We start from the raw sequence: 57671 nt of genomic DNA, 5'->3' as shown, positions 1-57671 counted from the left end.
CTTCACTTTCATCTTTCTTAGTGTAGCAAAGATTGACTCTTTTTTTGGTTTTTTGATTTGAGACCGACTGAGACCATGATATAGTCAAATCAAAAACAAGAACAAACGTTCTTTTATGTATCAAGGAGTGTTTCCGATGAACCCGACTATCTCTTTTCCCGATCGACGCATCTTTTGTGTCGACAGTGTCTCCTTCTATGCCAGTTGCGAATGCCGTTACCGAAACCTTCCTCCTTTGACGACGAAACTCGCTGTCGTATCAGACCTTCATCGATCCGGATCCGTTATTCTTGCGGCCAGTCCCGCCTTAAAACAACTTGGCATTAAGACAGCTAGTCGTCTTTATCAAATTGAGCAGCTGCCTTCTCGTGAGCGGAAACAGATTGTGCTCGTCGAACCGCGGATGCTGGCATACATGAAAACATCAATCGAAGTACTGGATGTCTTGCATCAGTTTGCACCTCCCGACGCGATCCGGATCTATTCGATTGACGAAAACTTTATCGATATGACCGGAACGGAACGGCTTTTTGGCTCAGATGTTGAAACGGCTCAAAAAATCCAGACGGCGATTTGGCATCAGACCGGCATTCCGGTCCGGATCGGGATTGGTCCGAACAATGTCATCGCAAAACTGGTCCTTGATTTACGTGGAAAACGTGAAGGCATCGCACGATGCGGATATGCGGATGTTTCCCGGTTGCTGCACGATTTTCCGATTCGTAAAATGTGGGGCATCGGACGGATGATGGAACAGAATTTGCTGGCGCTTGGTATCGAAACGATTGGTGACCTGGCAGCAGCACGGGTGGAAGATCTGCACGAACGGTTCGGCGTAATCGGGGCAGAACTTTGGCATCACGCCTGGGGAATTGACAGTTCTCCGACGATCATCAATCCCCTGACTTTATTTCAGACCACATCCGATGCCAAACGAACGATCGGCCATGGAGTGACCTTGATGCGTGACTATTACCAGTACGAACAGATTCGTTTAGTCCTCTCCGAATTAGCAGGTGATGTCGCGGCACGGGTCCGTTTTTCTAATCAAGTCGGTTGGACGGTGCATCTCGGCGTTCGCTACTCCCGCCATGTCACCCGGGATGGCTTTTCGAAACAGCTCCGCCTGCCTTATCCGACAGCCGATGAACGGCTGTTGTTGCGTTACGTCCTCCAATTGTTCGAACCGAATTGGCTCGACGGTGAACCGGTTCGCTTTCTATCGGTCGCCCTCGGACAACTCACCCCGGATCAAGGAACACTTCAATTGTCCTTGTTTGAGGACAATACAAAGGTCTGGCGCAGAAAACGGTTATTAAAAGCCATCGACCATGTCAATTTACGTTACGGAAAAGGAACGATCCGGCTGGCGGTGTCTTTCCTCGATACAAGTGTCGCGAAACGCCGGCTCCGATTCGTCGGCGGACATCCGGGAGGTGATTTACATGACACGTTACCGTGACCGCGGAAATCTCAAGTGGCTTCCCTTTTTGATGCCGGAACACATCCAGTTGCTTAAAGCCTATTATCTTGAAAAACATCACATCGATTTTCCTGTCATCGATGAACAACTGCAGTATCCTTGGCATTTTTTACTCGAACAATCATTAATAGAAGGAACCGAGCTCGAAATCACGTATTATAGTGAAAGAGGCTATGTCACGACATCCGGATTCATCGAGCAGGTTCACCGTGAGCGCGCGTACCTTGTTTTGCGCGGGTCCTCACGGATTGAAATTCCGCTCGGACGAATCATCCGGATCGAAAACGGGTAGAAGAGACAGAAGCTGCTGTACGATACGCACTTATTTTAAGAATTGTCATTGAAAGAAGGATTGATTGGTATGATGGAATGGTTTACCGGACTTCCGGTCGTCATGCAAGCCCTGCTTGCCGGTATGATGACCTGGGGATTGACGGCACTCGGGGCCGCACTTGTCTTCGTCTTTACGACGATTGAAAAACGGGTCATGAATATGATGCTCGGCTTTGCAGCCGGTGTCATGATTGCGGCGTCGTTTTGGTCCTTGCTTGCCCCGGCAATTGAATTTACGGAAAAAGATGGTGGGATTGCCTGGTTGCCGGCCGCAATCGGTTTTCTGGCAGGCGGTTTTTTTGTCCGCCTCCTGGATTTTGTAACTCCCCATCTGCACTTATCCGCTCCGCTCGAAACCGCTGAAGGTCCTTCGACCGGTCTGAAAAAAACAACGTTGCTGTTTCTCGCGATTACGCTCCACAATATCCCGGAAGGACTCGCGATCGGTGTCGCTTTCGGTGCCGCCGCACTGAACATGGATGGTGCGACCGTTGCCGGTGCCTTGACACTGGCACTTGGAATCGGGATTCAAAACATGCCGGAAGGGGCTGCTTTGTCGATTCCGCTTCGCGGAGAAGGCATGTCACGTCGGCGGGCTTTTAACTACGGACAATTGTCGGCGATCGTCGAACCGATTGCCGCTATGGTCGGAGCTGCTGCCGTCTTCTTTATTCAACCGCTCTTGCCGTATGCTTTGGCGTTTGCCGCCGGCGCAATGATTTTCGTCGTCGTCGAAGAATTGATTCCCGAATCACAGGCTGAAAACGGATCAGACTTGGCAACACTTGGTCTGATGGTCGGTTTCACTGTTATGATGATTCTTGACGTCGCACTTGGATGATGTAACATCAATAAAACCTCTCCCGTGTAAATATGGGAGAGGTTTTATTTGTAGATTGAATTCTTATTTTCGTAAAATCCGCATCGCATTTAGGACAGCGAGGACTGTCACACCGACATCGGCAAAAACGGCTTCCCACATCGTCGCAACACCAAAGGCACCAAGCAATAAGAAAATCCCTTTGATACCTAATGCAAACGTAATGTTCTGATAGACGATCCGGCGTGTCGACCGGGCAATCCGAATCGCTTCGACCAGTTGTTTCGGTTCATCCGTCATCAGGACGACATCCGCTGCTTCAATCGCGACGTCACTTCCAAGTCCACCCATCGCAATCCCGACATCCGCCCGCGTCAATACGGGAGCATCATTAATTCCGTCCCCGACAAACGCGACCCGTCCCTTTGCTTGATCTAAGATCGCTTCGAGTTGTTCCACTTTTTGATGTGGCAACAGTTCTGCCTTTACTTGCGTTATCCCGATTTGCTGCCCGATCCGTTCCGCCGTTTCCCGCCGGTCTCCGGTCAACATGATTGTCTGGCGAATCCCGAGTGTTTTTAGTTCGCGTAATGCTTCTATCGTCGTATCTTTAATACGGTCGGCAATCCGGATATATCCAAGGTAGCTGTCGTTTCGGGCAACATGCACATAAGTCCCGTCTTCGGTCTGATCGAGCGGCATCAAGCCGAGTTCTTTGAACCACCGGGCATTTCCCGCCTGAATCTGATCCGTGCCGAACCGTCCGGCGACGCCGGAACCGGCTACTTCCTGATAGTCTTGAACAGCGGTCGGAATAGAACCATGCAGGGCATACATCCGTTGAATCGATTTTGCGATTGGATGATTCGAGTGTTGCTCAACGGTCGCTGCGACGCGAAGCAGTTCGTCTTCCGATCCATGCACGGCTTTCAGTTCGACGACTTCAAACACACCTTCCGTCAACGTTCCCGTTTTATCGAAGACGACCGTATCGAGTTGTTGTAACGCTTCGAGATGATTTCCGCCTTTGACAAGAATACCGCGTTTCGAAGCAACACCGATTCCACTAAAGAAGCCGAGCGGGATTGAAATCACGAGCGCACAGGGACAACTGATGACAAGGAACACAAGTGCCCGGTAAATCCAGTCGTTCCAAGCTGCTCCCGTCACAACGAGTGGCGGCACGATGGCAAGAAGTGTTGCAATCACGACGACAATCGGTGTATAAATCCGTGCAAATCGTGTAATGAATTTTTCCGTCGGTGCTTTATGGCGTGACGCATTTTCGACTAAATCCAGAATTTTAGCGACGGTCGACTCACTGTATCGTCGATCGACCTGAATCAACAGATGACCATCGGTATTAATCGTCCCGGCTAAAATCGGCTCGGTCGGACGGACACGCCGCGGGACCGATTCACCGGTCAATGCCGTCGTATCGATGAACGCTTCCCCTTCAAGAACAGTCCCATCCAGTGGAATCTTCTCCCCTGCCCGGACAATAATCCGTTGACCGATGTTCACCTGTTCCGGACTCACACGCCGGCCATCCTCAAGCGTCGCGATATCCGGCCGGATGTCCATCAACGCGGCAATCGATTTACGCGACTGATCGACGGCACGGTGTTGGAAAAACTCACCGACTTGATAAAACAGCATCACAGCGACGGCTTCCGGATATTCTCCGATTAAAAAAGCACCAGCCGTCGCAATGACCATTAAAAAGTTCTCATCAAACACTTGACCTTGCCGGATATTTCTTACAGCGGTTCGAAGGACATCCCAACCGATTAAAAAGTAGGCAATCGTAAAAAATAGAAGGTCAATTGATCCCGGAACAAAAAAGGCACCGATGAAGGATATCATCCCGATACTATATTGTATTTTTTTCGTACGATTTAAAAATGGACCGTGATCGTGCGGATGACTATGGTCATGTCCCACCTGTTGATGCGGATCAACTGCTTCTGCGGATGCTGTCCGTATCACTTGTACATCCGGTTCGAGCTGCTGAATCCGTTCAATGACTGCCTGATACGTCTCGTCGTATGCAACGTCCTTTTCATACGTCAGATAAAGTTTCTGACCGGCAAAATCCAAATCTGCCTGTTCAATGCCTGTTACGTTCGCAACACCCCGCTCCACTTTTGCCGCGCAGTTCGCACAATCGATTCCTGTAATCTGAAGACGTTCTGTTTTTGCTTCCATTCTCTCACCTCATTCAAACGATAGTTTGATTATAAGAATAGTTTACGCTCTTTTTGATTTTTCAACAAGTCACTTTTGTCTCAGACTTGCGCCCGATATTTTGATTAGTTCTATCTCAGAAGAATAAAACGTGATATGTTTTTAGATAGTAAAATATAGAAGGAGAATAACATGACTATCATTGAATTACTTAAAGCACTTTTACTCGGTTTCGTCGAAGGAATGACGGAATTCGCCCCTGTCTCCTCGACCGGACATATGATCATCGTCGATGATATGTGGCTGCAGACTTCAGAGTTCTTAACTCAGTACTCCGCGAATACATTTAAGATTGTCATCCAGCTCGGTTCGATTTTAGCCGTCATCGTCGTCTTTTGGAAACGGTTGTTCAGCCTGATTGGTCTCTACAAGATCGAAGGCGAACATGATGCAACCGGTACTCACAAGTTAAAATTACGTCACGTCCTGATTGGTCTACTTCCGGCGGCTGTTCTCGGTCTGTTGTTTGAAGACTTCATCGATGAGAACCTCTTCTCGATTGATACCGTCATCATCGGTCTTGCAACCGGCGCCATCTTGATGATTGCCGCCGACAAATTCGGACCAAAAGAACCGAAAACAACGACGCTTGATCAGATTTCGTACCGCCAGGCTGCACTTGTCGGTCTATTCCAATGTATCTCGCTTTGGCCGGGCTTCTCACGGTCGGGTTCGACGATTTCCGGAGGGGTTTTCCTCGGGATGAATCACCGGACGGCAGCAGACTTTACGTTCATCATGGCTGTTCCGATCATGTTTGGTGCAAGTGCCCTGTCACTCGTTAAAAATTGGCAGTACATCGAAATGGCACACCTCAGCTTTTACATCGTCGGTTTCATCGCTTCGTTCGGTTTTGCGTTACTGTCGATTCGTTTCTTCCTGAAACTGATCAACAAAATCAAACTCGTTCCGTTTGCGATTTACCGCCTTGTCCTGGCAGCCATTCTTGCGGTCATCGTCTACATGTAATCCTCAAACTACCAGCGAATCGTTGGTAGTTTTTCATTTTCATGAAACTAATTAAGAACGATTAGGGTATATATAGTTGAGATACAGAAAAAAGGAGTGGTCATCGTTATGGCTCGTAGAAATCGTGGAGGTTCCAAGTTACCTCTCATCATCGGGATTGCGGTCGTCGTCCTCATTGCATTTTTAGCAATCGGACAATACAACAGTCTCGTCAATGTGGAAGAAGATGTTTCAAATAAGTGGTCGCAAGTCGATAATCAAATCAAACGCCGGGCGGATTTAATTCCGAATCTCGTCGAAACCGTCAAAGGTGTCGCCGGTCAGGAACAAAAAGTGTATGGTGATATCGCTGAAGCACAAGCCGGCTTAGCACGTGCTGCTTCAACAGAACAACGGATTGAAGCCGATCAACAGGTCACATCTTCGCTTCGTGGATTAATCGCGTTGCAAACGACATATCCGGACTTAAAATCAAGCGAACGGTTCCAATCGTTGATGGATACACTCGAAGGAACGGAAAATCGTCTGGGTATTGCCCGTAAAGATTATAATGATGCTGTGACAGTCTATAACAAAAAACGTCGCAGTTTCCCAACTTCGCTTTATGCTTCGGCATTTGGTTTCGAGAAAAAACCATATTATGAAATCTCCGAAAGTGACCGTGAAAATCCGACGGTCGACTTCAATAGTGACTCGAAATGATTTGGCGACGAACGCGACTGCTTTTTACCGCGTTCCTCGTCTTCTTCCTTCTGACTCCGACTGCCGAAGCCGTGTCAGAACGCACGGGCGCAGCATTCTTCATTCAGGATGATGCACAGCTGCTGACCGCGTCGGAAGAAGCGGAACTCGCTCGTCTCGGGCAAGAACTCGAACAATATACAACGGCACAGGTCGTGCTCAAGACTGTGCCGGATTTAAAAGGACAAGATCTAAGCACGTATGCCAATGAAACGTTCCGGGCTCAAGGTATTGGACAGGCCGGAAAAGATAACGGAATTCTCGTTGTCGTGGCACCAAACGAAAAAGACCGGAACTTCCGGATCGAAGTCGGCTATAAGCTCGAAGGCATTCTGACCGACATCACAGCCGGACGCATCCTCGACAAGTACGCTGTTCCCTATCGTGATCAAGGCGAGTATGGTAAAGCAGCGTCCGAAACATATAAAGCGGTCGTCAGTGTCGTTTCGAAAGAACAATCGCTTGAATCGCAGGATCCGGTTAAGAAAAGTGCGGACGACGGTTTGAGTACATGGGCAAAAGTCCTGATTGGCGCAGGTCTCGTTCTCTTGTTATTCCTCGATATGAAGTTCACCGGCGGGATGTTCTTTTTTGCCATCATCAACATCTTTTCCGCTATCATGCGTGGTGGTGGAGGCGGTGGCGGCAGCCGGGGCGGTGGCGGCAGTTCCGGCGGCGGCGGTGCGGAAAGGTAAGGACTGCTATGACTATTTTTTCAGGTATCGTTGTATTTTACGGCATCATGACCGTCATTGGATTTGTTTCAATGTGGCGGGATAAACGCCAAGCGCAGCAACACGAATGGCGGACGCCGGAAGCCACCTTGTTGACAATTGCTTTTTTAGGCGGCGCTCTCGGGACGCTTTTGGCAATGCAACTCGTCCGGCATAAAACACGGACCGCCAAATTCCAACTCTTTGTACCGTTAGCAATTTTACTTCATGCTACGCTTTGGATTTTGTGGATTCGATCGTAATCCTTTAAATTATGTACCGATTAACCGATAAAAAAGACAGGATGGTTCATCAAAAGATGAACTGTACCTATCTTTTTTTTACTTTGGTCAATTGAAGGACAAATAGTTGATATCAGGTTTATTTATAGATTATCTTCGGGTAAAGACTTTAACTAATTTAATAAATACATCTTTTACAGACGTATTTTACCAAGAGAGGTGGACACCCATTCATGTGGCATCCTTGCGCCGAATGTACAACAACAATCCGTTTTATCGAGGCCGGTTCTTTACATATTCAATCGCCTGCGCCAGAAGTATTTTCTTACAGTTCATTTGAGCAGTTGGAACAAATCCTTAGCTCTACGTTACAGATTGGGGATTTTCCGGTTTCCTGCCGGGCGAACGGATCACGTCTCGTGACACCTGTACTTGCAGCTTCTGTTTTGCTCGAACAGTTGAAGAGCCGACAAGCCATTGATTTCATTCAAAACGGCATCATGACGAGTCATCTGCAACCAATCTTCAACATTCAAGACAACTCACTTTTTGCGAATGAAGCGTTGCTTCGGGCCGCTGACCAAACGATTCCGATGTCCCCGGGTCTGCTCTTTTCGACCGCTTCCAAAATGGGGCTTCATTCCCGACTCGATCAACGGGCGCGTGAAGAAGCGATTCGGGCAACACATCTGGTCGGTGGAACGCAAAAAACCTTTATTAACTTCCTCCCTTCGACCATCTACAATCCGGAGTACTGCCTGCGTCATACGTTCGAAATCGTCGAACGGTATAACGTGGATCCAAGCCGGCTCGTGTTCGAAGTCGTCGAGACGGAAAAAATCGAAGACGTCAATCACTTGAAACATGTCTTCGAACAATATAAAAAACAAGGCATCCAAGTAGCACTCGATGATGTCGGTGCCGGCTTCTCGACGCTTGATATGTTGTCGTTACTCCAACCGGATTATGTCAAAATTGATCGTGCCTTCATCTCAAACTGTGACACTGTAACAGAAAATGAAGCCTTTTTACGAAAAGCGCGTCATTTAACAAAAGAGATGGGGATTCAGATTCTTGCGGAAGGCATCGAACGTCAGGAAGAACTCGATCTCTGCCGCGAACTTGGATTTGATCTCGGACAAGGTTATCTGCTCGGCCGTCCCGCACCGTACTCAGAACTGGCAAAAGCACAGTAATCGTAAAGCCCCTCTCCTCCGCTTCGAGGAGAGGGGCTTTATCTTATATTTCCATCAAGATATGAGTACTGCTTCCCGGTCATTTTTCATTAAGGCCGAAAGAACGGTCGCCTTCGACCAATCCGTCGCAATCAGTTGACAGAGCGGTTCCTGACCAATTCGTTGCGCCAAGTCGGCTCGCTCCGCTTCCGTCAATCCTAGATTTGTACTCGTCGTCGGTTGTTTGTTTTCAATCAAATACTCTCGCAACTCTGTATAGGACACTGTTTCACCTAACAATAACTCCTGAATCAACAAGCCGTAACCGACTTTACTTCCGTGTAAAATCCGGTTCGTCGACGGGAACGGAGATAACGCATTATGAACACCGTGACCAATCGCCCCACGTGTTGCTTCGTCACCGAATCCACCGACACTTCCGGCAAGCGGAATGACCGTCTCCACCAGATGTTGAATCGGGGACGAATACTCCTGAAATTGTTTTGGACTGATCGGTGTCTGCAAAATTAATCGTTTACAGTGTTCTGCCATCCGTAAGGCCGATTCGACGACAGGATGGTCAGAAGTCGATCCGCTCAGCGCCCGGGCTTCGTACCATTTCGCTAATGTATCGACCAGTCCGGCAACAAAATAATCATATGGACTGGCTGCTAAAATCCGATGGTCGAGCAATAATGCTTCAATGACGACAGGAATCGTGTCAAAACGAAGGTACCGACCCCGTTCATCATACATGACACTAAGGGGTGTCCACGGGGCACAGTTCGAGACGATCGTCGGAATGACAATCAACGGGCAATTTCGTTTGACGGCCACTTGTTTGGCCGTATCAATGACGGACCCGCCGCCAAGAGCGATGATCATTTCGTACGCGGCACATTGTTCTGTAAGCTCTATTACCTGCTGATCTGTACAATGTCCGGAAAACAGCAGCTTCGGCAATTCCGGCAAATACTGTTCGGACGATTTTAATGCCTGTTCACCGTGAATCAGCACCGCTTTTCTCCCCCGTAACAGTTCTGAAAGCCGATCGACGGCTTGTTCTTCGTGTATGTATTGTAAAACGGCTTGACGAATCATCCTGATCCCTCCCATTATTTGTTAACGCTCAGTATACGGATTTCCTTGTGCCAATTCAACCCTTCCTTTGATTCGATTTTCGAAAGTGAAAAGCGTAAACTGGGTAAGACAGGATTATTATCTTAAGGGGGAATTCAAATGGAATTCGTTACGTTGAACAATGGGGTGGTCATGCCGCAACTCGGATACGGTGTGTTTAAAGTCCCGGAACAGGAAGTGTATGAAGCGGTGCGGGAAGCTTTACGGGTCGGCTACCGTTCCATTGATACGGCAATGATTTATGAAAACGAGGCCGGTGTCGGTCGCGCCTTAAAGGATTCGGGGATTCCACGGGAAGATATCTTTTTGACGACAAAGGTTTGGAATAAGGATCAAGGTTATGAACGGACACTGGCCGCGTTTGAAACCAGTCTCCAAAAGCTCGGGGTTGATTACGTTGATTTATACTTAATTCATTGGCCGATGCCGGACGAGGATTTGTATATGGATACGTGGCGTGCTTTAGAACAGCTGTATCGAGATGGCAAAACAAAAGCGATCGGAGTATCGAATTTCCACATTCCGCATTTAACACGGGTATTGGAAGAAGGAACCGTCGTCCCTGCCGTCAATCAAATCGAACTGCATCCGTTCTTAAGTCAGGAAGCGATTCGCGCATTTTGCCAAAAGAACGGGATTGTCGTCGAAGCCTGGAGCCCGTTGATGAAGGGACGCGATGCCTTAACAGACCCGGTCATCACAGACATCGCGGCACGTCACGGTAAGACACCTGCTCAAGTCGTTCTCCGTTGGCATCTTCAGCATGACATCATCGCGATCCCGAAATCCGTCACACCAAGCCGGATTCAGGAAAACTTGGACATCTTTGATTTTGTGTTATCACCGGATGACATGCGACAAATCGATCAGCTCAATCGGAATGAGCGGACCGGCTCGAATCCGGACGACATGCATAAAAAATAAGACGAGGCTTACATCAACGTAAACATCGCCCCATACAAAAAGGCTGACATGAGCGTCAGCCTTTTTGTATGCATTAACGGTCCAAATCATTTCCGTGATCTTGTTTTGCTAAATCATCGGAATGATCCGCCGAACGGTTCGGACGGTGGATGTCGTCTTTTTTCCCGTCCTGCTGTTCTTCGTGACGTACTTTTTGTTCTTCCCACTCCGGACGCTTAAAATCATCGTCCCGGCGCATCGCGATATCCGGTTTACGATCTTCTTTTAACTTGGCATGATGAATGGCTTCTTCGTCTTGCGGCATCTTATCCGTACCCGCACGGTGCAAATCAATCTCCGCGTGTTCTTCTTTTGAGTCTTTATCGACATCAAGCGGATTTCCCGATCCGAGTTGGGCATTTGAATTGGCATCGTCCGATGTATGCGTTTCTTCGTAACTGCCGTAACGTACTTTGACGTCAGGATGTGTATTGTCCGTGTTTAAGTGGGGATCGAACTGAATGTCCTGAACTTCCAGTAACAGAACGAATCCACCGCCTTCGACTTCCGTCTTATGGACCTCGACTTGATCCGCCGGTAAATCGAGTGAACCAAACAGATCATTTACTTCCTGATCACGTCCCTGATTCCCGCGAATCCGGTCAATCCACGACGGTTTCGTCGTCGCGATTTCCGCGTCCATCTGACTGCGGACCAGTTGAAGATTCGATTTTTCTTTAACGATGATATAAAAATCTTCTTCGCGATGACCTTGCTGATGCAACTCATCCATTTTTGAAATCAGTTCTTCTTCTTTATAAAACGTTCCGATATACTGTTTCGTTTTCATACCAATCCATCCCCTTATGCACGAATTTAATGACGTACTTGTCTTATAAGGAGTATTTCCTTTTTTCAGCTAAAATATGCCACCCAGTCGGCTCAAACAGGAAAAGTAATCTAAATGATATGTTTATTCTCCGACCAGCTTCAAACCGATCGTCGCACTGAGAATTAAACCGATACAAACAATCCGTTTCCAATCCTTCGCTTCGTTGTAAAAAATCATGCTGAGAATCGTACCGCCTGCTGCTCCAATTCCGGTCCACACCGCATAGGCCGTCCCCATCGGCAGCTCATTCATCGCCAAAGTGAGGAATAAAAAACTGAGACCAAAACCAGCGAACATCAACAACAGATTTTTGGTGTTTTTTTGCTGATTAAACGTATTGATCAGGACGACACCTAACATTTCAAATAGTCCTGCCAGAATCAAATAGAACCAACTCATTGTTGTTCCCCCTCCCCACTGACTAATTTCAAACCAATCACACCCACTAACAGGACTGCAATCAACATCAACTTGATGATGGATGCCGACTGACCGAATAAGACGATATCCGTTACGACCGTACCCGCTGTTCCGAGTCCGACGAACACCGCATAGACCGTTCCGACCGGCAGATGATTACTGACCTTGATTAACACCGTGAAGCTGACGATGATGCTGACAATCGTCGCTCCCCACTCGAGTGGGGTCGCTGCGTGTTTTAATCCGATGACCCAACCGACTTCAAAAAAGGATGCCAGGATGATGCTTAACCAATATTTTGCCATGTTGTTTCCTCCTCTGTTTCGAATCAAACAAAAAAGCCCGGGAGCAAGCGCCTAAACGCTTTACTCCCGGGCTTTTATCCCTCCGTTGCATAAGGTTCCCCTTATGTTCCTCCCTTGGTCCAGCCGAACGGAACCCTAGAGGATTACTATTCTGTTCATTCGATATCCCGACTTTAGCACGCCCGATTTTGCCTGTCAAACAGGAAAATCCGGCTGAACAGCCAATATCTTATAAAGAGTCAACTATAGAGGAGGAGTCCATCATGCGCTACAAAATCAATGAGCAACTACGGATCCGTCGTTTTACTCCAGAAGATTTAGAAGCTGTCCATGCCTATGCCTCAAAACCCATCGTCAGTCAGTATCAATCGTGGGGACCCAACTCCGAAAGTGACAGCAAACAATTTATTCATGACGCACTTGAAAGCGAACTTGAGAATCCGCGCCGCCGGTATGTCTTCGCCGTCACCTTCCCGGATGATCGTGTGATTGGAGCCGGTGAACTGGTGATCACCGATACCGAACACAAAACGGCGGAGATCGGTTACATTCTGTCGCCGGATGAATGGGGAAACGGCTATGCGACATCCGTTGCCGCATTTTTACTCGAATTCGGATTCGAGAAACTGGAGTTACACCGGATTACAGCAACATGTGATCCGCGAAACGTCGCTTCAGAACGTGTCCTCCAGAAAGTCGGGATGACGAAAGAAGGTCAACTCCGCGAAACGGTTTATCTCGAAGACCATTGGCGCGATTCCCTCATTTACGGCATGCTCGATTGGGAGTGGCAGGTCGACCATGAAGACGATTAAAAATAAACCAGACCGGTGCCTCTTATCCAGGAGGGACCGGTTTTTCATTTCCTTGTATAGCATTTGGTTGATGATTGACTTTTTTTGATATCTTTTTACACCTTTAAAAATGAACATGGTAAACTTAGTTTTAACTGGAGTAAAAATTAATTTTCTAGAGAAATGGAGTTTTACATACGATGCCTCTTTCAAAAAAATGGTTCACGACACTTGCTGCTTCCGTCATGCTGTTCAGTTCATTCCCGATCAGTGCCTTGGCAGAAGGAGACATTTCGCAAACGGTCGTCGACGAGAAAACGGAACTTGCAACCGGTAAACTGTTTACCCAAACCGATACCCCGGTCTTCGAAACACCGGAAAGTACAGAAGCAGTCGCTACCCTTTCTGCCACAACTGAAGTCGAGACGTTCGGGACAGAAGGTCTGTTTACACGCATCCTGCTCGATGGCGTCTATCGTTTCGTGAAGACAGATCAATTAGCGGATACACCTACATATCCAAGAATCGATAGCCGGTATACGAATAAGGTCACAGTTCTTTATACAGCAGCAGATTCTTCAACGGCGACAGCACAAACATTTGATCAAAATAAGCAGCTTGATACATACGGTCAGGTCGGTCTCTTCAGCCGGATTAAACAGGATACCGGCTATCTGTTCGTCCTGACAGCGGATTTAAGTACAACCCCTGTGTACTCGATGACCGGTGAACGGTTCGTTCAAGAAAAAACGTCGGTTTATCCAACAGCCGATGCAGTTGGAACACCGCTCACCACGTTGAAACAAAACGATTCCATCAAGACGTTCGGGACGTCAGGGACTTTTACCCGGATCGAGTGGAACGGTACATATGCTTTTGTCTTAACGGCTCACCTCGGAACGAAACCGGTCGTCTCGTATGAAGCAACCGGCAAAAAGTACAGTCAACAACTTGCCAACGTCTACCCAACCGCTACGGCGACCGGGAAACTGCTTGGGACATTGGCACAAAATCAATTAGTCGACATCTACGGTGTATCCGGTGCTTATACACGAGTCCGCTTAAACGGTGTCTATGGATTTGTCCTGACAGCTCAGTTAGGAGATTTGGAGTTTTTTGCACAAACAGCCCGTTTGTATGTCCAGTCTCCTACTCCAATCCGCCAAGCACCCAACGCATCGAGTCCCGTCTTAAAAGAACACCAGACGAATACCCTGCTGACGGTCTACGGGACGAGCGGTGCGTACAGCCGGATCTTATTCCGCGGACAATATGCGTACGTTTTGACAAATACGCTCGCTCCATTAAAAGTCTATGCCAAAACAAATCGTTTATACGTTCAGACACCGACAGCAATCCGTTCTGCTCCCAATGTATCCAGTCCCGTCTTAAAGCAGCATCAGACGAATACCCTGCTGACGGTTTATGGAACGAGCGGTGCATACAGCCGAATTTTATTCCGCGGACAATATGCGTACGTCTTAACAAATACGCTTGCCCCAACAAAAGTCTTCGTTAAAACAGGACTTCGTTATGCGAACAAAAACACATCGATCTTTAAAGATACGACAGCCAAAAATGTTCTTCGCTCTATAAAACGGGCGGAATCCATCGATATTTACGGCACAAGTGGCGTGTATACACGCGTCAAAGTCGGATCGGTGTACGGCTACGTCAAGACAACGGATCTTGTGACGAGAAAACCGGATTTGTATGATGTCACCGGAACACGTTACGTCCTCGAAGATAAATTAGTCGTTCATCCGAAAGCCAGTCTGACAGGGAAAATCGGTACACTGAAGAAAAATACCCTGCTGTCGATTTACGGCACAAGCGGCTATTACACCCGCGTTAAGATCGGTACGACGTTTGGTTTTGTCGACTCGAGCAAACTCGGCTTAAACAAACCGGTCGCGCGTCCGAAAGTCGGAACGGTCTTTTATGTCCATTTTGATCAGACCCCACTCTTTTCAGCCGATGTCGCGTATAGCCGCCCTGCCGGTTATTTAAGCAAAGGCACGAAACTGATTGGTCTAAAGGCGATTGACGATGACTTTTGGAAGGTTCGCCTACCGAACGGAACGACCGGTTACATCATCAATCCATACATCGGGACGACGAAACCGGATATGCGTTACGCCCAACAAGCAATCAACCGTCAAAAAATCTACACAGTCAAAACAACGACGTCTTATTTTGCAACACCCGTCAGTCCGAAAAGTGCCGGATTGATTGAACAGGGAAAACGCGTCTATCCCCGGTATCGGGTCGGCAATTTTTATGTCATTCAGTCCGGCTGGTCACCTGTTTATCTGCCGGTCAGCGCTGTCACCGTCAAGACGGATGCACGGATCGCACAGAAGAATACATCGCGTGGTGAAAAGTTAATCCAAGCAGCCGCGAAACACTTGGGAACGCCGTATACGTGGGGTTCTCAAACGGCAGCCAACGGCGGTTTTGATTGTTCGGGACTGATTCACTATGCAACGAACGAAGCCGGAAAGTACGGCGGCCGGACGAACGTCAGTGGTTACTGGTACGGGGCTTTCTTTACGAACCGGCGGACGACAATCAGTAGCGGGAAACGATCGGATATCGTCTTTTTCGAAAATACGTATACGGATGGACCATCGCATATCGGCATCATGCTCGACAATGAATATTTCATTCATGCGGGTGGCTCACAGCTGCAAATCAACTCGATCTATGAACCGCGTTGGCGGGAACACTTTCTTGGCTTCAAATCGATGTAACACAAAAAGAGGCGTATGGACCCTTCCGGATCCATACGCCCTTCTTTCATTGATTTAGAATGTCATCTCGACATACTTTGTCACTTGACGATCCTCAAGATACAACTCAATTTGTTCGCGGTATGCTTTATAGTGGTCCGATGCAATATGAGCCTCAAGTGCTGCTTCGTCTTGGTAGACTTCATAGAGCATGAACTGATGTTCATTTTCAATCGATTGATGTAACGTATAACGTAGGCAGCCCGGCTCGTTTTGCGCTGCTTTGTAGACTGTACTTAGAATCGGAAAGACTTGATCAGCTAATCCTGCTTTGACTGTAAGAACGGCATTGACAATGATTTCACCCATATGTTGATTCCTCCTCTAATTGATTACTTCTATCTGTACCCGTTTTTACTCAAGACATACCGAAAAGGATGATTTCGATGCAAGAAAATTTATTCACCTACTTAACTGAGTATGAATCAGAGATGATTCGTTTACGCCGTGACTTTCACCGCCATCCGGAATTATCGTTCCAGGAAGTCCGGACGCCTGCTAAAATTTCTGCGTTTTATGATGCACTCGGTATTCCTTACCGTGCGAACGTCGGTGGCAGCGGAATCGTCGCGACACTGACCGGCACCCGTCCCGGAAAAACAATTGCGGTCCGGGCCGATTTTGATGCGTTACCGCTCCAGGAAGAAACGGAATTATCGTTCCGCTCAATCCGTCCCGGTGTCATGCATGCTTGCGGACACGACGGACACACGGCGATTGTCCTTGGACTCGCCGCTGCTTTTCAAGCCATCCGGGATGAATTAACAGGTACTGTCGTCTTTATCCACCAACACGGTGAAGAAGTATTTCCGGGTGGTGCGATTCAAATGATTGAGGACGGCTGTCTCGACGGTGTCGATGCGATTTTCGGCACACACCTCGAAAATGATCTTCCGGTCGGAACGATCGGTTATCACAGCGGGCATACATTATGTGCGATCGATGAATTTGAAATCGTTGTTCATGGTCAAGGCGGTCATGCCCAAGCGCCACACCGGACGCAGGACGCACTTGTCGCCGGTGCACAGCTTGTCTGTAATCTTCAGCACCTCGTCAGCCGGCGCGTTGATCCGTTTGAGCCGGCCATCGTTGCAATCGGTTCATTTCATGCCGGAACCGCACCGAACATCGTGACCGGCGAAGCCCGGATTGTCGGAGAAATCCGGACGTTCAACGAACAACTCCGGCATCAGTTGCGCCAACAGGTGGATCTCGTCGCACGGACGACCTGCACCGGAATCGGCGCTGATTATTCCATTGATTTCACGACAGGTTACCCGTCCCTTTGGAATCATCCGGATGAAACGAAGCTCGTCCGGGAAGCGGCCGGTTTTTTGCCGGAAGCACAGGTCCGTGAAATGAAACCGATGATGGCAGCCGATGATTTTGCCTATTACCTGGAACAGGTTCCGGGCAGTTATTTCTTTACCGGCTCCGCGAAAACAGATGGACGCACGATTTATCCGCAACACCATCCGAAGTACGAAATCGATGAGCGGGCTTTACTGATCGGGGCGAAAACGTTAGGGGCGACAGTTCTTCGTGCCCTGCAAACATAAGAATTGACTTTCCACTTTTATGAATGGTATTATCATCCCAATGATAACGAACTTACATCAACTTCATATAACACTTATCAAGAGTGGACCGAGAGATCTGGATCGATGACGTCCCAGCAACCTGCGCACAGCAAGGTGCTACGACCAGCAAAGCGAAAGCTTTGGTTGATAAAAAGCGGCGACTCCTTTTGCAACCAAGCAAAGGAGTCGTTTTCGTTTTCTCGCTGTCAGAAATGAGAGCATTACGGCTCAAGAGGCCAGGAGAAAGGGAGAGATGACATGGAAAAAGCAACATTTGCAGGAGGATGTTTCTGGTGCATGGTGACACCATTTGAGGAATTACCGGGGATTCACAGTATCGTGTCCGGTTATACAGGAGGACACGTCGACAATCCGACATATGAGCAGGTCAAAACCGGAACGACCGGACATTCCGAAGTCGTCGAGATTACATTTGACCCGGCACTGTTCTCATACGAACGGTTACTCGAACTGTATTGGCCGCAAACGGATCCGACCGATGCCGGCGGACAATTCCAGGACCGTGGTACACAGTATGCCCCGGCGATTTTTTACCATACGGAAGAACAACGCCTTGCAGCGATTGCGTCACGTGATGCGCTGGCTGCAACAAACCGTTTCAAACAACCGATCGTTACACGGATCGAACCGGCAGCTGCTTTCTATCCGGCGGAAGAATACCATCAGGACTTCCATAAAAAAAATCCGGCCCACTACAAAAAAGACCGGAAAGCCTCCGGCCGTGATGCCTTTATCGACGTCGCCTGGAAAGAAGAAGTATCCGTCTGATTTAAACGAAGCGTCTTTTAAAAGAGATCACCCTTTCACGCACTTTACTGTAAAAGTCGCGTGAAAGCCGTGATCTCTTTTGAGTGGTTGACGATGTTTTTAAGAAATCGCTTTGATTTCATCTGTTTGATTTGACTCGTCCACGACCTGATACCGTTTTAAGACGAAAATGCCGCTCAGCATGACGGCCAGGCCGATGATCTGCCCAAACGATAAATCGACTTTTGGTAAACCAAACCAGCCAAAAACGTCGACACACAACGCAAAACTGAGTTGCGAAATCAGGACGACGGAAATCGCGATGGACGGACCGAGCAGTTGAATACCCCGCATGACACAAAATACGACACCGACACCGACGAAACCGCCAAATAGATAAAGCGGTTCGACCTCCGTAAGCGCTGCGACCTCCCCGCCCCGAAAGAAAACCAAGGCAAGCAACGAACCAATCAGACCGACCAAAAAGACTAACGTCGTCGTCGCCCAGGCACCAAAGACATGACTCATCCGTGCGTTCAAAACAGTTTGTAAACTGATCATCATCCCTGCGACGATGGCACAAAACATGCCTAATCCCATTTCTATCTCCTCCTACTCAGGTAAATGAAAAGATCAGGACGCCGGTCAACATCAAACCGACTCCGATCCACTGCCCTTTGTTACTGCTTTTTTTAATGACTCCGAACCAGCCGTTCAAATCAATTACAAAGGCACACAGAATCTGTGCGACGAGCAACAGCGACATTGCCCATGTCATGCCGAGTAATTGAATTGACGTCAGTTCCGTAACGACGACTAAAACACCGAGCAATCCGCCGCTCGCATAAATAAGCGGTAACGTGCGAAAACCGCCGATTTTACGATCCCGAACAAAGCCGTAAATCAATAAACATCCGATCAGACCAACGAAATGGACGATGGTTACGGATAACCATGGACCAACCGCGTCACCGAGCCGGGCATTAAAGATGCCTTGTAAGGCAATAAACAATCCACTGAATAAGGCAAACACGATTCCTTGCATCTTCATCCTCCTTTTTCTCTAGTTACGAGTAGACCCTATTCTGTCATCTTTTTAAAGGACAAATGTCCTGAAACACAAAAAAAGCCGACCTGATCGGTCAGCTGCGCTTATATTCACGTTACTGGAGTTACTGGAGTGCCCGGTATGTCCGTTCGATTCGTCCGAAAGCATCATCCATCATCCGGTTAAAGAGTTCCGCAACGGTCGGAACATCATCAATCAAACCGGAAACGAGACCGGCATTGACGTATCCTGCTGTTTCGTCGCCTTCGAGTGCCCCTTTGATATGAAACGATTCGTTCGTCTGTTCCTGAAAGGCAGCGAGTGATGTCGGCTGCAACGCATCGACATACGGTCCGTTCAATACCCGCCGGACTTGTCCGACTTCTCGGCCGATGATTCGTGTCCCGAGATCATCCGCCTGCACGAGGTGTCTTTTATAGTGCTCATGGACACGGGATTCCTGTGTCGCAATCAACCGGGTTCCGAGCTGCACGCCTTCTGCTCCGAGCATCCAGGCTGCTGCAAGACCACGTCCGTCGCCGATGCCGCCCGCGGCAAGGACAGGAAGCGTGACATGATCCGTGATTTGCGGAATCAGGGTCATCGTCGTCAACTCGAGCGGTGAATTGATTCCCGCCGCCTCGACGCCTTCCGCTACCAGTATGTCCACTCCGGACTGCTCGGCTTTAATTGCCTGTTTGACGGAAGCAACGACACCAATCGTCCGGATTCCCGCCTCCCGTAACTTCGATAAAAAAGGAGCCGGATTACCGGCTGACAAGGACACGACCGGAATCCGTTCCTCGATTGCTAACTCAATCAACTGTTCGGTATAAGGTGAGACCCGGATGGCGATATTCAAGGCAAACGGACGCGACGTCAAGCTTCGTGTCGCGTCAATCAATTGTTTGACCTCGACAGGCGTCATCGTTCCGCATCCAATCGTTCCGAGACCTCCGGCATTCGAGACCGCCGCCGTCAGTTCGGCATGGCTGATATTCCCCATACCCCCTTGAATGATCGGCACATCAATCTGTAATGTGGTACATAGACGAGACATGGTCTCCCTCCGTTTCCGTTGTTAAGAATGGTATACTAAGTAGGACTGAATTTTAATTCATTTTTAGAAAAGAGGCGTCCTTATGAATATTCCGTACCGCGATGTTTCACCAAAGCTAGCCACACATGTGTTTGTCGCCCCCGGTGCTTTTTTGATTGGTGACGTGACCGTCGGCGAAGAATCGACGATTTGGTTCAATGCCGTCCTGCGCGGCGATGAAGGACCGATTACGATCGGCAAACGTTGCAGTATCCAGGACAATGCGACCATCCATCTCTACGAGGGTGCACCGGTCATCGTCGAAGATGAAGTGACGGTCGGTCACAATGCCATCTTGCACGGTTGTAAAATCGGTCGGCGCTCGATTGTCGGTATGGGGGCCACTGTTCTCGATCATGCTGAAATCGGTGAAGAATGTATCATCGGTGCCAACACCTTAATCCCATCCGGCAAAAAATTCCCGCCTCGTTCGCTCATCATCGGATCACCGGGCAAGGTCGTGCGGGAACTCACGGCAGCAGACCTTGAGATGATTCAGGAATCCATCGATTCGTATGTCGATAAAGGATACGCCTTCCGCAAACAGCTTGCTGAAAATTGATTGTCGGCACGAAAACGCTCATCTCGCTTCTTCGGGATGAGCGTTTTCGTTTTATCGTTCCGCGAACAACGGATGTTCCGATGCATCATAATCAGCACTTTTTTGCGTCACATCATGTGTTTCACGGAAGATCGATTCAAAAAACCGGCTCGCCGGTTCCGCGAGTAGCCGGTAGTATTGTTCAAACAGCAAAGCGGCATGATGACCGCTCCACTCATCCGGCAACAACTCTTGCGGCAGACCGGGATCGGTAAACAAAAACTTCCGGTATTCATGGACAAGTGTCGTCCGTTCGACAAAACACTGCTCCTCGTCCATCTCGCCAAGCTGAATCCGGCTTTGATGGACGATATAACGCCGGCTGTATTCCGCAATGAACCGTTCATACCGTTCTTGCAACTCATCCAGTGGGAAAGCGCGTTCGACCAGCGATTGATCCGGTTGCGGTCCATGATATTCGCCGACGAAAAAATCGACGTACTCGGTGATACCGTAGGCGTCAATCAACCGCTCCGCTTCTTTTTCGAGCGGGTTCGGTGAAATCCAGACCCCGTTCGATAAATTCCCGAAACCGCTCCAGGACAACTCTTTTCGTAATTCATCCCGAATTTGCCGTTTGTCCTCCGGAATCGTGTACATCAAGGTCCGCCATTTCCCGTCCCAGACATGAGGCGTCGATTTGTATATCCGTCGCGCGGCTTCTTCCATCCGCTCAACACCGCGCGGGGTCAACGAATAAAAACTTTTTGTCCCTTGTTTTTGTGACGTCAACCAGCCTTGTTTGACCATCCGGGAAACGGCAACCCGGACCGCCTGTTCATTATGACCGAATTCTTTCAATAGGCGGATCAGACTGCCGACCCAGATTTGATTGCCGTAATGGCGGATGTAATCTCCGTATACCGTAAAAATCATCGATTGGGTATTCGCACTCATGTCATTCACTCTCTCTTTAATATAACGTTTTTTTGTGTACCGTTAGTATACGTGTTATTTCAGAGGACGACCATCCTCATTTTCCTTGAAACTGTGGCGTCCGTTTTTCGGCGAAGGCGCGTAACGCTTCCAGCCGGTCTTCCGTCGGGATGACCGCTTCGTAAGCGGATGTTTCAATTTTCAAGCCCTCCGAGAGAGATTGATCGAGTCCTTGGTCAATCGCCTGTTTAGCCTGTCGGATGGCAACCGGTCCATTTTGTAACATCTCATCCGCAAACGAAAGACAAACTGCCATCAATTCTTCCCCTGTTGCGACGACACGCGAGACAATCCCGTACTGTTCAGCGGTCTGTGCATCAATTTTCCTGGCTGTGAAAATCAGTTCTTTCGCCCGGGTCTCTCCAATCAACCGCGGCAACCGTTGTGTCCCGCCGGCACCGGGAATGATGCCGAAACTGGTTTCTGTCAATCCGACCAATGCCCCTTCGACGATGATCCGGAAATCACAGGCGAGCATCCATTCGAAACCGCCGCCGAGTGCATGACCGTTGACCGCAGCAATCGTCGGTTGCGGCAGATGGGCGATATCTGTGAAGACGTCACGAATGGCTTCGACGTTTCGCCGGACTTCCGTTTCGTTTAACGTCACCCGTTCCTTCAAGTCAGCACCGGCGCTGAACGCCTTCCCTGTTCCGGTAAAGATGACAACCCGGATGGTCGGATCGTGACGAACGGTCGTGACCAGCTGTTGCAGCTCAACCAGCGTCGGATAATCAAAGCAGTTCATCCGTTCCGGCCGGTCAATCCGAATGATGACGACGTAGTCGCGTCGTTCCAAATGAATCATGTGAGTCCCTCCCGTTCCACGACGAGGGCAATGCCTTGTCCGACCCCGACACACATCGTCGCCAGACCATATGTCTGATTCGTGCGGCACATCTCGTGGATTAACGTCGTTAAAATCCGTGCTCCGCTTGCACCGAGCGGATGACCAAAGGCAATGGCTCCTCCGTTGACGTTGACTTTTTCCGGCGGTAATCCGAGTTCTTGCATACAGGCGACGCTTTGTGCGGCAAACGCTTCGTTGAGTTCAATCAAATCCAGCTGGTTGACCGTCAATCCTGCCCGGTTCAGCGCTTTGCGCGTCGCATCAACCGGTCCGATTCCCATGACAGCCGGTTCGACGCCGGCAACGGCACTGGCCCGGTAATAGGCGAGCGGTGTCAATCCGAGACGTTCCGCTGTTTCTTCACTCATCAATAACAAGGCAGCTGCCCCGTCGTTGATACCGGAAGCATTCCCTGCCGTGACGGTGCCGTTCGGAAACAGGCTTTTAAGCGTGCCCAGTTTTTCGCGACTCGTGTCAGGACGTGGATGTTCATCCGTCTTCACTTCGACGATCTGTCCTTTGCGTGTCGTATACTGCACCGGAACAAGTTCTGTTTGAAAACGATGTGTCTCCATCGCCTGTTTCGCCCGTTGCTGACTTAAAAAGGCAAAATCATCTTGCGCTTCCCGTGAAATCCCATACCGGGTTGCGACGTGTTCCGCCGTCTCCGGCATCGAGTCTGTTCCGTACATATCTCGCAGTTTTTCATTGACGAACCGCCACCCGATCGTCGTATCGTAGATCGCCGGATTCCCGCGGGCGAAACCGGTTTCCGGCTTGCCCATGACGAGCGGAGCCCGGGTCATGCTTTCCGTTCCGCCGGCAATATAAATCTCCCCTTCGTTCATCGCAATCGCCCGGGCTGCGGCGATGACAGCATCGAGTCCGGAACCGCACAACCGGTTAACGGTTGTTCCGGCAACTTCGACCGGCAGACCGGCAAGCAGGCCAGACATGCGGGCGACATTCCGGTTGTCTTCCCCTGCCTGATTGGCATTTCCAAAAATCACTTCTTCGATTAAATGCGGATCCAACTCCGGATTTCGATCAACGAGCGCTTTGATGACACAAGCCCCTAAATCATCCGGCCGGACGTCTTTGAGTACTCCGTTATAGCGGCCGATTGGTGTACGGACCGCATCCATGATGGCGACACGTCTCATCGGCTCTTCACCCCGCTGTCCGAATAATCATAGACGCCGCGCCCGGTTTTCCGTCCGAGACGTCCTGCTTTGACGTATTGTTCGAGGAGCGGTGCCGGACGGTATTTTTCGCCTAACTTTTCGTGAAGATACCGTAGATTGTTTAAGCGGGTGTCGAGTCCGACGAGATCCCCGAGTTCGAACGGTCCCATCGGATAGTTCAGTCCGAGCTTAATTGCTTTATCAATTTCTTCCGGTGTGCCGAGTCCTTCCTGCAACATATAAAATGCTTCATTGCCGACAAGGGCACTGATGCGTGACGTGACGAGTCCGGGAAACTCACGGATGACAACTGTCTCTTTCCCCATTTGTTGCGCAACGGTTTCACAAATCGACACGGTCTCTTCTGACGTTTCAAGCCCCCGTGCCAGTTCGACGAGCGGCATCCGATGAACCGGATTAAAGAAGTGCATCGCCATGACCCGTTCCGGACGTTTCGTAAACGAAGCAATCTCGGTCGGGCTCATCGTCGACGTATTGGTCGCAAAAACACAACCTGCCGGCGCATAACGGTCCAGTGTCTCAAAGACTGTCCGCTTAATATCAAGCCGTTCCGGAACGGCTTCAATCACAAGATCTGCGTCTCTGACAGACTCCTTTAAATCCGTTGCATAACGCAAACGGTCGAACAGTTGCCCGACTTCTTCCGTCGTCATTTTCCCGCGGACGATGGCTTTATCGGCAACCTGTTCCAATTCCTGTTGTGCGGACGTCAGCAACTGTTGCTCGACATCGACCAATGTCACGTCAAATCCGCTGGCTGCTGCTACGTATGCAATCCCTCTGCCCATCACACCTGACCCTACGACCACCATCTGTTGAACCATCATCTGATTTTCCTCCTTTAAAAAAGCGTGCGGACGAACGTCCGCACGCTTGGTTTTTACAGTCCGAACGGATTAAGTGGACGACTGCCGTAATACGACAGGATACTTTTCGTTTCCGTATATAAATCAAGTGTCTCGATGCAGAGTTCGCGCCCGAAACCAGATTGTTTGTAGCCGCCGAACGGTGTGCCCGGGAAGGCTGAGAACGGACAGTTGATCATGACGATACCGGCTTTGATCTGATTCGCAATCCGCGTCGCGCGTGCTCCGTCTTTTGTCCAAATTGCCGACCCAAGTCCGAACTCCGTGTCGTTTGCCAGACGAACGGCTTCTTTTTCATCCTTGAACTTCATCACGACGACGACCGGTCCAAAGATTTCTTCCTGGACAACTTTCATCTCGTGTGTGACATCGGCAATGATTGTCGGTGCATACCAGAAACCTTCTTCAAAACCAGCCACTTTCTCGATTTGACCTCCCGTCAAGATCGTAGCTCCGTCCGCTTTTGCCGACTGGATATAACCGTCGATGACATCAAGCTGTTGTTGATCGATGATTGCCCCGACATGCGTCCCTTTATCAAACGGATTACCGAGTACCAATTGTTTTGTTTTGGCGACGAATTGTTCCATGAACGTATCGTAAATGTCTTCATGGACATACAGGCGCGACCGGGCTTCGCATGACTGTCCGCTGTTATAGAAGATGCCAAACAGTGACCCGTCGACGGCTGCCGTGATGTCGGCATCCTCAAACACGAGGTTCGGTGATTTACCGCCGAGTTCAAGCGTAACGCGTTTTAAGCTTTCCGACGCCCGGCCCATGATATCTTTTCCAACCGGTGTCGAACCGGTAAAGGCGACTTTATCGACATTCGGGTGTTCCACCAAGTGGTTGCCGATTTCGCGGCCCGATCCCGGAATAACGTTGACGACACCTGCCGGTACACCGGCTTCGAGACAAATTTCGCCGAGGATGATGGCTGTCAACGGTGTCAGCGTCGCCGGTTTGACGACAACCGAACAGCCGACCGCAATCGCCGGTGCGACTTTCCAGGCCGCCATCATCAATGGATAGTTCCATGGAATGATTTGGGCACAGACACCGACCGGTTCTTTTTCCGTGTAGTTATGGAATTGCCCCGGCACGTTATTGACGGCACCACGGTGACCGACGATGGCTCCGGCATAAAATTCAAAGTCTTCAATCGCTTGCGTGATTTGCCCTTGCGCTGCCGCGAGGGATTTTCCGGTATCGAGAATCTCGAGTTCCACCAGTTCGTTGAAACGTGAACGCATGATACCGGCAATTTTGTTCAGGACTTGCGACCGGCGACCAACCGGCCACATTTTCCATTTTCCGTGATCGAAGGCTTCCCGTGCCGCCTGTACCGCACGATTGGCATCTTCTTTTGAAGCTTTTGCGACTTCGGCGATGACTTCGCCGGTTGCCGGATTATAGGTCTTGAAGGTCTCCCCTGATGTCCCTTCGACTTGCTCGCCGTTGATGACCAGATGATAGACGGAACGTTTCATCTCGATTGTTTTTTCATGTACCGTTGACATAGCTCCCACTCCCCTTAGTTTCCTTTGAATGTCGGTTGACGTTTGTCAAGAAAGGCTTGCATCCCTTCCGTCTGATCATTCGTCCCGAATAGTAAGTAGAAATTTCTTCTTTCATGATCCATGCCGTCTTGCAACGACAGGTCGCCTGCCTTATCGACTGCATCTTTGATCAGTCGCACGGACATCACCGGTTGTGCCGCAATCCGTTCGGCAACGGCCAAAACACTTGCTTCGAGTTGATCCGCTTCCACAATCCGGTTGATGATTCCAAGACATTCTGCTTCCGATGCCAGCATCCGGTCTCCCGTCCATAACCATTCAAGGGCCCGGGTCCGGCCGATCCGTTTCGTCAGGCGTTGCGTCCCGCCGGCGCCCGGCATGACACCGAGTCCGACTTCCGGGAAACCGAACTGAGTCTCCGGTGTCGCATAAATCAAATCACAGGCCAGTGCCAGTTCAAACCCGCCGCCGAGCACAAATCCATGAACCGCAGCAATCAGCGGCTTATGCAACCGGCTGATCCGGTCCCAATCGGCAAACGGATCGAGTAATTCCATCGAAATCGGCGTTGCGTCGACCATCTCCTCGATATCGGCTCCGGCTGAAAAGGATTTTCCTTCCCCGTTCAGGACAATGACTGTAATCGCTTCGTCCTGATCAAACTGTTCCATCGCTTCGACGATTTCCCGAATCATCGTCCGGTTCAAGGCATTGTAACGTTCCGGGCGATTCAGTCGAATCCGGCCGATTCGCCCCTCGATACTTGTCTTAACGTACTGTGGCGTCAGCATGGACTTCTTCACCAATCATCAGCGTCACAAGATCTCCCGCAAAGCCCATCAAATCTTTACCGGACGCTTTTCCTTCAAGCGAACGCATGCCGGCTTTCATCGTTTCATGGTTTTCGTAGACCATTTCGCACATCAGATAATATTTACCGTCTCCGCCCATTGGTGAACCGACGATCTTCGTGACCGTCATCTGCTGCAGACCGGGAATCTTCGCCGTCAGTGGACCGTGGACATTGAAATAATGCTCGTCAAACTGTTCCTTGTTCTCCGGATGTGTATAAAGCGCGATTAGTTTTACCATAATGATTACCTTCCTTCACATGAGAGTAGAGACGGGTTTCATCGCCTCGAATGGATTTTTGCATGATTTACAATATAAAATACTCCGGCAAGCCGTCGGACCAAACAGATTTTCAATCGAGACGAACGTCGATCCGCAGTACGGGCAGTCGATTTCCCACTTTCCGTCGACGACCCGCGGCGGGGCAATTCCAAAGGACTTCAGACCGGTAATTCCTTGTTCTGTAATCCGGTCCGAGGTCCACGGCGGATCAAACAGGAAAACGACATCGACCGTATTGACCTGGGGCACTTGTAACAAAGCGGATTCGGTGTTCTTTTGGATGATATCAAGCGCCGGACATCCTAAAAATGTCGGGAGAAGCGTAATCCGGATATCGTATCCGAACGGTGTCTCCGTCCATTCCGTCGCTTCGACCATTCCGAGATCGAGAATACTTACCGCATCGATTTCCGGATCTTTAACTGTATCCAGGGCTTCCCGGATGTCCTGTTCTAGTCTTGTCGTCATCTGCCGTTCCTCCTTCACCATACCGCTGACTGATCGAGCAGATAGACTTCCCCGAGCGTCGATAAGGCATCGTTCAAATCAGAAGAATGTTCACCGTTTCGTCCGTTGTAGGTCATGTTCATTTCCGGCAACGTGACGTTCAGATCGACGAGGACCGGTGTCAGTGCCTGATACCAACGATCCAGTAAAATCCCCTTCCCCTCAATCAGGCGCATCTCGTCAATCATTTCCGCTGCTTCCCCGTAATCAAACAGGTCACCGAAGTCAGCCAATACCCGTTCAAGAGCCGCATCCATCTTCTGACGGGCTGTTTCTGTTGATTGATACAGCTGGGTGAACCACGTTTGCCAGTGCAACAAATGATAGTACAACTCCATGTTGACCTTGACGGCGAGTGCTGCGAGCGGCGCATAACTGCTTTTTTTCAACGAGTCAATCCGTACCTTTTTCGCAAGCGTATAACAATAGTTGCGCACGACGGCATACGCCCAGTCATATTCCGGATTCTCCATATAATATCCCGGTCCGTTGACCCGTTCGACGAGGACCGAGTTTTTCCGTTCATGCGCAAGCCGCACATGAGCGAGTGCATCAGCCTTTCCTTCGCCGATTTCTTCGAGCAGTTGGTAGTACATGGCCGCATGCCCCATCGAATCCTGAGCAATCGAGGACGACGCGACATCTTCTTCGATATGCGGGGCGAGTCCCAACCATTCCGATCCGCGGTAGGCATATAAAAAGTCATCATCTGCTAATTGATAGAGCAGTGAGCCCAAGGCCAAACGTTCTGCTTCCGTCATTTGGAATCGCCTCCTTGCCAGGACATGATTTCTTTTTCGTCGAGCATCTGTTGTTCATAATGACGCCATTTTTTCTTAAGGTAGCCGTACCCTTTCGTCGTCCGGTAATCTTTGTTATCCAGCCGTTGCAGCATCAGCTTTTCATCCGGAGTCATTCCCCGGATATCTTCCCGTTTGACGACCCAGATGTCGACGACCGGCTCCCGGCGCATGAAGTTTTCCTGCGCCATCAAAAGGGCCATCTCTTTATTCGGTGCCAGTAAACTGAACTGATGCGTAAAAGCGGCATTCGGCGTCCGTTTACTGAAAATCTCGAACTCCTGATAAAACGTTTCCGTCATGGTCTCTCCTCCTTCAGCCGATCGTCTCAGCAAGTGCCTCGCGTACCCACGCATTGTTTTGATACGAAGTTTGACGTAAGGCGAGCCGTTCCTTCGAACGGGGGCCGCCACCTTGAATGATTTTCTTGAATTCCGTCCAGTCCGGCTGGGCGTAAATCCACTGTCCTGTCTCCTCGTCGAATCGTAATGTCGGATCCGGAATGACGAGTCCGAGCGAACGGATCCGGGGAACGTATTTCGTAAAGAAATTTTGACGCAACTCTTCGTTCGTTTTCGTCCGGATTTTGTAGGCAATCGTCACGTCCTGTTTGGACGTACCGGTCGTCTCTTTCGACGCCGGACCGAAGAACATCAAGAGGGATTCCCACCATTCATCCAGGGATTCCTGAATCATCGCTTTTTGTTCCGGTGTCCCTTCCGCCAGTGCCATGATAATCGACTCACCGTGCTGGGCATGGAATACTTCCTCCGCACAAATCCGTTGCAACGCCCGCGCATAAGGACCATATGAAGCCCCGAGCATATTCGTCTGAGTAATGATGGCTGCTCCGTCGACGAGCCAGCCGATTGTTCCGGCATCTGCCCACGAACGCGTCGGCATGTGGAAGACGTTGTGGAATTTGAGGCGTCCCGTAAATAAATCGTCCATTAAGTCGGCCCGTGTTTTTCCGTACGGCTTCATCAAATCCTCGACGACCCGAAGCAGGAGTTGACCGTGCCCCATCTCATCCTGGACTTTTGCCATGATGCCGAGCTTCCGGCGTAACGACGGAGCTTTTGGCACCCATTCCTTTTCCGGTAAAGCCCCCATGATTTCACTGATGCCGTGCATGGAAATCAGCTTGATCAGCGTGTCGCGGTAGAAATCAGGCATCCAGTCGTCCGCTTCGATTTTTTCCCCGTTTTCGATTCGTTCTTTAAACCGTTCCAATTTTTCTTCTTCAGTCATGACCGGTGGTTCAAAAAGATGCGTCGCATCGTACATTTCAGTTCCTCCTCTGCTTAAACAACTTCTTCTCGGACATTGCGCGACGGTCGATGATCCGGACAGCCTTCCCTTCAGAGCGCGGAAGACCGTATGGCGGGTGACAAATCAGATCCACCGAGATCAGACATTCGGTTTTCATGGCATGACAGATGCCCCGTTTCAGTTCTTCAGCAACTGTTCCCGGTTCAAGTTCGATGTGCAGTTCCAATGCTTCAAGACCGGCCCGTTGAATCCGGTGAATTTGATAATGGGGTGTGACACCCGGTTGCTGTAATAAGACCCGTTCAATTTCGGACGGAAAGACGTTGACGCCACGGATGATCATCATGTCATCCGTCCGCCCTTTGACCCGCGACATCCGGGTCGTCGTCCGACCACAGCCGCACATTTTTGTCGTGACGGATGCCAAGTCTCCGGTACGATACCGAATTATTGGAAGCGCTTTCTTTTTCAAACTTGTAAAAACGAGTTCCCCGACCATTCCTTCTGGTAGCGGTTCGCCCGTTGCGGGATCAATGACTTCCGTGATAAACAAATCATCCATCAGATGCAATCCGTTTTGTTCCTGACACTCCATTGCGACACCCGGTCCCATGATTTCGCTGAGACCGTAGATATCAAAAGCCCGGATCCCCCACTTGTTTTCGAGGGTCTTCCGCAGTTCTTCCGACCATGGCTCGGCTCCAAAAATCCCGTACCGGAGGCTGCTCGCTTTCGGATTAAACCCCTTTTCTTCCATCCGTTCCGCAAGATGCAACATATAAGACGGTGTTCCGCAAATTCCACGGGGCTGGAAATCTTCAATCAACGTGATTTGCCGGTCGGTATTACCGCCGGACACGGGAACAATCGTCATCCCGAGTTTTTCGGCTCCGCTGTGCAGACCGAGTCCGCCGGTGAATAAACCGTATCCGTAAGCATTGTGCAACAAGTCGGTTTTTTCAGCACCGATGGCGACCAGACCACGTGCGACAGCTTTCGACCAATCATCCAAATCGCTTTGTGTATAACCAACGACGGTCGGTTTTCCACTTGTTCCGGATGAAGCATGGATCCGGACCGTTTCCTGAGGCGGAACCGCAAATAAGCCAAACGGATACTGTTCCCGCAAATCACTTTTGTATGTGAACGGTAACTTTTGAATATCCGCCATCGTTTGGAATTCCTCCGGATTAAGTCCCCGTTCCATGAAGCGGGTTTGATAAAACGGGACATGTTCCATCACATGACGAACGGTCTCACGTAAACTTGCAAGCTGTAAGCGGGATCGTTCTTCCGCTTCCATCGTTTCCAGGATTTCGTTATACAAGTGGCACCCCTTCCCGCGTCTATATAACACAATAAACAAACGTCCGTTTTAAAACGGTTATACTATTAAACTACGATACGTTCACAATGTTGTCAATCCTTCATTTTGTTAAAAGCTCCCAACTTTCTTGATTCCGGTCTTTTTTTCAATTAAAAGTCTGAATAAAGACCTTTCCTATAGAGAAACACTAAAAATGATATTTCTTTTTGGAAAATATTCCTGAAAATGTTTGCTCATTTCGTAACTGATTGATAAAATATCGTGTGACAAGTGTTATACTATTTTTGGTAAGACCAGCTGTGGTCACAGGCAAGGGGGAAACGATATGAAAAACGGTTTGTCGCTCGGCGACTCTGCTGTCATCGAGGCGATTGTCACAGAAGAAATGTTCGCTCAGTTCGAAGGTGTGGTCGTCCACCCGGCTTACTCCACCGTCTCGATGGTCTATCATATGGAATGGGCCGCTCGAAAACTCATCCTCCCCTACCTGGAAGAACAGGAAGAAGGAGTCGGTGGTGCTGTTTCCTTGAAGCATTTAGGAATGGCGACACTCGGATCCAATATCCGCATCGAAGCCACTGTCAGCGAGCTCACATCCCGCCGCGTAGTAGCCAAAGTCGAAGTCAGACAAGGTGATCGTGTCATCGGTCTTGGGGAAGTCAAACAAATCATTTTAAATAAGCAGCTGATTCAGGAAAAGTTGACGCCGCGTGTTTTTTAAAGAGCAAAATGAAAGCGCTTACTAAAGTCAGGAGGATGTTTACTATGAATATGTTGAACCCATCCACGGATCCATCACCATCCATCATGGAGAAGATTTCCGGTCACGAACAGGTCGTTTTTTGTAACGATCCTGTGTCCGGTCTGCAGGCGATCATTGCCATTCACGATACGACACTCGGACCCGCCCTCGGTGGTTGCCGGATGGCACCGTATTCGACCGTCGACGAAGCACTCGATGATGTCTTGCGGCTGTCGCGTGGCATGACGTATAAATGTGCAGCAGCTGACGTCGATTTCGGCGGCGGGAAAGCCGTCATCATCGGTAATCCGGCGACGGACAAAACACCCGAATTGTTCCGTGCCTTCGGACGATTCGTCGATTCACTCGGCGGACGTTTCTACACCGGAACGGATATGGGCACGACGATGGAAGATTTCGTCCATGCCAGCCGGGAAACGTCACGGATCGTCGGGATTCCGGAAGCTTTCGGCGGAAGCGGCGATTCATCGATTCCAACAGCGGAAGGCGTCATTTACGGCTTACGGGCAACGGTCGAAACGTTATATGGATCCGATGATTTAAGCCGGGCCAGTTACGCTGTCCAAGGACTCGGAAAGGTCGGCTATAAAGTCGCGGAACAGTTATTGTCTGCCGGTGCTAACCTGTACGTGTCCGATTTGAGCGAATCCATTCTCGCTGCTCTCGTCGAGCAAGCGGAAAAAACACCCGGAACGGTTCGTGTCATTGCCGCTCATGAAATTCACCTGACGGATGCCGACATCTTTGTGCCTTGTGCTTATGGCGGTGTCATCCAAGCAGCGAACATCGGACAGCTCCAGTGTAAGGCAATCTGTGGATCGGCCAACAATCAACTTGCCGATGATGCCCTTGCGCTCGAATTACAGCAACGCGGTATTTTATATGCACCCGATTATATCGTCAACGGCGGCGGTCTGATTCAGGTTGCCGACGAACTATACGGGGCGAACCATGAACGTGTCCTGTTAAAAACCAAACATATTTATGATGCGGTCCTCGAAGTATTCCACGAGTCTCATGCGGAATCGATCACGACACTCGAAGCAGCCAATCGGATGTGCAACAAACGGATTCAAATCCGCTCACGCCATAACAACATTTTTACGAATACGATCAAACCGAAATGGAACATCCGGAACGACTAAATGGAGGTGACACGAATGGAAACCGAATTTCCGATTTACCGGATACTTGATGATGCAGGACACGTCCTTGATACATCTAAAAATGATTTGCTGACAAAAGACTTGAGTCTCGCACTCTTCACACATATGAACCGGATCCGGACATTCGACCGGAAAGCCATCAATCTGCAGCGTCAAGGACGGCTCGGGACCTATGCACCGTTCGAAGGACAGGAAGCGGCACAGGTCGGCAGTGCGTATGCACTGCAGGACAAGGACTGGGTCTTCCCGACGTACCGGGATCACGGAGCGACGCTGACGTTTGGCGCCGACATGGTCCGGACATTTTTGTATTGGAACGGACGTGTCGAAGGCTGTGTCCCGACGGATGAGTTGCATATCTTCCCGCCCGCTGTTCCGATTGCCACACAAATCCCGCATGCGGTCGGTGCGGCCTGGGCAGAAAAACGAAAAGGATCAACCCAGGTCGCCGTCGCTTACTTTGGGGACGGGGCCACATCGGAAGGTGATTTCCACGAAGGCATGAACTTCGCCAGCGTCTTCCAGGCTCCGGTCATCCTGTTTAATCAAAACAACGGGTATGCGATTTCCGTCCCGATTCAAAAACAGATGCATTCGGAAACGATTGCCCAAAAGGCTTTGGCTTACGGGATGCCGAGCGTCCGGATTGACGGCAATGATGTCTTCGCCGTTTATTTCACGATGCAGACTGCACTGGAACGGGCACGCTCCGGTGGCGGACCAACCTTGATTGAAGCGGTCACGTGGCGATTCGGTGCCCATACGACAGCGGATGATCCGTCGAAATACCGGGATCAGGACCGTTCCCGGGACCGAATCGATCCCCTCACCCGCTTGGAAGGTTTCATGAAAGAACAAGGTTTCTACGATGAACAGGAAATCGAAGCCATCCGGACGCGGCATCAAGAAGAGGTCGAAGCCGCCGTCAAAACGATGGAAGCTTTCCCGCCGCCTGACGTCAACGATTTGTTCGATCATACGTACGCAACATTACCGGACGATTTAGTCCGTCAAAAAACAGATTATCTGACCGCAAGGGGGAATTGATATGGCGACACCAATCAACCGACAAACGGAGATGACGCTCGTCCAGGCTGTTACCGATGCCTTACGGACAAAACTGACGGACGATGAGACGACGCTTGTACTAGGTGAAGATGTCGGGAAAAACGGCGGTGTCTTCCGGGCGACGGACGGTCTGCAGGAAGAGTTCGGGGAGGACCGGATCATCGATACGCCGCTGAGCGAAGCAGGAATCGTCGGAACGTCAATCGGTCTCGCGGTCAACGGGTTTAAGCCGATTGTCGAAATCCAATTTCTCGGCTTCATCTATCCTGCTTACGAACAAATCATGACCCACGTCTCGCGGATCCGGATGCGGACGATGGGACGTTACGGCGTGCCGATGGTCATCCGTGCCCCTTATGGCGCCGGCATTCGGGCGCCGGAGATTCATTCCGACAGCACGGAAGCCCTTTTCACTTCGATGCCGGGCTTAAAAGTCGTCTGTCCCTCCACTCCTTATGATGCGAAAGGTTTATTGATTGCGGCCATTGAAGATCCGGATCCGGTCTTATTCCTCGAGTCGATGCGGAGTTACCGGGCCTTTAAGGAGCCGGTTCCGAGTGAAGCCTATACGGTTGAAATCGGGAAAGCGAAATGTGTCACCGAAGGTCAGGACGTGACACTGATTGCTTGGGGAGCGATGGTCCAAGTCGCACAAAAAGCCGCAACGGAAGCTGCGACCCGCGGTATTTCCTGTGAAGTGATTGATTTGCGGACGCTCTATCCGCTTGATCGTGAAACGATTGCGGCCTCCGTTCAAAAAACCGGACGGGCTGTCATCATCCACGAAGCACAAGCTATGGGGGGTCTTGGCAACGATTTGCTTGCGCTGATCAATGATACCTCGTTCTTATATTTACGTGCCCCGGTAGCCCGTGTCACCGGGTTCGACGTGCCCGTTCCATTATTCGCCCTCGAGGACCATTACATCCCGACGCCGACGCGTGTGCTTGAAGCGATCCAGCGTACGGTCGATTTTTAAGGAGTGAACGTGATGATTGAAGTAAAGTTGCATGACGTCGGTGAAGGGATGACGGAAGGTGAAATTGCGAACTATCTGGTCCGGGTCGGGGATCGTGTCACAATTGATCAGCCTGTCGTCGAAGTGTCGACCGATAAAATGGTCGCTGAATTACCGGCACCGGTTTCCGGTGTCGTTACGGACCTCATCATCCCTGTCGGTCAAACCGTCTCGGTCGGTACGGTCCTATTATTGATTGAAGCCCTTGAAACAGAAACGGCCGTAACTGCGGAACAACCGATCCGGCAGACGACGGAACAAATCAAAGTCCGGCCGTCTGTCCTAACACCGGCTGTTTCATCGAGTAGTCGGCGTGTCTTGGCTACCCCCTACACGCGTAAAATCGCGCGCGAACACGGGATTGATTTGGAACAAGTTCCACCTTCCGATCCATCCGGTCGCGTGACGGAGGAGGATGTCCGGCGGTTCCTCGATACAACTGCTTCTGTCGAGAAGGCAGATGTCGTCGAACAAACAAGTACCCCTTCTGCTAAACCGTTCGAAACGATTCCGTTCCGCGGCATCCGGAAACAGATTGCGAAAAAAATGACACAGTCCCTCTTTACGATTCCGCACGTCACGCATTTTGAAGAAGTGGATATGACCCGCCTGCTCGCCTTGCGCGAAAAATTAAAGGCGGCCGGTAAACCGATCAGCGTCAACGCCTTTTTCATCAAAGCCTTGATTGTCGCACTCCAGGACTTCCCGGTGTTTAACGCAAAACTCGATGAAGCCAACGAACAGATCATCCTCGAGCAACAGTATCATATCGGTGTCGCAACCGAGACGGCGGACGGACTGATTGTCCCGGTCGTTCGTGACGCAGACAAGCTGACGATGCAACAGTTGCACACGCGTGTCGCGGAACTGTCCGCCCGTGCCAAGACAGGAGACTTGCGAGCTGCCGATCTGAAACCAAGCACCTTTACGATGAGTAATGTCGGTCCCCTCGGAAGTACAGGAGCGACCCCGATCATCAATTACCCGGAAACGGCTTTAATTGCCTTCCACAAAACAAAAAAACGGGTCTGCGTCGATGATCACGATCAGATCGTCATCCGCTCGATGATGAATCTATCGATGTCCTTTGATCACCGTGTCGCTGACGGCGCGACGGCCGTTGCTTTTACGAACCGGTTCGCCGGCTTAATCGAACACCCCACTACTTTATTAATGGAGCTGATTTAAATGGTCGTAGGTGAACTGACACAAGAACGTGATTTAGTGATTCTTGGTGGTGGTCCGGCCGGTTACACCGCTGCCATCCGTGCCAGTCAACTGGGCCGCAACGTCACCTTGATTGAGCAGGCACAGCTTGGTGGACTTTGCTTGAACAAAGGATGTATCCCGTCCAAGGTCGTCGCTCATGCCGCAGATATCAAACAACAGATGAATCACATGTCTGCTCTCGGTTTTTCTTTCAACCCGACCCACGATTTCAGTCAATTGGTCGAGTACCGGGAACGGACCATCCGTCAATTACGAACGGGAGTCGAAGCGCTCTGTCAGGCAAACGCGATTGAAATCTTGCACGGAACCGCTTCATTTTTAGCAGACGACCGGATTGGGGTCGAGCTGGGGCATCAGTTTGATACGTACCGGTTTACCGACGTCGTGATTGCGACCGGAAGCCACAGCATCGAACAAGATTCTCCCTCTATCTTAAATGCCGAACAGTTATACCAACTGACCGAATTACCTGAACGTCTCGTCATCATCGGACAAGACTATATCGCTGTCGAAGCCGCAATGAGTTTTCAAGCTCTTGGTACGTCGGTCACGTTGATTGCCGACGACTTCCAGTTGGATTCGAGTATAAACAAAGAACTCCGACGCCTCTTAAAAAAACAAAAGATTCAACTTGTCTCTGGGACCGTCACAGCCATCGAAGCAGAAGAGGCAGTGACCGTTACGGTCGTCAAACAGGGACAGGAGACGACCTGGTCCGCTCCTTTTTTGTTTCAATCGTTGCCTCGCGTTCCGCACACGTTGGAACTCGGACTCGAGCGGATTGGTGTGACGGTAGCAGAAGACGGAACGATTCCCGTCGATCCATTCGGACAGACAAACCGTCCGCATATTTATGCCATCGGAGATGTAACACCTGGTCCTGCGATTGCGACACGCGCCATCCATGAAGCGAAACGGACGGCCGAACATTTATCCGGACAACTGGCCGATGCGACGGTACCCTATTACCCGACCATCATCCGGTCTCTTCCGCCAATCGTCTCCATCGGCTTGACGGAACAGGCGGCAACGGACGCCGGTTATTCGATCCGGACCGGCCAATTTCCCCTTAATGCCAATGGAACAACGATGATTGAAGCCGGAAGTGGTTTCATCAAGGTCATCTCCGATGCGACGACGAATCTCCTTTTAGGCGTTCATATGATGGGCGAAGGCGCCGTCGATCTCGCCGGAACGTTTGCACAAGCTCTTGAGATGGCTGCCAAGGAAGAAGATGTCCGCTTCCCGATTATGCCGCATCCGAGCCGGAACGAAGCCTGGACAGAAGCCGTCGAATCGTTAATCGGACACGCAATTCACCTGTCGCCCCGCCAACAAGATGTCTTAACGAAGTCGTAATCCTAAAACCGGTCCCCGCCCTCTTTTGGAGAAGGGGTGACCGGTTTCTTGCGCGAATCTTTTGGTTGAAGGAGGTACGATGATGGACTTATACTTCACGACGTTACGCTGGAACGAAACATCGTTTCCAATCGCGGCAACAACGGATGGCCTGTGTTATGTCGGGGCATTGAACGAACCCCGGGACTTATTTAGCGACTGGGCCCGAAAACAGTTACCCCGGGCCGAACTGATTGAGCATCCGCAGATCATGCAACCGTACCAGGAACAACTCATCGAATACTTAGACGGAACACGCACCCGGTTTTCTCTCCCGCTTCATTTGATCGGCACGCCCTTTCAGTTGGAAGTCTGGCAGGCCTTATGCCATATTCCATACGGTGTGACGGTGACTTATTCAGATATCGCCCAACGGATTTATCGACCGGGTGCGACACGCGCCGTCGGAACCGCCATCAGTAAAAATCGTGTCCTGATCGTCGTCCCCTGTCATCGAATCATCGGAAAAAAAGGGGATCTGACGGGCTATTGGGGTGGTCTGAACATGAAACGACAACTGCTCGCGATCGAACAGACTTCCTCTTCTCAACCGCACTAACATAGCAAAAGAGAACGAACTCGACATCAATCGAATCCGTTCTCTTTTTTTATACCGAATTTACACCAAACCGGTACGTCGTTTCCCAGTGGTACGTCTGATCCGGTTCAACCAAAATGTCCGGGAAGTTTGGTTCGTTCACCGCATTCGGATGAACTTGCGTTTCGAGACACAGACCGAGCGAAGGACGAGCACCGACACCGCGGATCTCATAATCCGTCTCGAGTTGCGTCCCCGTATATAGGATGACGACCGGTTGATTCGTCGTCACTTCTACATAACGGCCATTTGACATGTCTTCCAAGCGAATCGGCTGTCCCGATAAGAGAAACGGATGATCATATCCATGTCCCGCGGCTACCGTTTCCGGATGATCGGATTCCGCACCGCTTCGAATCTGCCGTCCCGTTCGAAAATCAAGGGGAGTCCCCGTCACGTCCCGCAACTCACCGGTCGGCAACAAATCTTCTCCAACAGGTAAATACGTTTTACTCGGGATCGTCAAGTGATGATCAAGGATATCCCGTTTCAAGTTTCCGGACAGGTTCCAGTACGTATGATTCGTCAGATTCAACGGTGTCGTCTGATCCGTCGTCGCGTGCATCGTCAGTGTCAAGGCGAGACCTTCCAGCTGATAGATGGCATCGAGCGTGACGTTCCCGGGGTACCCTTCCGTTCCGTCCGGACTGAACAACCGGAGGTGAAGCCGGTCCGTTGTGGCTTCGACGATGTCAAAAAATGTTTGATCAAACCCTTTGATTCCTCCGTGCAGATGATGCGTTCCATCGTTTACTGCGAGCGGATAGACGGTTCCTTCCACTTCCATTTGCGCTTGTCCGATGCGCCCGGCGACCCGGCCGACGATGGCTCCGAAATATGGAGAATGGTCCTGGTATTCCTTTAACGTATCAAAACCCAGGATGACACTCTCGATCCGGCCGTCCCGATCCGCAACACGGATATCGTTGATGATGCCGCCATAATTCCAAATCTCGACTTCGATTCCCGGTTGCGTCAGCGTATGACGAATGAGATCCGTTTCCTGAATTAATTGTGTCTGCTTCGTCATCGTCGATCACCTGCCACTTGGCGGCTGACCGTTTCAAGGAAGCGGTCAAGTCCCGCCTGCCCGCCCGGCGTTTGTTTAAAGACACCACAGTCTTCAAGACCACGGACAAATTTGGCCGCGACCGCTTGGCGGACATACTCCGTCACATCTTGTCCGTTGTATGCTGCTTTTAATTCGGTTGCCCATGTGTGGTGGGAAGGAGCCGTCGAAGCGGCTGTTCCTGTCACAAATTGTTCGACTTCCTCGAGTTCACCTAACAGACGGGCCGGTAAAACGGCGAGTCCCATCACTTCAATCAAACCGATGTTTTCGCGTTTGATATGGTGAATATCGGCATGGGTATGGAAGATTCCGTCCGGATGATCCGTCGATGTCCGGTTGTTTCGTAAGACGAGATCCAGTTCAAACCGTTCGCCTCGCATCCGGGCAATCGGTGTCACCGTGTTGTGACGGACACCATTTGTTGCCGCGAGAATCTGATGATCGGCATCTTCGTACGTCAGCCACGTCCGGTAGACGTCGTCCGCCGCATCGAGTAATGCGTCAGCATCGGTGCTGCTCAACCGAACGACCGTCAACGGCCAGTGTAATGTTTCACCGGCCACATCCGGATGATCCGGTAAGACGAACTCTTGGAGCGTCTTCGCCCGATCCATCGCAAATTCATACCGTCCGCCCTGATAATGATCATGCGTCAAAATCGATCCACCGACGATCGGCAGGTCTGCATTGGATCCGGCAAAATAATGCGGGAACTGGGCGACGAATTCAAGCAACCGCGTAAATGCTTGACGGTTAATGACCATGTCCCGGTGCTCCTGCGACAAGATGATACTGTGTTCGTTGTAATAGACGTACGGTGAATATTGTAATGCCCAAGGTTCACCGCTGAGTGACAGCGGCACAATCCGGTGATTGGCACGGGCCGGATGATTACTCCGTCCGGCATATCCGACGTTTTCGACACACAAGAGACAGGTCGGATAGGTCGATTCGACGACCTCCGTTTGTGCTGCCGCGATTTCACGGGGATCTTTTTCCGGTTTCGACAGGTTGATCGTAATGTCGATTTCACCATAGACCGTGTCCGCTTGATACTGGATGTTTTTGGCGATGCGTTTCGTCTGGATGTAATTATTCGCTTGACTAAGCTGATAAAAATAGTCAGTCGCCTGTTGCGGATTTTCAGCGTACAACTGACGGAAAGTCGAAGTAATCTGAGACGGGCGATCGACGAACACATCCATCAATTCTGCCGCCAGCCGTTCTTTTTCGTCGAGACGCGGTGCCAGCTTTCCGGCTGTGATCTGGTGTTCAATCATCTCGTCCAAAAGATCAGGAATCGGACGCGTGCCGACTGTTCCCGGATCCACATATGCAGCTTCCCCGAGCAAGGTTAAAAGCCGGTTTCGGGCATATACCGTGTCTTCCGGTTCAATCAACCGTTGACGGACCGCCTGCTCTATTAATTGTTTGATGAGTTCATTCATCGCCTTCACTCTCCTAACTCTCTCTTTACCGTACAGGTGTTTTGTAACCTTGCGGACGCTGTTCGTGCCAACGCCATGCATCTTGAATGATGGTGTCGATTTCCGTCCGGCTTGGTGTCCAGCCTAAGATCGTTTTGGCTTTATCGGATCCGGCAATCAATGTACTCGGATCTCCGGCACGTCGTGCGACGACTTGTTCCGGAATCGCATGTCCCGTCACGCGACGGGCAGCTTCGATGATTTCCCGGACCGAAAAGCCGCGGCTTGAACCGAGATTAAAGACATCACTCGTGTTGCCCTGTTTTAGATACTCCAGCGCAAGCAGATGGGCATCGATTAAATCCTCCACATGGATATAGTCGCGAATACACGTGCCGTCTTCCGTCGCATAATCATCGCCGTAAATCGAAATCATCGGCCGTTGACCGTTGGCGACTTCGAGGACGAGCGGAACCAAATGGGTTTCCGGTGTGTGATCTTCTCCGATTTCACCTGTTGCACGTGCGCCGGCGACGTTAAAGTAACGGAGCGCCACATACTGGAGACCGTACGCGGTTTCACACCAACGCATCATCTTCTCCATCATCAGTTTCGTTTCACCGTAGGCGTTTGTCGGGTTCGTCGTTGCCGTCTCGAGAATCGGCATCTGTTCCTGCTCGCCGTATGTGGCCGCGGTTGATGAGAAGACAATCTGCTTCACATCATGCGCCATCATTGCTTCAAGCAACACTTGTGTGCCGTAGACGTTGTTGTCGAAATAAGCGAGCGGATGCTCCATCGATTCCCCGACTAACGAGAAGGCTGCAAAATGAACGACCTGATCGATTGTTTCCGTCTCAAACACGGTGTCAAGGAAGGCACGATCCCGGATATCCCCTTCGTAAAAACGGGCTTTCGGATGAACGGCTTCACGGTGACCCGACTTTAAATGATCGACCACGACGACGTCCTGACCGGCATCCACCAGTTGATAGACTGCATGTGATCCGATATAACCTGCTCCACCTACTACGAGTACTGCCATTTAAATGACCTCCTGTTCGACTTCTCGTGCTCCATCACCAACAGTTGCCGTATAGAACGATGCCGGATAACCGATTGTCGTCTCGTACGCTTGACCGACTTCCGTCATGAATGTCTCGACCGTTTCGTCTTCGACGATGGCAATCGCACAACCGCCAAAACCGGCACCCGTCATTCGGGCACCAAGGACTCCCGGTTGCGCCCACGCCGCTTCGACCAATGTATCCAGCTCTTTCCCCGTCACTTCGTAATCCACCCGCAACGAACGGTGTGAGGCATTCATCAGTTGACCGAATGCTTCGAGTCTCTCTTCTTTTAGAGCATCGAGCGCCTGCAACGTCCGCTCGTTTTCAGAAATCGCGTGACGTGCCCGTCGTTGCAATCGTTCATCTTCAAAAGAAATCGTTTCGAATTCATCCATCGACCATTGACCGAGTGATGCATACGGACGGTACTGTTGCAGATAGGTCAGTGCTGCTTCACATTCCGAGCGGCGTTCGTTGTATTTCGAATCGGCCAGCTCACGGCGCTTATTCGTATTCATGATGATGATCGTATAACCGGATAAATCGAGTGGTGCATACGTATAGTCAAGTGTCTCACAGTCAAGTAAGAGTCCGTATCCCGCTTTGCCCATCCCGATGGCAAATTGGTCCATGATGCCGCTGTTGACACCGATGTAGTGATTTTCAACCTGTTGACCGTATTTGACAAGTTCAATCCGGTCGACATTCAGATTGTACAGTTTGTCGAGCAAGACACCGATTACCAGTTCAAGAGAAGCGGACGAAGACAGTCCGGCCCCGTTCGGGATATCACCTTTGATTAAAATGTCGCACCCTGTATCAATCCGGTAACCGGCTTCCCGTAAGACATGAATCATGCCCTTGGCATAGTTGGCCCAGCCATCGGCAGATTGATGTGTCAAGTCATCCCCTGCGACTTCGATGATGCCGTCAGCTTCAAAGTTCAGCGAATAAAACCGGAAGACCGCATCATCGCGCTTGCGGGCAACCGCATGCGTTCCAAGCGTCAAAGCACACGGAAAGACATGTCCACCATTGTAGTCTGTATGTTCTCCGATCAAGTTAATACGACCCGGTGCAAAAAAGCGGTGGGTCGACGGTTGACCGAATTGTTGTTCAAAAATCTGTTCTAATGTCTGGTATGTCATGCGATCGGCTCCTTTGACTCTGATGTAGGAAGGCTGCGGTGAACCGGCTGAATGTGTAGACAACGGGCTTCATAATCTGTCGTATAAGTAATCGTCAATCCTTGCTGCATCAAGTAGGCCCCGCTGAGCTGACGCCCGTCGACCTGATACAAACCTGTCTTCTCAAGTCCGTTCAGACGGAAGTGGTACTGGTTTGAGCCGTGCTGACGCATCGGCGCTACTGCCAGGACAACCGTTTGATCGTTTGACGTATATTGCATGAGGGAAGCCGCCATGCGGTCTGCCGACAACCGGTACTGACGTCCGAATTGAACGGTTTCCCGAATTGTTTTATACGTCGCAATCCACTCGGTTGCTTCCGTTAACTCTTCCGCTGTCCATTCGCTTAAGTTGCCGCCGATGCCAAGTGTTCCTTGCATCGATGAGACGAAACGTGTCGCAAGCGGTAAGTTCCGGCCGTTCAGCCAGTTCGGACCATCCGTCACCCAACAACTCATCATCTTTGCATTATAGGCAAACGAGAAATCATGTTGGATCGTCAACCGGTCCAGTGGATCCGTGTTATCACTCGTCCAGACCTGTTCCGTCCGTTTGAGAATTCCAAGATCAATTCTTCCTCCGCCTCCGGCACAGGCTTCAAAATCCACTTCCGGGTGACGTGTCCGCAACTCGTCAAAGATCCGGTACAAGGCATCGACATGACGCTTCCATAATTCCTGTTGTGCTGCTGGTGTTGCTTCCGGAACGCCCGGTTCTGAAAAAGCACGGTTCATGTCCCATTTGATGTAATCAATCGCGTGTGTCTCAAGCAACTCATCCATCATCTCAAACACAAATTGTTCGACTTGCGGTAAACCAAGGTTCAGAACAAACTGATTGCGTGATGTCGTCCGGTGTGCACCGGGACTATGGTAAATCCAATCGGGATGCGTCCGGTAAAGGTTTGAATCTGGATTCACCATTTCCGGTTCGACCCATAGACCAAACTGCATGTTTTGTTGTTTCACGTACTCGATCAACGGGGTTAAACCGTCCGGAAATTTTTCCGGATTCACGACCCAGTCACCGAGACCGGCCTGATCAGAGTTTCGTTCACCGAACCAGCCGTCATCGACGACGAACAGTTCACAACCAATCGCAGCAGCCTGGTCGACGAGCGCCCGTTGTCCGTGTTCCGTCACGTCAAAATAGGTCGCTTCCCAGGAATTGTAGAGGACGGGCCGGACCTTGTTCCGTTCCGATTCCGGCATGATGATGTCACGCTGGAAATCATGCGCCCGGGCACTCATCCCGGAAAAGCCGTCTGCCGCATACCCGATATAAAAGTCCGGTGTTGCAAGATGTTGACCGGCTTCGAGTTTCCAACTGAAATCAAACTCATTCATCCCGCCGGATACTTGAACGAATCCAAAGGCATCCTGCTCGAAGTGCATCGACCAGTTACCGGAATAGGCAAAATGTCCGTAAATGACTTCCCCGGTTGATTCGGTCGCCCCTTGTTCAAGTGCAAACCAGGGATTCGCCTGATGACTTGTCACACCCCGCCGGCTGTCAATCGTCTTACGTCCCGGCGTTAGTGGTGTCACCTGTTTTTGGAATTCGCCGGTCCATGTCCCCGCGAAGTGGTGCACGTTCAAGTTCGGTCGTTGCAGAATTCCCATCGCAAAGGATTGGGCTGTCGTCAACCGGACCGGTTGTGTTCCGGTATTTTCAATCACGAGCGACCGTCCGATCATATCGTACGCTTCGTACAGGTCGTATTTGATGCCGACCCGGAGTTCTTGTAACGAATCAAACAACCATAACGTCAATCCACTGCCGGATTGCTCGGCGCGTTCAAAAGCGAACTGACTGATTCGTTGTCCGTCCTCCCGTTCTGATTTTAAAGTCGGCTCCGTGTAGACCATCTCACCAAACGGAATGAAGTCGTAGACCGCGACACCATCCGGTGATTCAAATGAGCTGTGCGCAAGAACCGGATTCGGCAATGCTTCATAGTCGGATGGATACGGCAGACGTGCTCCAAAATACGTATGCAACACTTTACCGTGCTGTCCGATCGTCACGACATGCGCGACGTGTTGTCCTTCGAGGACGAACCGCTGATTCGGCAGTTCAAGAATGGCCATGGTCGTTCTCCTCCTTACGTTGTCAGAATCAGCGTCTCGAGTGGGGCGAGTGTCACTGTTCCACTATATGTCTCGTTCGTATTCAACTCTTTATAGGCAGCATCGAGCACAACGTCCCGGCTTGCTTTCGTATCATGGTTCATCAGGAAGAGGAAATCACGTGTCTCCCCGTGACGGCGGACGACTTCGACTTGATCCGGCGCTTCAAACGTCTGAACGCCGGCATCGAGAAACGCTTGCCGGTAAATCGTATCGATCATCGCATCATCAATCGATGCGCCGATGTAGGTAATTGTTCCTTTGTATTCGTTACGTGTCACGGCAGCGATCCCGTCATAAAACGTATCCCGGTAGACAGCAAGCGGTTCAGCTGACGTCGGTGTAATCAAGTCACACCATATTCGGGCCGGTGAACCTTGTCCGGCGAATGCTCCGATGCCTTCAATCCGGTTTTCCTGTACAGCCTGCAACGATTCGTACTCATCGATTTCGATTCCTGCATACGGTGCGAATTTCCCTGGTAACGTTAACGGCAAGACATTGTTATGCGGGTCCTTGACGCCGGTCCGGTACGTGAAGATGACGTGTCCGCCCTGCTCCATGTAATCAATCAGTGCTTGGTCAAATGTCGGGTTCGTCAGGAAATACAGCGGAACGATGATTAATTTGTATTGATCCAGTTTGTCACCCGGGAATACGATATCCGTCGACGCTTGACGACGGACGGCACCGCCGTAGAACCGGACGAACTCGGTCCGGAAATCAAACGCATCGCTGTGCGGCTGATGTGTCCAGGCCCAGACATTTTCCTGATCAAAATAGACGCCGACTTCCGCTTGATAGCTGCTCGCATTGATCTCGTCACCAAACGTATTGAGTTCGGTCATGATCTGTTTGACTTCGTTGAATTTGCGTTTCGGTTTTCCATCGTGATCGATGATACCGTGGCAAAACTCTTCCGTCCCGAACAAAGCAGCCCGGAAGCGGAAATAGACGATCGCTTCGGCACCGCGCGCGACAGCCTGATACGTCCACAACCGGATATGACCGGGACGCGGCAAGTAACCGATTTTACTCCAGCCTTGCGCTCCACTGAGCTGTTCCATCACCCAAAAACCTTTCCCTTGTTTTGAGGAGCGGCAAAGGTCATGATCGCTGGCCATCTTCTCAAAACGGTTCGGTTCCGGCAAACCACCCCAGACCGGATAGTTATCAAAGGCGACATAATCGAGATCCTGTGCCATCTGCTGTTGATTGACGGCCATATCACTGTAAACGAGGTTATGTGTAATGAAGGCGTCCGGATGAATATGTTCCCGGAGTGCATCGACTTGGAGTTTGTTGTAATGGTTATACCCGTCGGCACAGAAGCGGTCAAAGTCGACGAGTAACGACGGATTATGTTCCTGGTAGACTTTCCGCGGTACCGGGATTTGCTCCCATGCCGTATAGGTCTGACTCCAGAAGACGGTTCCCCATGTTTCATTTAACGCGTCAAGCGTCTCGTAGCGGTTTTTCAGCCACAGCTGGAATGCAGCCCGGTCGATGTCGCTGTAAGAACGATCTGATTTTTCATGACCGTATTCGTTGTCCGTCTGCCAACCGATCACACGCGGATGTTTCCCGTACCGTTTCGCCATTTCAGTCGTAATGGCAACCGAAAACTTTTGATATGTTTCACTGTGAACCGTGTAGTGACGACGGGCTCCGAAGCTGATTGTCACGCCATGCTCGTCTGCCGGAAGAATCTCCGGATACTTGTGGCACATCCATGCCGGCGGTGTCGCCGTCGGTGTCCCGAGTACGATATCAAAATCGGCGGCACTTAAGCGTTCGATGATATCGTCCCAAAACCGGAAGTCGTAAACTCCTTCTTCCGGCTCCATCATCGTCCAGGCAAATTCCGCCAACCGCACGACGTTGACACCAAGTTCTTTCATCAAACGGAAATCTTCCTCCCATAACGCACGTGGAGTTTGTTCCGGGTAATAATCGACGCCTAAATACATTGTGCTCCTCCTGACTGAAAACAAATTATTTTACTGCACCTGCCGTCATTCCTTTTTGGAAGAAACGTTGGAAGAAGATATAGAAGACCATTGTCGGTAAACTGATTAAGACGAGTGACGCATAGATTTTACCTGGGTCACCGCCGAGTGCATCTTTGAAGAAACTTGGTGCCATCGTGACCGTTTGATAAGCCGGATCCGTCATGAACGTCAGGACCATCAAATACTCATTCCACGAGTTGAGGAACGCATAGATCAACGCTGTCGCAAGAGCCGGTTTCGCGAGCGGCAACATGACTTTGAAGAAGACTTCCAAGATCGTTGCGCCGTCAATGTACGCGGCTTCCATTAATTCGTTTGGTAATTCGTCAAAATATCCTTTGATCAGCATTAAACCGAACGGGAGGAAGAAGGCAACTTCTGCCCCGATCAAACCCCAGTGGTTGTTGAGACCGTCAAACGAACGTAACGTGAAGAACAGTGGCACAATCATCGAAGCGACCGGTAACATCAGACCGGCGAGTACCATGTTGAACAACAGACGTTTTCCGGCGAATTCGAGTTTCGAAAAGGCGAATGCTGCAAACGCGAGAATCGTGATCGAGATGATGATCATGAAGAAGGCGACGAAGAAACTGTTAAAGACGAATGTCGGGAAGTTCGGGTTTTGCAGCGTTGCGATATAGTTTTCAAATCCGTTGACACGTAAGCTCTCCTTGAACATGACAAAGATCGGGAACAGCCAGACGATCGAAGCAAGCATCAGGACGAGGTTGATTACCCAACGGCTTTTTTTAGATTCTACATTCATGGGACGTTCCTCCTTAGTTATCCATTTTCTTTTGAACACGTAACTGGATGTACGTAATCAGTAAAGCGATTGTCAGCAAGATGATGGCAACGGCACTTGAAAAACCGACTTCTTGTTGCAGCATCGATTTACGGAACAGGTACGTCGAGATGAATTCTGTTGAAGAACCGGGGCCACCGGCCGTCGTGATCCAGACCAGGTCAAACGTCTTCAGACCACCGATTACACCGAGAATCGATAACGTGAACGTCGTTCCTTTTAAGTTCGGGAAGACGATACTCCAAAGCGTCCGGAAGAATCCGGCACCATCGATTTTAGCGGCTTCAAAGATTTCTTTTTCAATTGTCAGCATCGCCATGTAGTACATGACCATCGATGAACCTGTCCATTGGAAGATGTTGATGGCAATGACCGAGTACAACGCGATATCCGGATCACCCAGCCAGTTTTGTTCTAAGCTGCCGAGACCGATTGCCCGGAGAAATTCGTTGATGTAACCGAATTGGAAGTCATAAATTTGTGAGAACGCGGCACCGAGTACAACCGGACTCAGGACAACCGGGAAGAAGAAGACCGATTTCATGGCAGTCCGTAACGGTCCCTGTGTGTGCAGGAAGTACGCGAGAACAAGACCGATAAAGGCTTGAATCGTAACCGTTAAAATCGTGAAGATGAACGTGTTTTTAAGCGAGAGATAGAAATCCGGATCACGGAACATTTCCGCGTAGTTTTCAAACCCGACGAAGACTTTATCGAACGAAATCCCGTCCCATGAGAAGAAGGAGTTATACGCGTTATAGAAAATCCCGTAATAAATAAACGCGACGACAAACAGGACGATGGGTCCGACGAACGCCCAACCGACCATGTTTTGCTTCATTTTGCCTTTTCTTTTCTTTTTCGGAACGTTTGAACGGGGTGCTGGTTTCAGCGTTTCCGCTTTTGGTTTGATCGGCAATTCTTGTTGCTCTGTCTGCATAACGATTTCCCCACTTTCTTGATCTTAAAAATCAGGAAGTGGCACGCAGGGCGCACCACTTCACTGTATCGTTCTTATTTTTTCGATTGATCGGCTGCATCCTGAACACGTTGGAGTGCTTCTTTCGGATTTTGACCCGTCGCGATGTTTTGAAGTTCCTTACCGAGGATATCGTTAAGTTTTGTATCACGGATACCACGGCTTGCTACAGCTTTAGAAAGTGTTTCGTTCAGCATTTTGTACGACTCTTTTTCCCCTTCGGATGTGAAGGCTGCATCTGAATCAATTTTGACCTCTTTGATTCCCGGTGCCATTTCGAACTCGCCCATGTAGACTTCCTGTCCTTCACCTTGGCTCATGAAGGCAACGAACTCAGCTGCACCTTCTTGTTGTTTTGATTCTTTGTTGACGGCAAGCGCCATGTCGATTGATGCGATGATTGGTTGTTCTGTTCCACCTGCAAGGTTTGGAAGTGGTGTGAAGCCAAGCTCATCTTTGATTTTCCATTTGTCTTTTTTCTCAGCTGTCGTCATCGAGTGCGCTTCCCATGAACCGATGACCCACATCGCTGCTTTTTTATCGAAGAACTGGTTCATCCCGTCATTGTATGTCGCAAGTCCGAGTGCACCTTCTTGGAAGACTTTCTTTTCAAACAGATCTTGCCAGATTTGCGCTGTCTTGACCATCTCGTCGTCTGTCCATTTCGCTTCGCCAGATAAGACTTTTTGGATGTAACCCGGTGCTACCTGGTGGCTTAAGACGTTGTAGACATCGATATCGATCCAGGCATCTTTTGCTCCGAGCATCAACGGAATGACTTTATCACCGGACGCTTTGATCTTTTTGACAGCATCGACTGTTTCTTTGTAGTTTTTCGGTGGCGTCACGCCGTATTTATCAAGCATCGTTTTGTTGTACATCAAGTAGGCTTGACCCGTAAAGCCGATTGGAACTGCATATTGTTTGCCGTCAATCGTCGTTTGATCAATTCCGAGCTCAACGAATTTATCTTTCCATCCTTTGCCGGCTGCTTTATCCATGTAAGAATCGACCGGTACGACACGGTCTTTGTATTGTTGAATCATTGGTTCTTTTAAGCCGATGATGTCTGGTCCCTTACCAGATAACATCGCGACTTGAAGTTGCTTTTCGTAATCTTCACTGTACCGTTTGAATTCGACGACGTATTTGTCTTGTGATTTATTGAAGGCATCGACGACTTCCTTACCAGCTTCAGGCTGAGGTGCCCAACCCCACCAGGAAATGATCGTTTTTCCGTCTTTGGTTGTGGCTTGTTTTTCATCTTCGCCGCCACAAGCTGCGAGAAGTGCCGATAATGTCAGAACTGATGCAGCTGCGAGAACTTTTGTTTTTTTGAATTTCATGTGAGTGATCCCCTTTGTATGTGAGTGGTCAAGCGTACTTTCTAAGCTGTTGCCCTTCAAACTTTGCGTGTTGACACCATTGTTCGATGACTTCCATGCCAATCGGCATCCGTTGGAGTTGAATCAAGACCCGTGCAATCAGTCGCAGACGATAGTCGAGCGTGTCCATTTCCGGTGTCACGAACAGATAAAATTCTCCACCGAGCGTCAAACAACCGGCTGTGCGCATGTGTTGCATCAACACCCGTAATTCGATGTATCCGTTCTCATTTTTTCGAAGATGAAGTTCTGAAGACCGAATCGTCAGTACCCCTTGTACGGACGACATTCGAAATTGAAAGACTCCATCTTGTCGTGGCCGAACGAGAACGCCGTCCTGATCTGCAGACCGCTTATCTCCCGGCTGTTGTTCCGTCATATCTCCTGTCAAACGGTTCACGTAAAAGCCACGGATTGCTCCGTAACGCCCGAAAGCTTCACGGTAGGAAACCCATAAATCCTCTGTTTCCATCTGCGCGACGCCCCCTTCTTTCTGTTTCAGCTTAACCGGTCCCTGCCGGTCTGCATCCACCTCCACTAGTTGATGAAAACTTAGTAAATTAAATTTATTATCTAACTTTAAGAAAACTATAGCACATGCTGATTTGTTTTGTAAACGGTTTCAAAAAATATTTTTTCAACGTTTATTTCCATCAAAAAAAGCCTGTTGAATCCGGTAAGCAACACCGTCATCCAACAAGCTGATTTTAAATCGTTCGGAAAATACTATTGGTCGCCAAAGCAGCCGCGCTGAGCGCCCCTTGTTTTTCACTCCAAGGAACCATCTTGACGTCGGTTTCACGTGAAGCGGTCGTCAAAGCCGTGTGCTCGACCCGTTCTTTAATTTGATTGACGATTGATGGTGCCAGTTCGAACATCGGGCCCCCGAGTAAAATACGTTTCGGATTGATCAGATGAATCGTATTCAGGACACCGATTCCGATGTATTCGCCGGCCCGGTGGTACGCGGCTTTCGCATACGGATCCCCGTCCGTCAGACGTTTTCTCAGTTCCGTCAGTGTTTTGACTTGCGGGTCAATGGCTTCAAAATCACGCAACAGCGCTTTTTCCCCAGCCAACGCTTCGAGACATCCCCGATTCCCGCAGGAACAAATCGGACCGTCCAAATCAAGCCGCATATGCCCGACCTCACCTGTAATGTGATTTTCGCCGTCAATCAGTTTCCCGTCCAGGACATACGCGCCCCCGATCCCTTCTCCGGCATACAGATAGAAAAATTGATCGACTCCGACACCTTCTCCGAATAACAATTCGAAGGAAGCGAGAGCCCGGACATCGTTTTCGATGAAGACCGGGTACGCAAAATGCTGCTCCAAATGTTCCTTTAAGGCGACATCGTGGAGATGAAAACGAGGAGCAAACAGAATCACTCCGGTCTCCGGATTGACCATCCCATGAACGGATATGCCGATGCCGTGAATCGTTCCGACCTGCTCCGTTGCCTCAATCAGTTCCTCACACAACAGAACGACGGCCTCCATTAATTCTTCGTTTGTATCAAATTTCCCCATCGTTTCCACTTCGTGAATCGTATTTCCGCTTAAATCCGCGATGACTCCGATGAAACGGTGACTTGTCGCATCAATCCCGATGACATATTGTTCTTTCGCCACGAGTTCAAGCAAAATTGGCTTTCGTCCTCCGTTTGAGACACCGAGTTCACGCTCTGTCACGAGTTGATCCGAAATCAATTCTCCGACGATATTCGAAACGGTCGGTTTCGTCAGTTTTGTTTGTTGTGCCAGTTCGACCCGTGAAATCGGTTGATGCATCCGAATCAAACGTAATACCAGTGCCCGATTGTAGGAACGCATCCACTTAGAATTTCGTGGCATCTCTTTCACCATGTTCGTCCCGCATCCCTTCCATTTTTGTCTCTATTCCTATTCTCGCATATTTTGTAAGGGATTTCATGATTAGCTAAAGATTCGTCCTTTTAACTTTTCTCAGAAAAAATCCACGGTATCCTCACGGGAAAATTAAGCTTCATCGTATGGCTGCTCAATGACAAGGATACGGCTTCCATCCGGATTTTCTGTCAGTTCCATTTCGATAATGGCTTTACCGACCAGTAAGACAATCGGCAGATTCGAATCCGTTTTCCGGAAAAATCCGACCCGTCCCTGATACGTATCCATATAGTCTGCAAATAAAAAGGTTCCATTGATATGAACCTCATCCTGATTCGAGTTGAATTCAAGATGAGGAACCTCAAACCGGGCTTCCCCATTCAAATACAACAACGGTTTTTTCCCTATCACTTCGCTTGATTCCCGCCGCATCTCAATCGCTCCTTCCGTCTCATAGTACAATCGATCGGTTCCTCTCGTCGCAATGACAATCGGATTTCCTTGATATAAGACGATTTCTAAAATTTCATCTGCTTGTTCCACGTAGTAACCTGTTGTATCCGCTGTCGCAAAACCTATCGTATAGAGTTGCATCCAGGCGACGATATCCGGTACTTCGACCGGTTTTAAAAAGAGCGCGGATACGAGATGCGCCCCTTCAGAAGTCATCACAAGATTGACATAAATATCTGCCAACTGTATCGTCCGTACTTGGGTCGAAGGATACAATTCATCATAGTTTGATACCAATACCGCTTCGTAATAGTCATCCATCTCTCGCAGTTCAAGTGGTGGCATTCGACGATCAAAGTCGGCAATCTGGATGCGTTTCATAGTTGAAGTGCCTCCTTTTAAGTGAGTTTTCTTTGTGCCCTCAGTTAAGGATTACCCAATATCTGGTTCGCTTGCACTCCCCTAAAACGAAAAAAATCACCCGGAGCTACAGGGTGATCAGTCATTTCACAAAAAATTGATACAGCAGATATAAGGCAAAGCCAATCACTACAAGGATCGTGAAAATGTTAGCTGTTCCAAAAAATACACGATTGGCCGTTTCATTCCGATCTTCAGGCTTACGATCCATTACGAGAACCCCTTTGCTAAAATCCGATTTTTTCCATCTTATACTTACAGGAATTCTCGAATGAACGGTTAAGGACCTGCTGTTTTAATTATTTTTTTGCACCATTCGCAAAAAATACGAGTGTTTCTTCTTCGTCTGTCGTCAAGTCCCGTCCGACCAGATCACGATACAGCCGGCGCATCTCCGATACATGTCCTTCTGCTTGTTTTGTCACTTCGATGATTTGGCGTAAGACGTGTACCTCTTGCTCAAACGCGTCTTTTGCCATCGCTTCGCCGTGAGACCAGACATAATAATCCGCCTCGTATTCAGCAATCGTATCTAACAACCGCGTTGTTTGATTGACCGTATAATTCCACTTGTCGGAGAAAATATCCGCATACATGGCATCTCCTAAAAATAAAACCCGTTCTTCCGGAATATAGACAAGAGCACTCCCTGGTGAGTGGTCATTCTCGACTTGCCGTAACAGACACGTCACGCCCCCGAGGTCGATTCCAAGTTCTCCCGTGAAACGAATCGTCGGCAAGATGACTTCGATCTCCCGATCCTTCCCGAACTCCAGTTTGATGGCATCCGCACAAAACGGAATTTCAATGCCTTGACGGATCCGTTCTTCCAGTGCCTCATCCGTCCATTCGTAGTCCAGCATTTTCTGCATTTCTTCCACTGTCCGGTTCGTCGCGATCGTTGGTACCGCCATCTGTTTTATGCCGAAAATATGATCCCAGTGCCAATGCGTCAATGCGACGAGATCCGGTCGTCCTAGCCCCTGTTTCTCCATCTCGTCCAAAAAGAGTATCGCGTGCTGACTTGAGTTTCCGGCATCAATTACAATACTCCGGTCGTCTCCCGTAATGACGGCAACGATCGGCCGATCCGTTTCACTGACCGGCGTTTGATACCAGATCCGGTCCGTTAATTGTTTAAACTGTTGCATTTTCATCGCCTCCTGTTTGTAGTATAACGAAAAAGTCCATCCGGATGATTTCCGAATGGACCAGTCGAATCGACTTACTTCTTATTTTGCTTTTGACGGAACGGCCACCAGACACCCGGTCCGAACGATACCGTGATCGCTGGAATCAGGAGCGGTAAGACAATCAATCCGTACAGGAGCAGACCCGTGATAACGATTGTTGCAATCTGAACCAGACTCAGGACACCCGACGGCATCATCGCACCAAACGTTCCGGCAAGGATGATGGCAGCCGTGATGATGACAGATCCCATTTTCTTCATCGAAACATACATCGCTTCATTCGTCTCGAGTCCATTGATCGTTTCTTCGCGGAACCGGTCGAGCAGGAAGATCGAGTAATCGATACCAAGAGCGACGAGCATAACGAATCCGAAGAACGGAACGGCCCAGCTGATGCCGTCATAACCAAGACCGTTGACGAAGATCAGTTCAGCAATCGATACCGACGTATAGTACGTCAACAGGAGCGAACCGATCATAAACAGCGGCATGATCAATGAACGGAACATGATCGCAAGGACGATGAACAAACTGATGATCATGATGACGACCGTCCGTGAGAAATCGGCTTTTGACGTATCATTTAAATCACTGTTGATGCTTGAGATACCGCCGTAAGCAACTTGTGCCTGTTCAAGCGGTGTATCTTTCAGTGTGCTCGCTGTCGTTTTCTTGATGGCAGCGACCGTTTCGATCGCTTCCGGTGAATACGGATCATCATTCAGGATGACTTCGAATTTCAGACCGGTTTGATCATCAATCGTATAACGGTCAATGACAGGTTCGAAGTCTTTACTCACTAAGGTATCTTTTGGAATGAACATCCCGGTACCGCGAATCGTTTTGGCGTTCCCCATCTCTTTCAGGAAATCGGCAGCTTCCGTTAATCCATCTTCGATTTTACCAAGCCCTGCATTGGCAGATCCGACACCATCCGCCAGTTGGGTTAATCCGGTACCGAGTTGACCGGCTTGTGCACCTTGTGTTTCAATCCCGGTTGCCGCTTGTGCGATCCCCGTTTGAATTTGGGTCAATTGACCGGATAACGCTGTCAATGTCCCGACAGTTTGCGGAATGTTTTCCGCAGATTGTAACCCTTGACCAACAAGCGTTAACTGTTGATTGATTTGACCGAGACCGTCTGCGGCCTGCTGCAGCTGTGCTGCTCCTGCCGACGCTTGATCTCCGGCCGGAAGCTGACCACTGATAGTCTGTAAGTTGCCTTCTACAGTCTGAAGACCCTGACCAACTTCACCGAGTCCATCTTTTGCATCCGTCAGACCAGATGCAACTTGTTTAAGTTGTTGATCGACATATAAATCGTCAATGACATCACCCGTCGGACGTGAGATGGACCGGACAGCTTTGACGCCATCCAGTTTGACCAGTTCGCGGCTCAACTGTTCTGCATAAGGAACCGTTTTTTCAGTCACGATGTTTTGGTCGTCCTTCAGGATAATATTGACCGGCAACGACTCACCCGCACCAAAGCCGTCTGAAATGGCATTTAATCCTTTGACCGTTTCATATTTTGCACCAATCTCATCGACGGTGTTGAACGATAGATCGTCATCATACGTGAACAGGGTCGGGATCGTCACCACAGCGACGATTGCCATCGCAAGCAATGGACGACGAATCGATAATCCACCGTACCGGGCCCACAAACGACTGTCTTGATGACTCGCCGCATTTTTTGACGGCCAGAACAATTTCTCTTTTAACGTCGCCATGAAAAACGGAACCAGTGTAAAGAGAACCAGTAACAAGACTGCGATTCCGACCGCAACGGCGACCGACGATTTAAAGATCGGGAAATCAGCGAACCCGATTGCCGAGAAGCCGACGAGGACGGCAAGACCACTGATGAGAAGAGTCCGTCCCGCTGTTTTATAGGTGTTGACGATGGCTGTCTCGACATCATGTCCGGCAGTCAACTCTTCTTTGTACCGGCTCAGAAGCAGGATACAGTAATCCGTCCCGATCCCAAAGAGAATCGCCACAAGGAAAATCTGCGTGAAGTTCGAGACGGGGAATCCGAACCAATCAACGAAAAAGGCGACAAATGATTGACTCATTAAATACGTGACACCCACCGCAAATAATGGAACGAATGGTGTGACAATCGAACGGAAAACAATTAACAACAGTCCAAAAATCAGACCGACTGTGATTAATTCCGTTCGTTTTAACCCTTCTTGTGAGCTTTTGTTCACATCGGCATTGATGAGTGATTCACCCGTCAGATAGATCGTCCGGTCATCCGGTAAGAGATCACTTCGGATATCTTCAGCGAGTGCCGTGATTTCTTCCTGTGAACCATCAACGGTAATCGGAACGAGGACTGTTTTTTTGTCTTTTGAAATCAGTTGTCCTTCCGTTTCCTTACTCTCAAACGGATTCAGGACTCCAGTCACCGGTTTATCCAGTTTCTCTAAATCTTTAACGATTTGACCGATTTCCATCCGGTCTTCTTTCGTGACGGCTTCCTTTAGCGGAATGACCAGCGAAATCGTTTCTTCACTTGCACCGGCTGCTTTTAAAATATCCGCTGCCCGTTGTGAATCCGTATCACTCGCGAGCTGAATGGCACCCGCATCTTCTGCTTGTTTCGATAAGTTTGGTGCCGCTAAAAATAATCCGACTGTCGCAAGCAACAAGACGATTACGATCGGCCAACGCCATTTGACGATTTGTCGCATTCCCGTTCCACCTCTTCTGTGTCTGTTTTTCTGAATTAATCTTCAATCTTTAAAATAGCTTTGACTTTCCGGAACGTCTCGATGAACTGTTTGATCTCATCATCGTCGACCTTGCCATCAATCAATTGTTCCAAATAACTGTAAATCGCTTGGTCCGACGCTTCGACGACTTCTTTCCCGGCTTCCGTCAAAATAATCCGTTTTGTCCGGTGATCATCTTCCGAACGTTCGACTTCG

The 57671-nt window shown here is 49.8% G+C and carries 58 protein-coding genes and 1 riboswitch (1 of these 59 cut by a window edge); of the genes, 21 read left to right on the top strand and 37 right to left on the bottom strand.

The window, feature by feature from the left end; all coding sequences use genetic code 11:
• The first annotated feature begins 136 nt into the window (after positions 1–136).
• The 3 genes from HNY42_RS03615 (at position 137) to HNY42_RS03605 (ending at position 2657) form a co-directional block, all read left to right on the top strand.
• Positions 137–1462, top strand: coding sequence for a Y-family DNA polymerase (locus HNY42_RS03615; RefSeq protein WP_188005119.1), 1326 nt, complete (start codon positions 137–139; stop codon positions 1460–1462).
• Positions 1446–1775 (top strand): YolD-like family protein, encoded by a 330-nt coding sequence (locus HNY42_RS03610; RefSeq protein ID WP_131973304.1) that lies wholly within the window; start codon positions 1446–1448, stop codon positions 1773–1775. Before HNY42_RS03615 ends, HNY42_RS03610 begins: the two co-directional genes overlap by 17 nt.
• Before the next feature lie 69 nt (positions 1776–1844).
• The gene (locus HNY42_RS03605; RefSeq protein WP_012369327.1) at positions 1845–2657 is read left to right on the top strand and encodes a ZIP family metal transporter; all 813 of its coding nucleotides are present in this window, start codon (positions 1845–1847) and stop codon (positions 2655–2657) included.
• A gap of 63 nt (positions 2658–2720) precedes the next feature.
• On the opposite strand, the gene HNY42_RS03600 is transcribed toward HNY42_RS03605, so the two are convergent.
• Positions 2721–4844 carry a heavy metal translocating P-type ATPase gene (locus tag HNY42_RS03600; RefSeq protein WP_188005118.1) on the bottom strand — a complete coding sequence of 708 codons (2124 nt, stop codon included), beginning with the start codon at positions 4842–4844 and terminating at the stop codon, positions 2721–2723.
• A gap of 171 nt (positions 4845–5015) precedes the next feature.
• Between HNY42_RS03600 and HNY42_RS03595 the strand changes: the two genes are divergently transcribed.
• From HNY42_RS03595 to HNY42_RS03575, 5 genes are all read left to right on the top strand, one after another.
• Entirely contained in the window at positions 5016–5852 is an 837-nt protein-coding gene (locus HNY42_RS03595) for an undecaprenyl-diphosphate phosphatase (RefSeq protein ID WP_188005117.1), read from the top strand.
• A gap of 108 nt (positions 5853–5960) precedes the next feature.
• Entirely contained in the window at positions 5961–6554 is a 594-nt protein-coding gene (locus tag HNY42_RS03590) for a LemA family protein (protein WP_114597089.1), read from the top strand.
• Complete coding sequence (locus HNY42_RS03585) at positions 6551–7288, top strand: TPM domain-containing protein (protein ID WP_131503409.1); 738 nt, start codon at positions 6551–6553, stop codon at positions 7286–7288. Before HNY42_RS03590 ends, HNY42_RS03585 begins: the two co-directional genes overlap by 4 nt.
• An 8-nt stretch (positions 7289–7296) precedes the next feature.
• Positions 7297–7569 carry a DUF1294 domain-containing protein gene (locus HNY42_RS03580; protein WP_131503408.1) on the top strand — a complete coding sequence of 91 codons (273 nt, stop codon included), beginning with the start codon at positions 7297–7299 and terminating at the stop codon, positions 7567–7569.
• 212 nt (positions 7570–7781) lie between these two features.
• Positions 7782–8744 carry an EAL domain-containing protein gene (locus HNY42_RS03575; RefSeq protein ID WP_131503407.1) on the top strand — a complete coding sequence of 321 codons (963 nt, stop codon included), beginning with the start codon at positions 7782–7784 and terminating at the stop codon, positions 8742–8744.
• A gap of 54 nt (positions 8745–8798) precedes the next feature.
• On the opposite strand, the gene HNY42_RS03570 is transcribed toward HNY42_RS03575, so the two are convergent.
• Positions 8799–9824 (bottom strand): iron-containing alcohol dehydrogenase family protein, encoded by a 1026-nt coding sequence (locus tag HNY42_RS03570; RefSeq protein ID WP_131503406.1) that lies wholly within the window; start codon positions 9822–9824, stop codon positions 8799–8801.
• Positions 9825–9962: 138 nt separating this feature from the next.
• On the opposite strand from HNY42_RS03570, the gene HNY42_RS03565 reads away from it, so the two are divergent.
• On the top strand, positions 9963–10787 hold the full coding sequence (locus tag HNY42_RS03565) for an aldo/keto reductase (protein ID WP_131503405.1): 825 nt from the start codon (positions 9963–9965) through the stop codon (positions 10785–10787).
• Positions 10788–10860: 73 nt separating this feature from the next.
• On the opposite strand, the gene HNY42_RS03560 is transcribed toward HNY42_RS03565, so the two are convergent.
• The 3 genes from HNY42_RS03560 to HNY42_RS03550 all read right to left on the bottom strand — a co-directional run bounded on the left by HNY42_RS03560 (position 10861) and on the right by HNY42_RS03550 (position 12383).
• Positions 10861–11616, bottom strand: coding sequence for a general stress protein (locus tag HNY42_RS03560; RefSeq protein ID WP_131503404.1), 756 nt, complete (start codon positions 11614–11616; stop codon positions 10861–10863).
• A gap of 123 nt (positions 11617–11739) precedes the next feature.
• On the bottom strand, positions 11740–12057 hold the full coding sequence (locus HNY42_RS03555; protein WP_114597082.1) for a DMT family transporter: 318 nt from the start codon (positions 12055–12057) through the stop codon (positions 11740–11742).
• On the bottom strand, positions 12054–12383 hold the full coding sequence (locus tag HNY42_RS03550; protein WP_114597081.1) for a DMT family transporter: 330 nt from the start codon (positions 12381–12383) through the stop codon (positions 12054–12056). Before HNY42_RS03550 ends, HNY42_RS03555 begins: the two co-directional genes overlap by 4 nt.
• Before the next feature lie 263 nt (positions 12384–12646).
• Between HNY42_RS03550 and HNY42_RS03545 the strand changes: the two genes are divergently transcribed.
• Both HNY42_RS03545 and HNY42_RS03540 read left to right on the top strand, forming a co-directional pair.
• Complete coding sequence (locus tag HNY42_RS03545) at positions 12647–13198, top strand: GNAT family N-acetyltransferase (protein WP_131503403.1); 552 nt, start codon at positions 12647–12649, stop codon at positions 13196–13198.
• A 179-nt stretch (positions 13199–13377) separates the two neighbouring features.
• A complete protein-coding gene (locus HNY42_RS03540; protein ID WP_255508419.1) occupies positions 13378–15930 on the top strand; it encodes an SH3 domain-containing C40 family peptidase in 2553 nt (850 codons plus the stop codon).
• 54 nt (positions 15931–15984) lie between these two features.
• On the opposite strand, the gene HNY42_RS03535 is transcribed toward HNY42_RS03540, so the two are convergent.
• Positions 15985–16278, bottom strand: a complete 294-nt coding sequence (locus HNY42_RS03535) for a putative quinol monooxygenase (protein ID WP_026829347.1) — start codon at positions 16276–16278, stop codon at positions 15985–15987.
• A gap of 77 nt (positions 16279–16355) precedes the next feature.
• Here HNY42_RS03535 and HNY42_RS03530 point away from each other — a divergent pair, with 77 nt between their 5' ends.
• The gene (locus HNY42_RS03530) at positions 16356–17528 is read left to right on the top strand and encodes a M20 metallopeptidase family protein (RefSeq protein WP_188005116.1); all 1173 of its coding nucleotides are present in this window, start codon (positions 16356–16358) and stop codon (positions 17526–17528) included.
• Between the two features lie 71 nt (positions 17529–17599).
• Positions 17600–17703: riboswitch (SAM riboswitch) on the top strand.
• A gap of 104 nt (positions 17704–17807) precedes the next feature.
• Positions 17808–18338, top strand: a complete 531-nt coding sequence (gene msrA, locus HNY42_RS03525) for a peptide-methionine (S)-S-oxide reductase MsrA (RefSeq protein ID WP_131503401.1) — start codon at positions 17808–17810, stop codon at positions 18336–18338.
• A 99-nt stretch (positions 18339–18437) separates the two neighbouring features.
• Here msrA and HNY42_RS03520 read toward each other — a convergent pair whose 3' ends face one another.
• The 3 genes from HNY42_RS03520 to HNY42_RS03510 form a co-directional block, all read right to left on the bottom strand.
• Positions 18438–18917: a DMT family transporter gene (locus tag HNY42_RS03520; RefSeq protein ID WP_131503400.1), complete on the bottom strand. Its 480-nt coding sequence runs from the start codon at positions 18915–18917 to the stop codon at positions 18438–18440.
• Positions 18918–18933: 16 nt separating this feature from the next.
• Positions 18934–19362 (bottom strand): DMT family transporter, encoded by a 429-nt coding sequence (locus HNY42_RS03515; protein WP_131503399.1) that lies wholly within the window; start codon positions 19360–19362, stop codon positions 18934–18936.
• Positions 19363–19489: 127 nt separating this feature from the next.
• Positions 19490–20425, bottom strand: a complete 936-nt coding sequence (locus HNY42_RS03510; protein WP_131503398.1) for an NAD(P)H-dependent flavin oxidoreductase — start codon at positions 20423–20425, stop codon at positions 19490–19492.
• Positions 20426–20507: 82 nt separating this feature from the next.
• Here HNY42_RS03510 and HNY42_RS03505 point away from each other — a divergent pair, with 82 nt between their 5' ends.
• Positions 20508–21026, top strand: a complete 519-nt coding sequence (locus tag HNY42_RS03505) for a gamma carbonic anhydrase family protein (protein WP_131503397.1) — start codon at positions 20508–20510, stop codon at positions 21024–21026.
• Positions 21027–21077: 51 nt separating this feature from the next.
• Here the strand turns inward: HNY42_RS03505 and paaX are convergent, their stop codons facing one another.
• The 12 genes from paaX to HNY42_RS03445 all read right to left on the bottom strand — a co-directional run bounded on the left by paaX (position 21078) and on the right by HNY42_RS03445 (position 31485).
• On the bottom strand, positions 21078–21962 hold the full coding sequence (gene paaX, locus HNY42_RS03500; protein WP_026829354.1) for a phenylacetic acid degradation operon negative regulatory protein PaaX: 885 nt from the start codon (positions 21960–21962) through the stop codon (positions 21078–21080).
• 76 nt (positions 21963–22038) lie between these two features.
• A complete protein-coding gene (locus HNY42_RS03495) occupies positions 22039–22809 on the bottom strand; it encodes an enoyl-CoA hydratase-related protein (RefSeq protein ID WP_131503396.1) in 771 nt (256 codons plus the stop codon).
• The gene (locus HNY42_RS03490) at positions 22806–24014 is read right to left on the bottom strand and encodes an acetyl-CoA C-acyltransferase (RefSeq protein WP_131503395.1); all 1209 of its coding nucleotides are present in this window, start codon (positions 24012–24014) and stop codon (positions 22806–22808) included. Before HNY42_RS03490 ends, HNY42_RS03495 begins: the two co-directional genes overlap by 4 nt.
• A complete protein-coding gene (locus HNY42_RS03485; protein ID WP_188005408.1) occupies positions 24011–24880 on the bottom strand; it encodes a 3-hydroxyacyl-CoA dehydrogenase in 870 nt (289 codons plus the stop codon). The genes HNY42_RS03490 and HNY42_RS03485 overlap by 4 nt, the downstream gene beginning before the upstream one ends.
• Before the next feature lie 56 nt (positions 24881–24936).
• Complete coding sequence (locus HNY42_RS03480) at positions 24937–26445, bottom strand: aldehyde dehydrogenase family protein (RefSeq protein WP_131503394.1); 1509 nt, start codon at positions 26443–26445, stop codon at positions 24937–24939.
• A gap of 14 nt (positions 26446–26459) precedes the next feature.
• Positions 26460–27236 carry an enoyl-CoA hydratase/isomerase family protein gene (locus HNY42_RS03475; protein WP_131503393.1) on the bottom strand — a complete coding sequence of 259 codons (777 nt, stop codon included), beginning with the start codon at positions 27234–27236 and terminating at the stop codon, positions 26460–26462.
• Positions 27214–27537 (bottom strand): EthD family reductase, encoded by a 324-nt coding sequence (locus HNY42_RS03470; protein ID WP_131503392.1) that lies wholly within the window; start codon positions 27535–27537, stop codon positions 27214–27216. The genes HNY42_RS03475 and HNY42_RS03470 overlap by 23 nt, the downstream gene beginning before the upstream one ends.
• 15 nt (positions 27538–27552) lie before the next feature.
• Positions 27553–28047 (bottom strand): 1,2-phenylacetyl-CoA epoxidase subunit PaaD, encoded by a 495-nt coding sequence (paaD, locus tag HNY42_RS03465; protein ID WP_131503391.1) that lies wholly within the window; start codon positions 28045–28047, stop codon positions 27553–27555.
• A 14-nt stretch (positions 28048–28061) separates the two neighbouring features.
• Positions 28062–28847 carry a 1,2-phenylacetyl-CoA epoxidase subunit PaaC gene (gene paaC, locus HNY42_RS03460; protein WP_131973316.1) on the bottom strand — a complete coding sequence of 262 codons (786 nt, stop codon included), beginning with the start codon at positions 28845–28847 and terminating at the stop codon, positions 28062–28064.
• Positions 28844–29188, bottom strand: a complete 345-nt coding sequence (paaB, locus tag HNY42_RS03455; RefSeq protein WP_131503389.1) for a 1,2-phenylacetyl-CoA epoxidase subunit PaaB — start codon at positions 29186–29188, stop codon at positions 28844–28846. Before paaB ends, paaC begins: the two co-directional genes overlap by 4 nt.
• A 13-nt stretch (positions 29189–29201) precedes the next feature.
• Complete coding sequence (paaA, locus tag HNY42_RS03450) at positions 29202–30173, bottom strand: 1,2-phenylacetyl-CoA epoxidase subunit PaaA (protein ID WP_071499513.1); 972 nt, start codon at positions 30171–30173, stop codon at positions 29202–29204.
• Position 30174: 1 nt separating this feature from the next.
• Positions 30175–31485 carry a phenylacetate--CoA ligase family protein gene (locus HNY42_RS03445; protein ID WP_370528983.1) on the bottom strand — a complete coding sequence of 437 codons (1311 nt, stop codon included), beginning with the start codon at positions 31483–31485 and terminating at the stop codon, positions 30175–30177.
• Between the two features lie 325 nt (positions 31486–31810).
• Between HNY42_RS03445 and HNY42_RS03440 the strand changes: the two genes are divergently transcribed.
• From HNY42_RS03440 to HNY42_RS03410, 7 genes are all read left to right on the top strand, one after another.
• Positions 31811–32206 carry a thioesterase family protein gene (locus tag HNY42_RS03440; RefSeq protein WP_131503388.1) on the top strand — a complete coding sequence of 132 codons (396 nt, stop codon included), beginning with the start codon at positions 31811–31813 and terminating at the stop codon, positions 32204–32206.
• A 44-nt stretch (positions 32207–32250) separates the two neighbouring features.
• Positions 32251–33393, top strand: coding sequence for a Glu/Leu/Phe/Val family dehydrogenase (locus HNY42_RS03435; protein ID WP_188005115.1), 1143 nt, complete (start codon positions 32251–32253; stop codon positions 33391–33393).
• A 15-nt stretch (positions 33394–33408) separates the two neighbouring features.
• Positions 33409–34461: a pyruvate dehydrogenase (acetyl-transferring) E1 component subunit alpha gene (gene pdhA / locus HNY42_RS03430; protein ID WP_131973319.1), complete on the top strand. Its 1053-nt coding sequence runs from the start codon at positions 33409–33411 to the stop codon at positions 34459–34461.
• 1 nt (position 34462) lies between these two features.
• Positions 34463–35461 carry an alpha-ketoacid dehydrogenase subunit beta gene (locus HNY42_RS03425; protein WP_131503385.1) on the top strand — a complete coding sequence of 333 codons (999 nt, stop codon included), beginning with the start codon at positions 34463–34465 and terminating at the stop codon, positions 35459–35461.
• Between the two features lie 12 nt (positions 35462–35473).
• Complete coding sequence (locus HNY42_RS03420; RefSeq protein WP_188005114.1) at positions 35474–36688, top strand: dihydrolipoamide acetyltransferase family protein; 1215 nt, start codon at positions 35474–35476, stop codon at positions 36686–36688.
• The gene (locus HNY42_RS03415; RefSeq protein WP_131503383.1) at positions 36689–38089 is read left to right on the top strand and encodes a dihydrolipoyl dehydrogenase family protein; all 1401 of its coding nucleotides are present in this window, start codon (positions 36689–36691) and stop codon (positions 38087–38089) included.
• Positions 38090–38171: 82 nt separating this feature from the next.
• Positions 38172–38687 carry a methylated-DNA--[protein]-cysteine S-methyltransferase gene (locus tag HNY42_RS03410; RefSeq protein WP_188005113.1) on the top strand — a complete coding sequence of 172 codons (516 nt, stop codon included), beginning with the start codon at positions 38172–38174 and terminating at the stop codon, positions 38685–38687.
• Positions 38688–38736: 49 nt separating this feature from the next.
• On the opposite strand, the gene HNY42_RS03405 is transcribed toward HNY42_RS03410, so the two are convergent.
• From HNY42_RS03405 to HNY42_RS03335, 16 genes are all read right to left on the bottom strand, one after another.
• Entirely contained in the window at positions 38737–39756 is a 1020-nt protein-coding gene (locus HNY42_RS03405; protein WP_188005112.1) for an aldose epimerase family protein, read from the bottom strand.
• A complete protein-coding gene (locus tag HNY42_RS03400) occupies positions 39753–41246 on the bottom strand; it encodes a UDP-glucose--hexose-1-phosphate uridylyltransferase (RefSeq protein ID WP_188005111.1) in 1494 nt (497 codons plus the stop codon). Before HNY42_RS03400 ends, HNY42_RS03405 begins: the two co-directional genes overlap by 4 nt.
• A gap of 25 nt (positions 41247–41271) precedes the next feature.
• A complete protein-coding gene (galE, locus tag HNY42_RS03395) occupies positions 41272–42270 on the bottom strand; it encodes a UDP-glucose 4-epimerase GalE (protein WP_114597053.1) in 999 nt (332 codons plus the stop codon).
• Entirely contained in the window at positions 42271–43443 is a 1173-nt protein-coding gene (locus HNY42_RS03390; RefSeq protein WP_188005110.1) for a galactokinase, read from the bottom strand.
• Entirely contained in the window at positions 43440–45572 is a 2133-nt protein-coding gene (locus HNY42_RS03385) for an alpha-galactosidase (protein ID WP_188005109.1), read from the bottom strand. Before HNY42_RS03385 ends, HNY42_RS03390 begins: the two co-directional genes overlap by 4 nt.
• 14 nt (positions 45573–45586) lie before the next feature.
• Complete coding sequence (locus HNY42_RS03380; RefSeq protein WP_188005108.1) at positions 45587–47581, bottom strand: beta-galactosidase; 1995 nt, start codon at positions 47579–47581, stop codon at positions 45587–45589.
• A 25-nt stretch (positions 47582–47606) separates the two neighbouring features.
• Positions 47607–48392 (bottom strand): carbohydrate ABC transporter permease, encoded by a 786-nt coding sequence (locus HNY42_RS03375; RefSeq protein WP_026829378.1) that lies wholly within the window; start codon positions 48390–48392, stop codon positions 47607–47609.
• Between the two features lie 13 nt (positions 48393–48405).
• Positions 48406–49371, bottom strand: a complete 966-nt coding sequence (locus HNY42_RS03370; RefSeq protein ID WP_114597049.1) for a carbohydrate ABC transporter permease — start codon at positions 49369–49371, stop codon at positions 48406–48408.
• Between the two features lie 74 nt (positions 49372–49445).
• Positions 49446–50756, bottom strand: coding sequence for an ABC transporter substrate-binding protein (locus HNY42_RS03365; RefSeq protein ID WP_131503376.1), 1311 nt, complete (start codon positions 50754–50756; stop codon positions 49446–49448).
• A 28-nt stretch (positions 50757–50784) separates the two neighbouring features.
• On the bottom strand, positions 50785–51267 hold the full coding sequence (locus HNY42_RS03360; protein ID WP_188005107.1) for a hypothetical protein: 483 nt from the start codon (positions 51265–51267) through the stop codon (positions 50785–50787).
• Between the two features lie 235 nt (positions 51268–51502).
• The gene (locus HNY42_RS03355; protein WP_255508418.1) at positions 51503–52651 is read right to left on the bottom strand and encodes an ROK family transcriptional regulator; all 1149 of its coding nucleotides are present in this window, start codon (positions 52649–52651) and stop codon (positions 51503–51505) included.
• A 144-nt stretch (positions 52652–52795) separates the two neighbouring features.
• On the bottom strand, positions 52796–53500 hold the full coding sequence (locus HNY42_RS03350) for a hypothetical protein (RefSeq protein WP_131503373.1): 705 nt from the start codon (positions 53498–53500) through the stop codon (positions 52796–52798).
• Between the two features lie 121 nt (positions 53501–53621).
• Positions 53622–53750 (bottom strand): hypothetical protein, encoded by a 129-nt coding sequence (locus HNY42_RS16220; RefSeq protein WP_255508417.1) that lies wholly within the window; start codon positions 53748–53750, stop codon positions 53622–53624.
• 88 nt (positions 53751–53838) lie between these two features.
• A complete protein-coding gene (locus HNY42_RS03345; protein ID WP_188005105.1) occupies positions 53839–54690 on the bottom strand; it encodes an MBL fold metallo-hydrolase in 852 nt (283 codons plus the stop codon).
• A 74-nt stretch (positions 54691–54764) separates the two neighbouring features.
• Positions 54765–57434, bottom strand: a complete 2670-nt coding sequence (locus tag HNY42_RS03340; protein ID WP_188005104.1) for an MMPL family transporter — start codon at positions 57432–57434, stop codon at positions 54765–54767.
• A gap of 35 nt (positions 57435–57469) precedes the next feature.
• Positions 57470–57671: the final stretch of a MarR family winged helix-turn-helix transcriptional regulator gene (locus HNY42_RS03335; protein ID WP_026829386.1), read on the bottom strand. Its footprint extends 242 nt past the window's final position; the window shows 202 of its 444 coding nt (coding positions 243–444); its start codon lies beyond the right edge, outside the window; its stop codon occupies positions 57470–57472.

The sequence above is a fragment of the Exiguobacterium sp. Helios genome, from assembly GCF_014524545.1.
GTDB lineage: Bacteria > Bacillota > Bacilli > Exiguobacteriales > Exiguobacteriaceae > Exiguobacterium_A.
The sequence above is the reverse complement of the archived record's forward strand: the minus strand, read 5'-3'. Positions and strand labels throughout refer to the sequence as shown.

What these genes read in the sequence shown, in the direction of transcription:
- HNY42_RS03615 (WP_188005119.1), top strand. Translation starts at nt 137, where the DNA reads ATGAACCCGACTATCTCTTTTCCCGATCGACGCATCTTTTGTGTCGAC.
- HNY42_RS03610 (WP_131973304.1), top strand. Translation starts at nt 1,446, where the DNA reads ATGACACGTTACCGTGACCGCGGAAATCTCAAGTGGCTTCCCTTTTTG.
- HNY42_RS03605 (WP_012369327.1), top strand. Translation starts at nt 1,845, where the DNA reads ATGATGGAATGGTTTACCGGACTTCCGGTCGTCATGCAAGCCCTGCTT.
- HNY42_RS03600 (WP_188005118.1), bottom strand. Translation starts at nt 4,844, where the DNA reads ATGGAAGCAAAAACAGAACGTCTTCAGATTACAGGAATCGATTGTGCG.
- HNY42_RS03595 (WP_188005117.1), top strand. Translation starts at nt 5,016, where the DNA reads ATGACTATCATTGAATTACTTAAAGCACTTTTACTCGGTTTCGTCGAA.
- HNY42_RS03590 (WP_114597089.1), top strand. Translation starts at nt 5,961, where the DNA reads ATGGCTCGTAGAAATCGTGGAGGTTCCAAGTTACCTCTCATCATCGGG.
- HNY42_RS03585 (WP_131503409.1), top strand. Translation starts at nt 6,551, where the DNA reads ATGATTTGGCGACGAACGCGACTGCTTTTTACCGCGTTCCTCGTCTTC.
- HNY42_RS03580 (WP_131503408.1), top strand. Translation starts at nt 7,297, where the DNA reads ATGACTATTTTTTCAGGTATCGTTGTATTTTACGGCATCATGACCGTC.
- HNY42_RS03575 (WP_131503407.1), top strand. Translation starts at nt 7,782, where the DNA reads ATGTGGCATCCTTGCGCCGAATGTACAACAACAATCCGTTTTATCGAG.
- HNY42_RS03570 (WP_131503406.1), bottom strand. Translation starts at nt 9,824, where the DNA reads ATGATTCGTCAAGCCGTTTTACAATACATACACGAAGAACAAGCCGTC.
- HNY42_RS03565 (WP_131503405.1), top strand. Translation starts at nt 9,963, where the DNA reads ATGGAATTCGTTACGTTGAACAATGGGGTGGTCATGCCGCAACTCGGA.
- HNY42_RS03560 (WP_131503404.1), bottom strand. Translation starts at nt 11,616, where the DNA reads ATGAAAACGAAACAGTATATCGGAACGTTTTATAAAGAAGAAGAACTG.
- HNY42_RS03555 (WP_114597082.1), bottom strand. Translation starts at nt 12,057, where the DNA reads ATGAGTTGGTTCTATTTGATTCTGGCAGGACTATTTGAAATGTTAGGT.
- HNY42_RS03550 (WP_114597081.1), bottom strand. Translation starts at nt 12,383, where the DNA reads ATGGCAAAATATTGGTTAAGCATCATCCTGGCATCCTTTTTTGAAGTC.
- HNY42_RS03545 (WP_131503403.1), top strand. Translation starts at nt 12,647, where the DNA reads ATGCGCTACAAAATCAATGAGCAACTACGGATCCGTCGTTTTACTCCA.
- HNY42_RS03540 (WP_255508419.1), top strand. Translation starts at nt 13,378, where the DNA reads ATGCCTCTTTCAAAAAAATGGTTCACGACACTTGCTGCTTCCGTCATG.
- HNY42_RS03535 (WP_026829347.1), bottom strand. Translation starts at nt 16,278, where the DNA reads ATGGGTGAAATCATTGTCAATGCCGTTCTTACAGTCAAAGCAGGATTA.
- HNY42_RS03530 (WP_188005116.1), top strand. Translation starts at nt 16,356, where the DNA reads ATGCAAGAAAATTTATTCACCTACTTAACTGAGTATGAATCAGAGATG.
- msrA (WP_131503401.1), top strand. Translation starts at nt 17,808, where the DNA reads ATGGAAAAAGCAACATTTGCAGGAGGATGTTTCTGGTGCATGGTGACA.
- HNY42_RS03520 (WP_131503400.1), bottom strand. Translation starts at nt 18,917, where the DNA reads ATGGGATTAGGCATGTTTTGTGCCATCGTCGCAGGGATGATGATCAGT.
- HNY42_RS03515 (WP_131503399.1), bottom strand. Translation starts at nt 19,362, where the DNA reads ATGCAAGGAATCGTGTTTGCCTTATTCAGTGGATTGTTTATTGCCTTA.
- HNY42_RS03510 (WP_131503398.1), bottom strand. Translation starts at nt 20,425, where the DNA reads ATGTCTCGTCTATGTACCACATTACAGATTGATGTGCCGATCATTCAA.
- HNY42_RS03505 (WP_131503397.1), top strand. Translation starts at nt 20,508, where the DNA reads ATGAATATTCCGTACCGCGATGTTTCACCAAAGCTAGCCACACATGTG.
- paaX (WP_026829354.1), bottom strand. Translation starts at nt 21,962, where the DNA reads ATGAGTGCGAATACCCAATCGATGATTTTTACGGTATACGGAGATTAC.
- HNY42_RS03495 (WP_131503396.1), bottom strand. Translation starts at nt 22,809, where the DNA reads ATGATTCATTTGGAACGACGCGACTACGTCGTCATCATTCGGATTGAC.
- HNY42_RS03490 (WP_131503395.1), bottom strand. Translation starts at nt 24,014, where the DNA reads ATGAGACGTGTCGCCATCATGGATGCGGTCCGTACACCAATCGGCCGC.
- HNY42_RS03485 (WP_188005408.1), bottom strand. Translation starts at nt 24,880, where the DNA reads ATGGTTCAACAGATGGTGGTCGTAGGGTCAGGTGTGATGGGCAGAGGG.
- HNY42_RS03480 (WP_131503394.1), bottom strand. Translation starts at nt 26,445, where the DNA reads ATGTCAACGGTACATGAAAAAACAATCGAGATGAAACGTTCCGTCTAT.
- HNY42_RS03475 (WP_131503393.1), bottom strand. Translation starts at nt 27,236, where the DNA reads ATGCTGACGCCACAGTACGTTAAGACAAGTATCGAGGGGCGAATCGGC.
- HNY42_RS03470 (WP_131503392.1), bottom strand. Translation starts at nt 27,537, where the DNA reads ATGGTAAAACTAATCGCGCTTTATACACATCCGGAGAACAAGGAACAG.
- paaD (WP_131503391.1), bottom strand. Translation starts at nt 28,047, where the DNA reads ATGACGACAAGACTAGAACAGGACATCCGGGAAGCCCTGGATACAGTT.
- paaC (WP_131973316.1), bottom strand. Translation starts at nt 28,847, where the DNA reads ATGACGGAAGCAGAACGTTTGGCCTTGGGCTCACTGCTCTATCAATTA.
- paaB (WP_131503389.1), bottom strand. Translation starts at nt 29,188, where the DNA reads ATGACGGAAACGTTTTATCAGGAGTTCGAGATTTTCAGTAAACGGACG.
- paaA (WP_071499513.1), bottom strand. Translation starts at nt 30,173, where the DNA reads ATGTACGATGCGACGCATCTTTTTGAACCACCGGTCATGACTGAAGAA.
- HNY42_RS03440 (WP_131503388.1), top strand. Translation starts at nt 31,811, where the DNA reads ATGAAAAACGGTTTGTCGCTCGGCGACTCTGCTGTCATCGAGGCGATT.
- HNY42_RS03435 (WP_188005115.1), top strand. Translation starts at nt 32,251, where the DNA reads ATGAATATGTTGAACCCATCCACGGATCCATCACCATCCATCATGGAG.
- pdhA (WP_131973319.1), top strand. Translation starts at nt 33,409, where the DNA reads ATGGAAACCGAATTTCCGATTTACCGGATACTTGATGATGCAGGACAC.
- HNY42_RS03425 (WP_131503385.1), top strand. Translation starts at nt 34,463, where the DNA reads ATGGCGACACCAATCAACCGACAAACGGAGATGACGCTCGTCCAGGCT.
- HNY42_RS03420 (WP_188005114.1), top strand. Translation starts at nt 35,474, where the DNA reads ATGATTGAAGTAAAGTTGCATGACGTCGGTGAAGGGATGACGGAAGGT.
- HNY42_RS03415 (WP_131503383.1), top strand. Translation starts at nt 36,689, where the DNA reads ATGGTCGTAGGTGAACTGACACAAGAACGTGATTTAGTGATTCTTGGT.
- HNY42_RS03410 (WP_188005113.1), top strand. Translation starts at nt 38,172, where the DNA reads ATGGACTTATACTTCACGACGTTACGCTGGAACGAAACATCGTTTCCA.
- HNY42_RS03405 (WP_188005112.1), bottom strand. Translation starts at nt 39,756, where the DNA reads ATGACGAAGCAGACACAATTAATTCAGGAAACGGATCTCATTCGTCAT.
- HNY42_RS03400 (WP_188005111.1), bottom strand. Translation starts at nt 41,246, where the DNA reads ATGAATGAACTCATCAAACAATTAATAGAGCAGGCGGTCCGTCAACGG.
- galE (WP_114597053.1), bottom strand. Translation starts at nt 42,270, where the DNA reads ATGGCAGTACTCGTAGTAGGTGGAGCAGGTTATATCGGATCACATGCA.
- HNY42_RS03390 (WP_188005110.1), bottom strand. Translation starts at nt 43,443, where the DNA reads ATGACATACCAGACATTAGAACAGATTTTTGAACAACAATTCGGTCAA.
- HNY42_RS03385 (WP_188005109.1), bottom strand. Translation starts at nt 45,572, where the DNA reads ATGGCCATTCTTGAACTGCCGAATCAGCGGTTCGTCCTCGAAGGACAA.
- HNY42_RS03380 (WP_188005108.1), bottom strand. Translation starts at nt 47,581, where the DNA reads ATGTATTTAGGCGTCGATTATTACCCGGAACAAACTCCACGTGCGTTA.
- HNY42_RS03375 (WP_026829378.1), bottom strand. Translation starts at nt 48,392, where the DNA reads ATGAATGTAGAATCTAAAAAAAGCCGTTGGGTAATCAACCTCGTCCTG.
- HNY42_RS03370 (WP_114597049.1), bottom strand. Translation starts at nt 49,371, where the DNA reads ATGCAGACAGAGCAACAAGAATTGCCGATCAAACCAAAAGCGGAAACG.
- HNY42_RS03365 (WP_131503376.1), bottom strand. Translation starts at nt 50,756, where the DNA reads ATGAAATTCAAAAAAACAAAAGTTCTCGCAGCTGCATCAGTTCTGACA.
- HNY42_RS03360 (WP_188005107.1), bottom strand. Translation starts at nt 51,267, where the DNA reads ATGGAAACAGAGGATTTATGGGTTTCCTACCGTGAAGCTTTCGGGCGT.
- HNY42_RS03355 (WP_255508418.1), bottom strand. Translation starts at nt 52,651, where the DNA reads ATGCCACGAAATTCTAAGTGGATGCGTTCCTACAATCGGGCACTGGTA.
- HNY42_RS03350 (WP_131503373.1), bottom strand. Translation starts at nt 53,500, where the DNA reads ATGAAACGCATCCAGATTGCCGACTTTGATCGTCGAATGCCACCACTT.
- HNY42_RS16220 (WP_255508417.1), bottom strand. Translation starts at nt 53,750, where the DNA reads ATGGATCGTAAGCCTGAAGATCGGAATGAAACGGCCAATCGTGTATTT.
- HNY42_RS03345 (WP_188005105.1), bottom strand. Translation starts at nt 54,690, where the DNA reads ATGCAACAGTTTAAACAATTAACGGACCGGATCTGGTATCAAACGCCG.
- HNY42_RS03340 (WP_188005104.1), bottom strand. Translation starts at nt 57,434, where the DNA reads ATGCGACAAATCGTCAAATGGCGTTGGCCGATCGTAATCGTCTTGTTG.